Genomic DNA, 42,938 nt, shown 5'->3' on the forward strand with positions numbered 1-42,938 from the left:
GAACAGATGGACCTGGTCAAGACGGTCGCCCGGGGCCTCCCCGAGCACCTGCGCCCGGCCCACGGGGCCGGCCAGACCGCCGACGCCCGCAACTGCGGCCGGGTCGCCGTCCTGCTCGGCCCCGCCCCGGCCACCGCCCTCGGCGACTCCCTCGGCATCCTGCGCTCCCTGCACACCCTCGGGCTGCAGGTCCTCACGCTGACCGGCGTGTCCTGGGCGGGCGAGGCCGGACTGACCCGGTTCGGCGAGGAGACCGTGCGCGAGATGAACCGGCTCGGCGTGCTCGCCGACCTCTCCGGCGCCCGCCCGGAGACGATCCGCCGTACCCTCGCCGTCTCCAGGGCGCCGGTGCTGTGCACCCGCTCCGCCGCCCGCGCCCTGCGCCCCCACCCGGCCAACCTCCCCGACGACCTGCTCGCCGAACTGGGCGCCGCGGGCGGCCTGTGCATGGTGCCGCTGACCACCGAGCAGACCGGGCCGACGGTCCGCGACGTCGCCGACCACCTCGACCACGTGCGCGAGATCGCCGGCCCCGCCTGCGTGGGCCTGTCCGGCACCTACGACGCCCCCGGCGCCCACCCCCGGGAGCTCGGCGACGTCTCCGGCTACCCCCGCCTGATCGCCGAACTGCTCCGCCGCGGCTGGACGGAGACCGACCTGGCCCTGCTCACCTGGGGCAACGTCCAGCGCGTACTGCGCGGCGGCGACTTCACCGCCCGCGCGACACAGCAGCGCCGCCAGCCGTCCACCGCGACGATCACCGCGCTGGACGGCTGACGGCGCCAAGGGCGCGGGCGGTGCCCCTCAGCCGTGCTCGATCCGGCACAGGCAGAACGGGTGCCCGGCCGGATCGGCGTACACCTGGAAGTCCTTCTTCTCCCGGTCCTCCAGGTCCAGCGGACGCGCGCCGAGCGCCAGCACCTTCTCGTGGGCCGCGTCGACCTCCTCCCACGTGGACCCGGCGTCGAAGTCCAGGTGGAACTGCTGGGCGTCGCGGTCGGAGCGCGGCCACTGGGGCGGGGTCAGCCCGGACACCCGCTGGAAGGCCAGCCGCGGCCCGCCGGGGACCTGCAGCACCACCCAGTCGGGGCTCTCCTCCTCGGGCGTGCCGCCCGCGACCTGCGCGTAGAAGCGGGCCAGCTCCGCCGGCTCGGGACAGTCGACGACCACGGAACGCAGACGGGCCACGGATGCCATGGAACCTCCTGATGTCAGCAGGCACAGAGGCAGAACGGGTGCCCGGCCGGATCGGCGTAAACCCGGAAGCTGCGCGAGCGGTCCTCCGCGTCCAGCGGCTTCGCGCCCAGCTCCAGCACGGCCTTCTCCGCCGCGTCCAGGTCCGGCACGTCCAGGTCCAGGTGGAACTGCTGCGAGTGCTCCGGCGAGGGCCACCGCGGCGGTACGTGCCCCGGGGCGGCCTGGAAGGCGAGCGTCCGCCCGCCCGGCAGCTTCAGGTCGACCCAGTCCCCCTCGCCCTCCACGGTCCCGCCCAGCACCCGGGCGTAGAACCCGGCCAGCGCGCGCGGATCGGGGCAGTCCAGGACGACGGCGCCCAGCTCGGCGACAGCCATGACTTCCTCCTCGAAGTCGTCCGCGGGCCCGGAAGGACCCCTGTGGTTACTCATAGAACCGAGCAACCGGTAACGGTTACTGAATGATCCCGTACAAGCGGTAACGTCGCAAGCATGAGTGAGAGAGCGCCCGCGCCCGGGAGCCTGGCCCTGATCCAGTCCCTGGTGAACACGCTGGACGTGAGGACGGGCGCCGACTCGCTCGACACGGCGGAGGGCAGGGCCCGGTTCGGCCTCCCGGAGGACGGCCTGCCCGCCGCCCGCGAACTGCGCGAATCCCTGCGCGCCGCCCTGCTCGCCCACGCCGGCCACCCGCCGCACCGCGCGGTGACCCCGCTGGGCGAACTGCTGGCCGCCGCGCCCCTGGCGGTGACCGTCGACCCGGCCGACGGCTCGGCCGCCCTCGCCCCCGCCGACGCCCGCCCCCTGCTCTCCCGCGTCGCCGCGGCCGTCGCCGAGGCGCTGATCGCGGGCACCTGGACCCGGCTCAAGGCCTGCGAGGCCGCCGACTGCCACTGGGCGTACTACGACCGCAGCCCGGCCGGACGCGGCCGCTGGTGCTCGATGCAGGGGTGCGGGGCCCGCGCGAAGATGCGCCGGTACCGGGCGAACCGGACGGAGGGGACGTGACCCGGACACGGCCGCGCCACGGAGCGGAGGAAGACGGCGAGGCCCCGACCCGGCAGGCGCCGCCCCCGGGACGGAAGACGGCGAGGCCCCGACCCGGCAGGCGCCGCCCCCGGGACGGAAGACGGCGAGGCCCCGACCCGGCGGAATCCCGGCCCGGCCGGTGCCGTCCGCAGGGCGCCCGTCAGGCGTTCGGCCGGCCCATCGCCCGGTACGTCCACCCGGCCCTGCGCCACCGCTCCGGGTCCAGGGCGTTGCGCCCGTCCAGGACCACCCGGGCCGCCACGACCTCGCCGAGCGCCTCCGGGTCCAGCTCGCGGAACTCCCGCCACTCCGTCAGGTGCAGTACGACGTCCGCGCCCCGCACGGCCTCCAGCGCGGAGCCGGCGTAACCGAGGGTGGGGAAGATGCGGCGGGCGTTGTCCATGCCCTTGGGGTCGTACACCGTGACCTGCCCGCCCTGCAGGTGGATCTGTCCGGCCACGTTGAGCGCGGGCGAGTCCCGCACGTCGTCGGAGTCCGGCTTGAAGGTGGCGCCCAGCACGGCGACCCGCTTGCCGAGGAACGGCCCGCCGCCCAGCGCCTGCCGGGCCAGCTCCACCATCTGGCCGCGCTGGCGCATGTTGATGGAGTCGATCTCGCGCAGGAAGGTCAGCGCCTGGTCGGCGCCCAGCTCACCGGCGCGCGCCATGAACGCCCGGATGTCCTTGGGCAGGCACCCGCCGCCGAAGCCGATCCCGGCCCGCAGGAACTTCTTGCCGATCCGGTCGTCGTACCCGATGGCCTCCGCCAGCCTGGCCACGTCGCCGCCCGCCGCCTCGCACACCTCGGCCATCGCGTTGATGAAGGAGATCTTGGTGGCGAGGAAGGAGTTCGCGGCCGTCTTCACCAGCTCCGCGGTCGGGAAGTCCGTGACGACGAACGGGGAACCCTCCGCGACCGGCCCGGCGTACACCTCGCGCAGCAGCTTCTCGGCGCGCTCGCTGCGCACCCCGACCACGATCCGGTCGGGGTGGAGGGTGTCCTCGACGGCGAAGCCCTCGCGCAGGAACTCCGGGTTCCAGGCCAGCTCGGCGTCCCCGCCGGCCGGCGCGTTCGCGGCGAGGTAGGCGGCCAGCCGGTCGGCGGAGCCGACCGGCACGGTCGACTTGCCGACGACCAGGCAGGGACCCTTCAGATGGGGCGCCAGGGACGCGATCGCGGAGTCGACGTAGCTCATGTCGCAGGCGTACTCGCCGTGCCGCTGCGGGGTGTTGACGCAGATGAAGTGGACGTCGCCGAACTCCCCGGCCTCGGCCCAGTCCATGGTGAACCGCAGCCGCCCGCTGGACCCCTCGATCCCGGCGACGTGCCGGCGCAGCAGCTCCTCCAGCCCCGGCTCGTACATCGGGACCTCGCCCCGCCGGAGCTTGTCGATCTTCTCCGGGACGACGTCGAGCCCCAGGACCTCGAACCCGAGCTCGGCCATGGCCGCCGCGTGTGTCGCGCCGAGGTAACCGGTGCCGATCACGGTGATCCTGAGGGCCATGGGTGCTCCAGTGAGGGACGGCGATGCTGCGGTGCCCGAGCATAGCCGGGGCGCGGGAAAGGGCTTCACCGGGCACTTTCGCCGTTGTCGCGAAGCTCACGTATCACTCGGATGGGCGGGCCCCTAAAATTCGGGTTACTTAACGGTAATTAGCCTCAGGCACTGCGTCGTCCTTGGAGCGTGAGAGACCTTGGCCGGATCGGCTGACTTCGACCTGTACCGCCCGTCCGAGGAGCACGACATGCTCCGCGACGCCGTCCGCGCGCTGGCCGAGGCGAAGATCGCGCCGCACGCCGCCGCGGTGGACGAGGAGGCCCGCTTCCCGCAGGAGGCGCTCGACGCCCTCGTCGCGAACGACCTGCACGCCGTGCACGTCCCCGAGGAGTACGGCGGCGCGGGCGCGGACGCGCTGGCCACCGTCATCGTGATCGAGGAGGTCGCCCGGGCGTGCGCCTCCTCCTCCCTGATCCCCGCGGTGAACAAGCTAGGCTCGCTGCCGGTGATCCTCTCCGGCTCCGAGGAACTGAAGAAGAAGTACCTGGGCCCGCTCGCCAAGGGCGACGCGATGTTCTCGTACTGCCTCTCCGAGCCGGAGGCCGGCTCGGACGCGGCCGGCATGCGGACCCGGGCGGTCCGCGACGGCGACCACTGGGTGCTCAACGGCGTCAAGCGCTGGATCACCAACGCCGGCGTCTCCGAGTTCTACACGGTGATGGCGGTCACCGACCCCGACAAGCGCTCCAAGGGCATCTCGGCCTTCGTCGTGGAGAAGTCCGACCCGGGCGTCTCCTTCGGCGCCCCGGAGAAGAAGCTCGGCATCAAGGGCTCCCCGACCCGCGAGGTCTACCTCGACAACGTCCGCATCCCCGCCGACCGCATGATCGGCGCGGAGGGCACCGGATTCGCCACGGCGATGAAGACCCTGGACCACACCCGCATCACCATCGCCGCCCAGGCCCTCGGCATCGCCCAGGGCGCCCTGGACTACGCCAAGGGCTACGTGCGGGAGCGCAAGCAGTTCGGCAAGCCGATCGCCGACTTCCAGGGCGTCCAGTTCATGCTCGCCGACATGGCCATGAAGATCTCGGCCGCCCGCGCCCTGACCTACCAGGCCGCCGCCGCCTCCGAGCGCGGCGACGCCGACCTCACCTACCAGGGCGCCGCCGCCAAGTGCTTCGCCTCCGACGTGGCCATGGAGGTCACCACGGACGCGGTCCAGCTCCTCGGCGGCTACGGCTACACCCGCGACTACCCGGTGGAACGCATGATGCGCGACGCCAAGATCACGCAGATCTACGAGGGCACCAACCAGGTCCAGCGCATCGTGATGGCCCGCAACCTGCCCTGACGGCCGGTCGAGCGGGAAGGGCGGCCGGAGAACTCCGGCCGCCCTTCCCGTGTCCGCGGACTGCCCGCGGACCTCAGTCCTCGAACCCCTCCGCCGCCCGCTTCTCGCGCAGTTCCACGATCGCGCGGCGGCGGGCCAGGCGGTGGGTGCGGCGGATCTGGGCTTCCTGCCAGCGGCGTTCGTCCTGCTCGGTCTCGGGGAGCACCGGCGGCACCCGGCGCGGTCGGCCGTCCGCGTCGACGGCCGTGAAGACGAGGTAGGCCGAGCCGACGTGGGTGGGCGGCGCGGACTCGTTCCAGCGTTCGGCCAGTACCCGCACGCCGACCTCCATGGAGGTCCGGCCGGTCCAGTTGACCTGGGCCTTCACATGGACCAGGTCGCCGACGCGGACCGGTTCGAGGAAGGCCATCTCGTCCATGGACGCGGTGACGGCGGGTCCGCCGGAGTGCCGTCCGGCCACGGCGCCCGCCGCGTCGTCGACCAGCTTCATGATCACCCCGCCGTGCACCGTGCCCAGCAGATTGGTGTCGTTGTGGGTCATGATGTGGCTGAGAGTCGTCCGGGACGCCGAGGTCGGCTTGCCCGGTATGTCCGGAGTCTCCGGGGTTCCGGACTCCGTGGCTGAGGCCTGGTCTGTCATGGCCTCCACCTTATGCCGCGTCGGCATCCGGCCGATTTGTGTCGGCTTCGCAACAGCACGGCCCCTATTTTCCGCCGAAGCTTGTAAGGCGCACAGCGGTGCCCGGCACACTGGGCCCATGAATGATTGGCCCGAGGGATGGTCCGACGACAACCGCGGCGACCGCGGCGACCGGTACGGACGCGGCAGCGCGAGCGCACGGCCCGAGGGCGCGCGCGTGATGCGGCAGGTCCGCCGGGGTCCGGCGGCGCCCCCCGGCGCGGGCCCGCGCGGCGGCGGGGTGCCGCGGCAGCCGTCGTACGTCGACGGCCGCGGCCACGACGGCTACGGCGACCCCGCGCACGGCGGGTACGACAGCGGCTACAACACCGGCCAGGTCTACGGCACGCCCTCGGGCCGCGGCCCCGCGGGTCCGCGGGCGGGGCGTCCCGCCCCGGATTGGCGGCGCCGGATCAAGGTGACGGCGATCACCGCGGCGATCGTGCTGGCCGTCACGACCGTCGGCACCTACTTCTGGGCCGACTCCAAGCTCAACCGCGAGGTCGACCTGTCGAAGGTCATCGACCGGCCGGAGGCGGGCGAGGGCACGAACTACCTGATCGTCGGCTCCGACAGCCGTGAGGGCATGTCCGCCGAGGAGAAGAAGAAGCTGCACACCGGGTCCGCGGAGGGCAAGCGCACGGACTCGATGATGATCCTGCACACCGGCGGCAACGGCTCCACCCTGATCTCGCTGCCGCGCGACTCCAACGTCACGATCCCCTCTTTCCGGGGCTCCGACTCCGGCAAGCTCTACCAGGGCACCGGCCGTCAGGTGAAGCTGAACGCGGCGTACGCCGAGGACGGCCCCGAGCTGCTGGTCCGCACGGTCGAGTACAACACCGGCCTGCACATCGACCACTACGTGGAGATCGGCTTCGCCGGCTTCGCGAACATCGTGGACGCGGTCGGCGGCGTCGAGATGGACATCCCGCAGGACATCAAGGACGCCAAGTCCGGCGCCGACCTGGAGAAGGGCCGGCAGACCCTCGACGGCGAGCAGGCCCTGGCCTTCGTCCGCACCCGATACGCGCTGGCCGGCTCCGACCTGGACCGGACGAAGAACCAGCAGAAGTTCCTCTCGGCCCTCGCCAGCCAGGTGGCGACCCCGTCGACGGTCCTGAACCCGTTCAGGCTGTACCCGACGATGGGCGCCGGCCTGGACTCCCTGATCGTGGACAAGGACATGGGCCTGTTCGACCTGGCCGACATGTTCTGGGCGATGAAGGGCGTCAGCGGCGGCGACGGCACGTCGATGAACATGCCGATCGCGGGCAACGCCGCGAACGGCAACCTCCAGTGGGACACCGCCAAGATGAAGACGCTAGTGGAGCAGCTGAAGAACGACGAGAAGGTCACCGTCTCCGGCGACTGAGGACGTGGTGGGGGCGTCCCTCCGGACGGAGGGACGCCCCCGTCGCGGTCAGGCGGGGGTCACATCCGGGCACCCGCCATCGTGCGGCACAGCTCGGCGCAGCGGCGGCACGCCTCGGCGCAGCGCATCATCTGCGGGTCGTCCGGCAGGGACATACACGCCTCGGCGCACATGTCGCAGGCCTTCGCGCACAGGGCGCACATGTCGGCCGCCAGGGGGGAGCGGCGCATCATCATGTCCGCGCACATCCGGGTGGTCTCGCTGCAGTCCATCAGCGCGCGCATGATCTGCATCTGGGCCTGGCCGCCCATCTGCAGGCAGGAGCTCATGGTCTCCTCGCACATGGTGTGGCAGGCCATGCACGCCTCGACGCAGTCCTGCATCTCCTGGCTCATGGCGGTCATGGGAGCGGGCTGCTGCATGGTGTCCTCCTCGAAGGTGGCGGGGTCGCGGACCGACCCCGTCTCCTTCCGTCGTACGCCCGTCCGGCCGTCCCCGCCACGGGACGGAGGCGGGGAGTCCGCCAAGCGAGGAGCGGCCGGGCGGCGGTGGCTAGCGGCACACCACCTCGTCGCCCCGCACCACCGTGCCCCCGGCCTGGACCGGCTGCTCGGCCCGTACCGCGCGCACCTGCCGGAAGTCCGCGCCCGCGATCACCCGCAGGGTCGGTCCGAGGCCCGTCACCGCACGCAGCTCGCTGCCGGGCAGCGCCGCGGCCAGCGACTTCGCCGAGCGGTCCCAGCGCGGGTCGTACGCCACGACGGTGCGCCGCACATCGCGCTCGGCGGCGTTCACCGGCGTCCGGGTCGTGCGGAATCCGGCCGCGGCCAGCTGGGCGTCCACCCGCCGGCCCAGGCCCGCCGTCGGCGTGCCGTTCTCCACCTGGACGTGGATCCGCTGCGGGGCCACCTCGACGGCCCGCGCCGCGGGGCGGGGCTTGTCGTCGCGCACGGCCAGCGGCCGGTCCTCGCGCAGCGCCCGGAAGAGCCGTCCGGCTTTGGCGGGGTCCCACTTCAGCGTCGAGCCGACGCCCTCGACGACGTGCTCCATCCGCCCGATCGGCACCGTGGTGAACTCGGAGGAGGAGGGGGAGAAGTTCCGCATCGCCCGCCCCAGGGCCAGCAGTTCGTCGGTGCCGAAGTCCTCGTCGGCCCGTACCGAGCCCAGCACCGCCCGGGTCACGTCCCGGAACCTGATCGGGTTCAGCAGGACCCCGGAGGAGGCCGCCCGGTCGACGAGCGCCGCCAGGAACTGCTGCTGGCGCCGCATCCGGCCGAGGTCGGAGGCGGCGTCGAGGTGCCGGGCCCGGACGTACTGCAGGGCCTGCCCGCCCGTCAGCCGGTGTGTGCCGGGCGGCAGGTCGAGGCCGGTGTGGTCGTCCTTCAGGGGCCTGGCGGTGCAGATCCGCACGCCGCCGAGGACGTCCACCGTCTTCATGAAGCTGGCGAAGTCGATCTCCAGGTAGTGGTCGATCTTCACGCGGGTCATGTGCTCGACGGTGCGGATGGTCAGCTGCGGCCCGCCCTCCGCGTACGCCTCGTTCAGCTTGACGGGGTGCCCGCCGTGCCGCTCGCCCGTGGCGGGGTGGGTGTGGGCGGGCGTGACGGCGTAGGAGTCGCGGGGCAGGCTGACCACGCTCGCCCGCTCCCGGTCGGCCGAGATGTGCACGATCATGATCGTGTCGGTGCAGCGGCAGGGGGCGCCGCCGAGCCGGTACCGGCGCCGCTCCCGCTCGCCGATCCGGTCGCGGCCGTCGGTGCCGACCAGCAGGACGTTCATGCCGTGCCCGGCGCGCGGACGGTTCTTCATGTCCTTGAAGGCGTCGACCCGCGTGATGTCCGTGTCCAGGCTGGTGAGCACCGCGTGCCCGATCCCGGCGGAGGCGAGGACGACCACGGACAGCGCGGTCACCGCCCGCACGGCCCACCGCGGCTTCGGCCGTCCCGCGGGCGGCCGCGGCGGGCGGCGCGACGGCCGCGGGCGGCGCCGCGGCGTGGCGTCGGGGCGGGGCGGCGGCATGGGCAAGGCGGGCACCTCCACGAGAGCCGTACGCGGGATCCGGGAGCACCGTAGGCCCGTACGATCTGTGGCCCGGGGCACCGCCCCCGGCGGCGCGCACCGGTGTCCCCCGTTCGCGGTAACGTGAGCACCGATGAACGCCAATTCCGACGTGCGGCTCCCCGCCGTTTCCGTGATCATGCCCGTCCTCAACGAGGAGCGGCATCTGCGCGGGGCCGTCCAAGCGATCCTCGCGCAGGAGTACGCCGGCGAGATGGAGGTCGTGATCGCCCTCGGTCCCTCCACGGACCGCACGGACGAGATCGCCGCCGAGCTCGTACGGGAAGACCCGCGCGTGCGCACCGTGCCCAACCCGTCCGGCCGTACGCCCGCCGCGCTCAACGCCGCGATCAGGGCGTCCCGTCATCCGGTCGTCGTCCGCGTCGACGGCCACGGGATGCTCTCGCCGAACTACATCGCCACGGCGGTGCGGCTGCTGGAGGAGACCGGCGCGCAGAACGTCGGCGGCATCATGCACGCCGAGGGCGAGAACGACTGGGAGCGCGCGGTGGCCGCCGCGATGACGTCGCGGATCGGCGTCGGCAACGCCGCCTTCCACACCGGCGGCGAGGCGGGTCCGGCGGAGACGGTCTACCTCGGCGTCTTCCGGCGCGAGGCGCTGGAGCAGCAGGGCGGCTACAACGAGGAGTTCATCCGCGCCCAGGACTGGGAGCTGAACTTCCGCATCCGTGAGGCGGGCGGGCTGATCTGGTTCTCGCCGGAGCTGAAGGTGTCGTACCGGCCGCGGCCGTCGGTGCGGGCGCTGGCCAAGCAGTACAAGGACTACGGCCGTTGGCGGCACGTGGTGGCCCGCTACCACGCAGGCTCCATCAACCTGCGCTACCTCGCCCCGCCGGCGGCGGTGTGCGCGATCGCGGCCGGGACCGTGATCGGCGCGGTGCTCACCCCGTGGGGCTTCGTCGTCCCCGGCGGCTATCTCGCGGCGATCGTCGCCGGGTCGGTGCCGGCGGGCCGGGGGCTGCCGCTGAAGGCCCGGCTGCGGATCCCGGTGGCCCTCGCCACCATGCACATGTCGTGGGGCTGGGGCTTTCTGACCAGTCCGCGTTCGCTGGCCCGCAAGGTGATCGCGAGCCGGCGCCCCGCGGTCCGCGCGGACGCCGGCGCGCGCTGATCCTCAGGACCAGGTGAACGCCGGGTCCACGCGCATGCAGGCCTCCTCGTCCGCCCCGTTGAGCGCGTCGGCGGACGCGGGGGCCTTGTCGTCCTCGTCGTCCTCGGGGGCCCGGTACGCCGTGCCCTCGCGCCAGTCCGCGCCCACGACGAGGGTGACGCCGGAGACGTTCGTCGTCCGCTCCACCGAACTCGCCGGGATTCCCAGGGCCTTGGCGACCGCCTGCGCGTCGCCCTCCAGTTCGGCGCTCGGGTAGCGCACGACCGTCCGTTCCTCGCTCAGGGACGTGCCGTTGTCGGCGACGGCCCGGGTGAAGCCCTCCTCCACCAGCAGTTCGGCCACGGTGTTCGCGCGCCCGGCGACCGGGGGCCGGGTGCCGGTGCGGGTGCCGTTGCGTACCTGGACCGCGATCTCGTCGTCGGCGGCGGCCGGTTCGGCCGAGGCCGCCGCCGTGGGCCGCTTCCTGCCCTGGGCGTCCTTGCCGTCCAGCGCGATGTCCTCGCGCACCAGCCGGAACAGCTTCTCGGCGTCCTCGGTCGGCTCCACGCGCGCGCCCACGTACCGGTTGGGCATGGTGGTCATGGTGATGCGCTCCGGCTTCACCTTCCGCAGTTCGTTGCTGAGGTCGTAGAGCTTCGTCACGGTGTCGAGCCCCGGGTCGACGGTGAGCGCCTCGGTGGCCTTCTCGGCGAGTTTGCGCAGCTTGTTGGGGTTGCTCAGGGTGGCGTTCTCGCGCAGTTCCCGGACCATCGAGGTCATGTACATGTGCTGTGCCTTGGCGCGGGCGAGGTCGCTGCCGTCCTCGAAGCCGTAGCGGGTGCGCAGCCACTGCAGGGCCTGCTCGCCCTTCACCGCGTGCGTGCCCTTCGTCAGCTTCAGGCCGGAGCCGTGGCCCTGGCTGTCGCGTGAGTGGATGTTGGCGTCCACGCACACCGGGACACCGCCGACGGCGTCCGCCATGGACACCACGCCCGCGAAGTCGACCATCATGAAGTGGTCGATGTGGATGCCGGTGAGCTGCTCCCAGGTGGCCACCGTGCAGCCGGGGCCGCCGTGGCCGAGGCTCTGGTTCACCATCGTCCGCCCGTTGCTCGCCGGGTAGACCTTGCCGTCGTCCGGGTCGGTGCATTTCGGGATCTCGACGAGGGTGTCGCGCGGCATGCTGATGACCGACATGTTGCTGCGGTCGGCGGACAGGTGCACCAGCATCTGGACGTCCGCGAGCGGGGTGGAGCCGAACGTCTCGCGGGCGCCGCCGAGTTCCTGGTTCTCCTTGGTGTCCCGTGCGTCGGAGCCGATGAGCAGGATGTTCAGCGGGGTCTGGCCGGCGGCGTTGGGCGTCGGCTCGGCGACCTTGCTGTCGCCGAGGTTGAGCTCGTCCTTCTCGATGTTGCTGTTGAGGTGGCGGTAGTAGAGGTATCCGGCGCCGGCCGTGCCGAGGATCAGGACGGCCAGGGTCGCCGCCGACCACCGGAGCACCCGGTGTCTGCGCCGGGGCCGGCGTATGGCGGGGCCGGCGTCGGCCTCGTCGTCCCCGGCGGGGCCGTCCGCCGCCGGCGGGCCGTCGTCCCCGCCGGGCTCACGAGGGCGCCGTACGTCCTGCAGCGTCCCGTCCCTCCGCACATCGCTCCGCGTCGTCACTTCCCCATCCTCCCCGCCCTTGCCCATGGAACAGGCCTGCCGCACGCCTTGTTAGACGCACGACAGGCCCGTCAGTTGCCTTGCGGATTTCAACTGGCGCACTGGACCTTGTCGGCCGTGGACCTCTCCACGTCCGGCGCCTTCGTCGCTGTGGTCGGCGAGACGCCGGCGCTCTCGAAGTCCTTGCCCAGGGGCAGCGTCACCGTCGGCAGTCCCTGGGAGCCGGTCATGCTCTCGCCGGGTTTCATCGCCGATCCGGGCAAGCCCATGACGGCGGCGAGGCGGCGTGCCTGATCGGCCTGGTCCGAAGCGTATTCCAGCGAGGTTTCGGCGAGTGGGGCGGGGGCGTTGCCGGCGTTCTCCGACTTGGTCACGCCCCGCTCGTTCTGCAGCCGGTTCAGGGGCTCCTGGGCGCTGCCGGGCTTCGCGCCGCCGTTGAGGATGCGCACCCGCGCTTCGGAGGGGCCGGCCTCGGCGCCCTTGAGCCGGGCGGCGGCTTTCTCCTCCTCGGGCCCGGACGGGCCGCGGCGTGGGGCACTGGAATGCTCACACTATCCGGCCGGTCGCGCGCCGGGCGGTGCCGGTGACGCCTTCGCCCCCGGCAGCCGGCCGGTCCGTCCGGCTCCTCGGACACGTCGGGTCACTTGGCGCACTCGACCTTGTCCGCGGTGGACTTCGGCACCCCCTCCGGCGCCTTCTTCGGCGTGGTCATCGAGACGCCGGCTCCCTTGAAGTCCTTGCCCAGGGTCAGCGTCATCGTCGGCAGGCCCTGGGCGTTGGTCACGCTCTCGCCCGGCTTCATCGCCGATCCGGACAGGCCCATGATGGCGGCGAGGCGGCGTGCCTGGTCGGCCTGGTCGGGGGCGTACTCGAGTGTGGTCCTGGCCAGTTCCTCGGGCGCGTTGCCGCCGTTCTCCGACTTCGTCACGCCTTCCTCGTTCTGCAGCCAGTTCAGCGTCTCCTGCGCGCTGCCGGCCTCGGCGCCGCCGTTGAGGATGCGCACCCGCACCTCCGAGGCGTCGGCCTTCTCGCCCTTGAGGCGGGCGGCCACGGCGGCTTTCTCCTTCTGCTCCTGGGCCTTGACCTCGGTGAAGGAGACATCTTCCTTGATCATCTGGAAGACCTGCGGGGCCTTCGTCTTGTCGACGACGACGGTCGCCTTGACCGTCTCCGCCGGGTTGTCCTGCACCGGCACCGTCAGGAAGGTGATGTTCTTCGTCGGCACCTTCTTCAGCTCCAGGGCGATGTCCTTGAGCGTGCTGACCTGGCCGATGCCGCTGTCCACGGTCAGCGCCTTGGTGGCGGCCTCGGCCAGCTTCATCAGCTTGGTGGGGCTGGTCAGGGTGTCGCTGGAGGACATCTTGCGCATGAGCGAACTCAGGAACTGCTGCTGGACCTTGATGCGGTCGAGGTCGCCCTGATTGCCGAAGCTGTGCCGGGTGCGGACGAACGCCAGCGCCTGCTCGCCCTGGAGGGTGTGGGGGCCGGCGGACAGGTTCAGCTTCGAGTCCTTGTCGTTGACGGCATGGGCGAGACAGACCTCCACGCCGCCCACCGCCGTCGTCAGCGTCTTCACCGCGTTGAAGTCCGCCATCATGAAGTGGTCCACCGGGATGCCCATGGTCTCCTCGACGGTACGCATCGTGCAGCCCGGGTCCCGGCCGCCCTGGCCGAGGCTCGTGTTGAAGCGGACGTTCTCCGTGCCCGGGACGACCTTGGTGGTGCCGTCGGGCTGCTTCGTCGGGCAGTCCGGGACGTTCACGATCAGGTCGCGCGGGATGCTCAGCGCGGTCGCGTTCGTCCGGTCCTTGGAGACGTGCAGCAGGATGGTGGTGTCGGCGTGCCCGACGCTGCCCTTGTCGCCGTAGCCCTCGTTGCCCGCGCCGGTGCGCTTGTCGGTGCCGATGATCAGGATGTTGAAGGCCTCGTCCTTGCTGAAGCCGTTCTTGCCCGCGTTGCCGACGTCCGTCGTGGTGACGTTGCCCTCGAGGTGCCTGAGGTAGAGGTAGCCGGCCGAGCCGATGGCCACCAGGACCAGCGCCATGCCGCCGCCCGTCCACGTCAGGGCCTTCTTCGTCCGGGACTTTTTCGCAGGCCGGCGTCCCCGCCGCCCCGGCTGCGGCTCGGCGGGCGCGGTACGGCGCCTGCGCTGCGCGGGGACCTCGGGGTCCGGCGCGTCCCGCTCGGGAGCCGTCGCGCGCTCGCGCACCGCCGCGGCCGCTTTCGCGGAGCGCCGTCTGCGCGGATCGGGGGCGGCCGACTGCGGAGCGGAAGGAGTCAGTCGCAGTTCGTATTCGCCGGTGTTCGGGTTGAGCACCCACTGGTCTGCGGGGTCGATGTTCTCCGCCCGCCCACGGCTTTGCGCGTCCACGGTTGTCCGAATCCTCCGTCGGGGCCACGCGGCGCCTTCCCCCGCCAAGGCGCTCGGGTCTCGTCAAGCGGTGTGCGACCTCAGGGCGGAGCCGCGTGGTCGGACACACCGGATGGCTCACACTAACGGCCTAGTTCAGTGCCCGGCGACGTCGGTGACAAATTCCACGCCCCTACAACTGGGCAATTCACCCATTTCTCTGGATGAAAGTTCGTTTTCTTGGGGCCGCCTGAGAGTCCGCTTTACCCGCAGGTGTCCTCGGCGGCCGTGTTCCCGCGGAACGTCGGCGCCGGGGAGGCGGCGGCGGGCCCGTCGGGCGGCTCTCCCTCGGGGTTCTTCCCGGGCTCTCCGTCGCCGCGGAGGTACGCGCTGTAGCCGCCGGACTCCTGGCGGGAGGGCCGGTACGGCTCCCCGGGGGCGTTGCCGCGCGGCCCGGCGGCCGGGTCGCCGGCCCCGGCGCGGCTCTTCCCGGCGGAGTCCCTGGGGGGCCGGTGCTCGACCACCACCGGTTCGTCCCGCCGCAGCCGTTCGAACAGTTCTTCCGCCTGGGGCTTCACGAGCTGGTCGCGATGGGAGTCGTGGACGTACGGCTCCCGCGGAACGGTCAGGAATTGCACCCGTTCCGCGGGGATCTCCCGCAGCCCGCGCACGAGTTCGTACAGACCGCGCAGACTCGCCAGATCGGGGTCGGTGGTGAGGGCGGACGTGGCCGCGTCGAGCACGGGGTACAGCTTCACCGGGTTCAGCAGCACGCCGTCGTCGCGCACCTTGTCGACCAGCGCCCCGAGGAACCGCTGCTGCCGTTCCATCCGCGCGGTGTCGCTGCCGTCGCCGAGGGACTTGCGGGCGCGGACGTAGCCGAGGGCCCGTTCGCCGTCGAGCCTCACCCGGCCCGCGGGCAGCCTCAGCCCGGCGGCCTTGTCGTCGATCGGCTCCGTCAGGCACATCTCGACGCCGCCGACCGCGTCGACCAGCTCCTTGAAGCCGTGGAAGTCGACGACGACGTAGTGGTCGACGCGGATGCCCGTGAGCTTCTCGACCGTCCGGACGGTGCAGGCCGAACCGCCCGTGCGGAAGGCGTGGTTGAACATCGTGAACACCGGTTCGGCGCGGGTGCCGTCCCGGCGCCGGCAGCCGGGTACGTCCACCATCAGGTCGCGGGGGACGGAGACGGCGGTGGCGCTGCGCCGGCCCGCGGACAGGTGCAGCAGGACGGTGGCGTCGGAGCGCTCGGCGCCCGAGCCCCGCCCGCGGCGGGCGTTCCCGTCGCCGGAGCGCGCGTCCGAACCGATCAGCAGGATGTTCCGCGCGTCGCGGACCAGGGCGGTGGGGCGTTCCCTCTCGTACCGGGCGAGTTCCGCCGCGGCCGCCTCGTCCGGGGTGATGTTGCCGCTCAGCTTCGCGTACAGCGCCCATCCGGCCCCGGCGGTGCCGGCGACGACGACGGTGACCGCCAGCGCCGAGCCCCGCAGCCGGCGCCGCCGGCGCCGGCGCACCAGCCCGCCCCCGGCCGCGGACGCCCCCGGCCCCGGGGGCCCGGGGACGCCCGGTCCTCCGGAGGGCGCTCCCGCGGTCTCGGTCACCTCTGGGCCCCCTCGTGGTGTACGAGCGTGTCGTCCGTGCCCTTACGACGATGCCGTGGGCGGCGGGCGGGGGGCGGGTGGAGATGGGCCGGACGGGGGACGCGGCCGGGGCGCGGCTACCGTGCCGTCGCCGTGACCCGTTCCGCCTCGATGCGCTTGTCCAGGGCCGCCGCGTCCAGGCGGTCCAGGTTCCGGCACAGCACCACCGAGCCGCCGGTCGCGAGCGGCCCGTACAGCCCGGCGTTCAGCCCTTCCCACGTGTCGTACGGCAGCCCGGACAGGATCCGCGATCCCGGCCCCGTCAGGCCGAGCGCCGACGCCTGCGCGCGCGCCCGCTCGACGACCTCCGCGCCGGTGAACTCCCGCCCCGCCACGATCAGCGCGGGCTCCTCGGGGTCGACCGGCGCGTACGGCGCGAACCGGTCCCCCTGCCCCGGCACCTCCACGGCGTAGTCGGCGAAGCCCTCCGGCGGCTGCGGGAAACGCCCCCCGAGCGGCCGCAGCGCCAGCGCGATCCGCGCCCCGGAGCAGGCCCGCGCCGCGTCCAGCGTGTCCGGCCCGCTCACCACGACGTCGGCCGCCGCCGGATCGCCGGCCATGTCCGCGACCACGCCCACCGACGCGCACGCCAGCAGCCACACCGCCGTCTGCCAGTGCGCGGGCAGCAGCAGCGCGACCCGGTCCCCGGGCTCGGCGGAGAGTTCGTCCTGGAGCAGGTTCGAGGTCTTGGCCACCCAGTTGGCGAAGGTGGCCACGGACAATTCGACCCGTTCGCCCGTGGCGTCGTCGTAGAAGGTCACCAGGGGGCGCCCGGGGTCCGCGGCGAGCGCGGAAGCCAGCAGGTCGGCGGGGGTGCGGTCGGTGGCGTTCACCCGCGCAAGCGTACGCGGGCGCGGGCCCGCCCACCCACTGGCCGGCCCGCGGACCGTCACCGGTTCGCCACGGACCGGCCACCGGTTCGGGGGAATCGGCCCGACGGCTCGTCAATGTCCGGATAGACAGATTTACATGGGTATGTCCATGATCAGGGGCATGCCTGGATTCCTTGCCTCCTCGATCGGCGTCGCCTGTGCGGCCGCCCTGGCCGTCCCCCTCGCCCCGCCCGCGACCGCGGGAGCGGGGCCCGGTACGAAAGCGGCCGCGTCCGCGGGGCGGCCGGCCGCGTCGCGCGTTCCCGGCAGCACCCAGTCGCTGCCCCTGGAACCCCTCGCCCGCGACCGCGCCTCCGGCGCCGTCGTCCAGGGCCTGCCCCGCCGTGCCGTACGGCACTTCTCGCTCGTCGGCGTCGTCTGGAACGACCCCGCCGCCGAACTGCGCGCCCGCGTCCAGGTCCGCACCCGTGCCGCCGGCACCGGCACCTGGTCCGGCTGGCGGGACGTCGAGACGCACAACGCCGAGCACGCGGCCGACCCCGGCACGGCCGAGCACGCGTCGGGCCGGGTGCGCGGCGCCACGGCCCCGCTGTGGGTGGGCGATTCGGACGGCGTGGAGATCCGCGTCCGGCCCGGGAGCGGCCACCGCGCGGGCGGCCGGGACCGGGTCGGTCCGGACCCGGGGACCGCGCCCGCCGCGGACCCGCTCCCCGGCGGGCTGCGCCTCGAACTCGTCGACCCCGGCGACGCCCCGCCCCCGGACAGCACCCCGGCCGGTCCCGGCGCCGACGGCACGCCGGGCACCGGCGCGGCGGCCGGCGGCGACGGCGCATCCGGCACCGGCGGCGTTCCCGGCGCCGGGCAGGCCGCTTCCGGCGCCGGGGAGACCGAGGCCCTCGCCGCCTCCGCCGCCAACGCCGGCCTCGCGTCGCTCGGCACCATCGAGATCCCGGAACTCGGCCGCACCGAGACCGAGGCCGAACTGTTCCGGCTGCGTGCCGGCGAGCTGACGGAGCAGCAGGGGACCAAGCCGTACATCGGCCCGCGCCCGCGCATCGTCACGCGGCACGGCTGGGGCGCGGACGAGACGCTGCGCGAGAAGGGGTTCCTCTACACGAAGAAGGTCGGGGCGGCGTTCGTGCACCACACCGCCTCCGGCAACGACTACCGCTGCGAGCAGGCACCTTCGATCATTCGCAGTATCTACCGCTACCACGTCAGGAGCATGGGCTGGCGGGACATCGGCTACAACTTCCTCGTCGACAAGTGCGGAAAGATCTACGAAGGCCGGGCCGGGGGCGTCGCGAAGCCGGTCATGGGCGCGCACACCCTCGGCTTCAACGGCGACAGCACGGGCATCGCCGTGCTCGGCAGTTTCGGCTCCGCCGAGCCGCCCTCCGCCGCGGTGCAGGGCGTCGCCCGGCTGACCGCCTGGAAGCTCGGGCTCCACGGGATGAATCCGCGAGGCAAGACATACCTGAAGTCCGCCGGTGGCAATCTCTACCGAAAAGGCATGAACGTACGACTGAACGTGATCTCCGGTCATCGGGACGGCTTCGCCACGGAGTGCCCCGGCGCACGGCTCTACCGCGAACTCGGTACGGTCCGCTCCGCGGCGGCCCGCCACCAAGGGCGCTGAGGGCGGCCGGGCCGGCGTCCTCGGGGGAGGGGGCGCCGCACCCGGCAGGGGCGGGCCGGTACCGGCACCGAAGAGCACGTTCACCGCCGTCGGGGGGCAGGGGCGGGACACCGCACGGCCATCGAGGGCGCCACGGAACGGTCTGCATACACTGGCCGGTCGAAAGGCAGTTCGGCCGGTCCCGGCAGGAAGCAGAGACGACAGGTGACAGAAGCGATCCTCCTGGTCGGCGGCAAGGGCACACGGTTGCGTCCGCTCACGGTGCACACGCCCAAGCCCATGGTCAGGGCGGCGGGGGTGCCGTTCCTCACGCACCAGCTGGCGCGGGCGAGAGCGGCGGGCGTGGAGCACATCGTGCTCGCCACGTCCTATCTGGCCGAGGTCTTCGAACCGTACTTCGGCGACGGCTCGTCACTGGGACTCCACCTCGAGTACGTGACGGAGGAGGAGCCGCTGGGGACGGGCGGCGCGATCCGCAACGTGGCGGCGCGCCTGCACTCGGGTCCGGACGATCCGGTGCTGGTCTTCAACGGGGACATCCTGACGGGGCTGGACATCAGGGCCCTGGTGCGGACGCACGAGGAGACGGGCGCGGACGTGTCCCTGCACCTGACGAGGGTGACGGACCCGCGGGCGTACGGACTGGTGCCGACGGACGACACGGGCCGGGTGCTGGCGTTCCTGGAGAAGCCGCAGACACCGGAGGAGATCGTCACCGACCAGATCAACGCGGGGGCGTACGTCTTCCGCCGCTCGGTCATCGACACGATCCCGGCGGGGCGGCCGGTGTCGGTGGAGCGGGAGACGTTCCCCGACCTGCTGGCGGCCGGGGCACACCTGCAGGGCATGGTCGACTCGACGTACTGGCTGGACCTGGGCACGCCGGCGGCGTTCGTCCGGGGCTCGGCGGACCTGGTGCTGGGGCGGGCTCCGTCCCCGGCGGTGCCCGGCCGCTGCGGGGACCGGCTGATCCTGCCGACGGCGACCGTCGCGCCCGACGCCAAGCTGGCGGGCGGGACGGTGGTGGGCGAGGGAGCGTTCGTGGCGGAGGGGGCACGGGTGTTCGGCAGCACGATCCTGCCGGGGGCCGTCATCGAGCCCGGTGCCGTCATCACGGACTCCCTCATCGGCACGCGGGCCCGGGTCGGGGAGCGGGCCGTCCTGACCGGGACGGTGATAGGGGACGGCGCGGTGGTCGGCGCGGACAACGAACTGCGCGAGGGCGCCCGGGTGTGGTGCGACGCGCGGATCCCGGCGGGGGCGGTGCGGTTCTCCTCGGACCAGTAGGCGGGGGGGCGGGCGCGGGCGGACGCCTGCGACGGCCCGTGCGGTGCCGCGGGTGCCTCCGGCGGTTCGGCGGGGGGTGCCTGCGGCGGCCCGCGCGGGTTCGGTGGGGGAGTGCGTCGCGCCTGCGGTCCGTCGGGGCGGGGCCGCGCCGGGGGTGTCCGTCCTCGGTCCGGAGGGCTGTCGGTCCGGTGGTGACCGGTGCGGTGTGCCGGACGCCGCGGGCGGACACCCTCGGCACGTCCCCTTCCCGCCGCGGGCGGCCGCGGGTGCGCGAGGGCGATCCCCGCACCCGCGGTGCGGGCGGCCGCGGGTGCGCGGGGCGCGGTCTTCCGGTGGTGGACCGGGGGTGTGCGGGGAGTGGCTCGCGGCCCTGCGGCCGGTGGCCGCGGGGGCTGTCACAGCCGCCGGATGTCCCCCACCGGCATCCGCGGGGCCCGTCTCGGCGGTGTCCGGCCGCTCAGCAGGATCAGCCGGGCCGCCCGGTGCCGCTGTCCGGCGTACGGCTCCAGCAGTTCCAGCATCAGGGAGTCGTCGGCGTGCCGGTCGCCGGCCAGCGCCCATCCCACGATCCCCGGCAGGTGCAGGTCCCCGACCGTCACCGCGTCCGGTGCGCCGTGGCTGCGCTGGACCGTCTCCGCCGAGGTCCACGGGCCGATCCCCGGCACGGCCTCCAGGCGCGCCTGCGCCGCCGCCGGCTCCATCCGCGCGGTCTGCTCCAGCCGCGCGGCGACCCGTACCGCCCGCAGGATCGTGGACGCCCGCTTGTCGTCGACGCCCGCCCGGTGCCACTCCCAGGAGGGGATCAGCGCCCAGGTGCGCGGCGCCGGCATCACGTACATCCGTCCGGGCGCCGGACCCGGCGCCGGATCGCCGTACCGGCGGACGAGCAGCCGCCACGCCCGGTACGCCTCGGCCGTGGTGACCTTCTGCTCCAGGACCGACGGGATCAGCGACTCCAGCACCAGCCCGGTCCGCGTCAGCCGCAGTCCCGGCCGCCGGTGCCGGGTCAGCGCCAGCAGCCGGTGCCGGGGCGCGAACGCGGACGGGTCGTCGGCGGCGCCGAGCAGTTCGGGCAGGTGGTGCAGGAGCCATTCGGCGCCCGGCCCCCAGGCCTCGCCGCGGACCCCCGCACCGTGTGCGGACACCCGCAGCGTCCCCGGCCCGGCGGGCGTCCGGCTGGCCCGCCACACGGACCCGTCCGGCATCGCCCGGAACGTCGGGTCGGCCGGGCCGCGCCTGAGCGGCCCGAGCACCAGCCCAAGGTCCAGCGGCCCGTCCGGCACCCACGTCCGCGTCTTCGCCGGAGCCCCGGCCGGTACGGCGGCGTGCCCGTCGCGCACGGGCGCGTGCGGGGGGCGGGGGGCGAAACGTCCTGCCACGGTGGAGTCCTCGGGAGCCGGGGTGCCTTGGGGGGGGGTGGGCGCGTCACCGCACCTCGATGAACGCCTCCGCGTTCCGCTCCGGGCGCGGCCGGGGCTCCTCGGCGGGGTGGCCGACCGCGACGGCCCCCATGGGGTCCCAGTCGTCCGGCAGGCCCAGCACCCGCCGGACGACGTCCCGGCAGAACATCGTCGACGACACCCACGCCGATCCGAGCCGCTCGCCGGCCAGCGCCACCAGGAAGTTCTGCACCCCGGCCCCGGCGGCCACCACGAACATCTCCCGCTCCGCGCCGTCGCGCCGCGCGTCGCCGTAGGTGTGGGAGCCGTCCATGACCAGGCAGGGGACCACCAGGTAGGGCGCGTTGCGCAGGACGTCCCCGCGGCGGACGCGCCGGGCGATGGACTCCTCGGTCCGGCCGTCCTGGCGCAGGTCGGCGATCCAGGCGTCCCGCATCGCGTCCAGCAGGCGGGTGCGGGACTCCTCGGACTCCAGCAGGACGAAGCGCCACGGCGTGGTGTGGTGCGGGGCCGGCGCCGTCACGGCGGCGGCGACCGCCCGCCGTACGGCTTCCGGGTCGACGGGTTCGTCCGTGAACGACCGCACGGTGCGGCGCTGGGTCACCGCCTGGCGGATCGCCTCGGAGGTGCCCAGGCGGAACATGTCGTCGCGCGCTCCGCGCACCATGGCCCGTGCCCCCTCCCCGTCCTCCTCGGCCACCACGTGCCCCAGCCCGCGCACGACGGCGACGGGCCGCCCGGCGGCCTTGCCCTTGACCAGGTCGCCGGCGGCGGCGAGTTCGTCGGCCGTGGCGACGACGGTGGCGCTGAGCGGATTGCCGTGCGCGTCCGTGCCCCCGCGCAGGTCGTCGAGGACGCGCACCCCGGCGGCGCCGATCGCGACGTCCGTGAGCCCCGAGCGCCAGGGGCGCCCGAAGGTGTCGGTGACGACGACGCCGACGGTGACGCCGAGGGCGCTCCGCAGCCCCTCCCGGATGGCCCGCGCGGACGCGTCCGGGTCCTCGGGCAGCAACAGCACCGTCCCGGCGGGGGTGTTGGAGGCGTCGACGCCGGCCGCGGCCAGGACGAGGCCCTGGCGGTTCTCGACGATGCGCAGGGGGCCGCGGCGGGCCACGATCCGCACGGTCTCGGCGTCGATCGCGGCCTCCCGGTCGGCGGCCCGGACGATCCGCCCCTCCGCCTTGGAGACGATCTTCGAGGTGACGAGCAGCACGTCGCCGTCGGCCAGGGCGGGCTCGGCCGCCGCGATCAGCTTGGCCAGGTCGTCGCCGGGCCGGATCTCGGGCAGGCCGGGCACGGCCCAGACCCGGTAGCCGGGGGCCTCGTCGCCGCTCAAGACGCCCGCACCTCCTCGGCCAGCGCCAACGCCTCGCGGGCCATCCGCGCGGCCGCGTCGACGTCGGTCATCATCAGCGGCACCGCCTTGCAGCGGATCCCGGCCGCCTCGACCCGCTCCACGGCGGCCGCGTCGACGGTGTCGACGAGCCAGCCGTCCAGCAGGCCCGAGCCGTAGTGCTCGGCGACCGCCGCCGCCGTGGCCTCCACGCCCACCGCCGCGAGCACCTTGTCGGCCATTCCGCGCACGGGCGCGTCCCCGACGATGGGGGAGAGGCCGACGACGGGCACGTCGGCGTCGGCGATCGCCTCGCGGATGCCGGGCACGGCGAGGATCGTGCCGATGGAGACGACCGGGTTGGAGGGCGGGAAGAGGACGACGTCCGCCTCGGCGATCGCCTCCAGGACGCCCGGCGCCGGCTTGGCCTGCTCCGCGCCGACCGGCACGACCGCCTCGGCGGGGACCGAGGCCCGCAGCCGCACCCAGTACTCCTGGAAGTGGATCGCCTTGCGCTCGCCGTCCAGTTCGACGGCGACATGGGTCTCGACGCGGTCGTCGGACATGGGGATGAGGCGGACCCCCGGCTTCCAGCGGTCGCACAGGGCCTCGGTGACGGCGCTCAGCGGATAGCCGGCGCCGATCATCTGCGTGCGGACGATGTGCGTGGCGAAGTCCCGGTCGCCGAGCCCGAACCACTGCGGCCCCACGCCGTACGCCGCGAGCTCCTCCTTGAGGTGGAAGGTCTCGTCGGCCCGGCCCCAGCCCTGCTCCTCGTCGATGCCGCCGCCGAGCGTGTACATCACCGTGTCGAGGTCCGGGCAGACCTTCAGCCCGAAGAGGTGGATGTCGTCCCCGGTGTTGCCGATGACCGTGATGTCCGCGTCCGGCACGGCCCGCTTCAGACCGCGCAGGAACCGGGCACCGCCGATGCCGCCTGCCAGAACCACAATGCGCATTGCACCAGTGTGTCAGCCGTCGGGCCGGCCCGTTGACGGGTGGTGGCCGGCCGCCGGGCGGGGGAGCCCGGCGGCCGGGTGCGGCGCCGCGTCAGGCGGTCACGGCGCCCGGCGCGGTCCGGGCCTCGCAGCGCGGGGAGGCGTGCATCGGCATCCGCGTCAGGCCCGGGTAGTAGATGTGCAGGCTGACGGCCGGCTCCAGCGCGTCGTTCACCACCTCGTGCACGTACCCCGGCGCGAAGACCCGCTGCGCTCCGGGCCCGAGCGTGCGCCTGCCGCGCTCCGTGCGCTCGGTCAGCGTGCCCTCCAGGACCGTCAGGACGCCGGAGGAGGGGCCGTGGTCGTGCAGTCCGCTGCCCTGTCCGGGCACCCAGGACAGCAGCCAGACCTCGTAGCCGGCCGGGGCCTCCCCGGCGCGGGCGGGGCCGGGCGTCCGGGGGACGGCGCGCAGCCGGTGGTACCAGCGCGTCACGGCGTCGTAGCGGACGAGGTGCTCCCACTGGGCGCGGTCGGCGGCGATGGAGCGGGCCAGGCCGGCGAACTCGGCGACGGTGGCCGGGTGCTCGCGCGGTGCCTGGAGGAGGTGCGGGACTTCGAGGATGTCGCCGGCGATCTGCAGGTCGCTGTCGCTGTTCATGGGTGCGGTGGGTTCCTCGGCGGAAGAGTGCGGAAGCGTGTGGGGGCGGCGGGGCCGCGTACCGTCCGCCCGGGTCGCGGGCGACGGGGGAGCCCTGGTGCGGGCGTGGGAGGAGCGGCCGAGTCGGGTGGACTCGGGGACAGCCGGAGCGCTGGGGTGCCGCCCGCTCCAACGGAGTCGGGGGGCGGGCTCAACAGCTGGAACAGCGACAGCTACAGCGAGCGCGGGCAGCACCGTGGGACCCGGCGGAGCGGGTCGGGGTGAGTGCCGAGTTCGCGAGCATGCCCACTAGGACAGCGGCTCACACCTCCACTGTCAACTCGACGCCCGTTATGCGGGATGTGTTTCCCCTCATCCGGTTGGTCTTTTAGGTGAAAGGTTTGCTCAGGCGGTTCTCGGGACACATGGCGTCCATCCGGGCGCGCAAGCTCCGTTGCGATCCCGTGATCCGACTGTGATCCGGTTCGCTTCGGCGCGTGTGTCGGAACGGGATCGAACCGCCGGGCGTCCTTCTCCGTACAGCCTCTGTGCGGAACCGGGGCTCGCGGCGGCCTTGTCTGCGTGTCAAGGTTTATGCCGATTTCAACACTTTCTGCATGGCCTTGGTTCCGCAGAGTGAATAAGGGGCCCAATAGCAGATCCCGGCTTGACTCGCACGGAGCAGCACACTTGTAATTTCACTCGTGTCGTTCAGCCGGGATCGGTAACGGCTACATCACGGGGACGCGAAAGACGGACGAGGGGCGCACATGACCGAGCTGGTGCAGCAACTGCTGGTCGACGACGCGGACGAGGAACTCGGCTGGCAGGAGCGCGCGCTGTGCGCCCAGACCGACCCCGAGTCCTTCTTTCCCGAGAAGGGCGGCTCCACCCGCGAGGCCAAGAAGGTCTGCCTCGCCTGCGAAGTCCGCTCCGAGTGCCTCGAGTACGCCCTCGCCCACGACGAGCGCTTCGGCATCTGGGGCGGCCTGTCCGAGCGGGAACGCCGCCGGCTGAAGAAGGCCGCCGTCTGAGAGGACCGCCGGCCGAGGAAGGCCGCCGTCCGGGTCGCGGCACGGATCCTCCGTGGACGCACCGGACGCGCGGACAGGCCGGACACGTCGCGAACGGCCCGTCGCGGGTGGGGTGTCCACAGGCGGCGGGCCGCGGCGTGCCCGCCCGTTCCCGGCCACCGCCCCCCGCCGAGGCGCTGCGCGCCACCCCGATCGGACTGCCGATAGTGTGGTCGCTCGTCCGAGACGCCCCGCTGCCCCGCAGGGCACAGGCGTCCACCGCAGTCCATCGAACCGGGGCCCGTACCTCGATGTCCGTGCACAGCCACCCGGCAGCCCATCACGACACCGCTGCCGCAGCCGGGTTCGACCCGGCCCGCCCGCCCGAGTTCCCGCGCCATGTGGTGACCGCGGTGCTCGTCTCCCACGACGGCGCCCGCTGGCTGCCCGACGCGCTCGCCGGGCTGCTCGGCCAGGAGCGCCCCGCCCAGTACGTCGTCGCGGCCGACACCGGCAGCGCGGACGACTCCGCCCAGCTGGTCGCCGACGCCCTCGGCGCCGACCGGGTGCTGCACCTGGCCCGGCGCACCGGGTTCGGCCAGGCCGTCGAGGAGTGCAACCGCACGGCGCCCGTCCTCACCCCGGAGGAACTGCCCTACCTGAAGCGGCCGAGCGGCTGGGACCCCGTCACGCGCACCTGGCGCGACGACGCCTACGACCTGCCCGAGCTGCCGTACGGGGAGCCGGTCCAGTGGCTGTGGCTGCTGCACGACGACTGCGCCCCCGAACCCGACGCCCTCGCCCAGCTGCTGAGGGTCGTGGACAACGAGTACGAACTCGGCCGCGACGACGTCGCCGTCGTCGGCCCCAAGCTGCGCGGCTGGTACGACCGCCGGCAACTGCTGGAGGTCGGCGTCTCCATCGCCAACTCCGGCCGCCGCTGGACCGGTCTGGACCGCCGCGAGCAGGACCAGGGCCAGCACGACCACGTCCGGCCCGTACTGGCGGTGTCCACCGCCGGCATGCTGGTCCGCCGCGACGTCTTCGACCGGCTCGGCGGGTTCGACCAGCGGCTGCCCCTGATGCGCGACGACGTCGACCTGTGCTGGCGCGCGCATGCCGCCGGGTACCGCGTCCTGGTCGCCCCCGAGGCGGTCGTACGCCACGCCGAGGCGGCCTCCCGCGAGCGCCGCACCGTCGACTGCGTGGGCCGCACCGCCGCCTCCCCGCACAAGGTCGACAAGGCGGGCGCGGCCTACACCCTGCTCGTCAACGCCCGTACGGCCGCGCTGCCCTGGGTGCTGCTGCGGCTGGTGCTCGGCACGCTGCTGCGCACCGTCGCCTACCTCGTCGGCAAGGTCCCCGGGCAGGCCGTCGACGAGATCCGCGGCCTGATGGGCGTCCTGCTGCGGCCCGAGCGGATCCTGGCCGGGCGACGCAGCCGGGGCCGCCCGCAGATCGACAAGGCCGAGCTGCGGGCGCTGTTCCCGCCGCCCGGCGCCACCGTCCGGGTCACCGTCGAACAGGTCGCCGGCAACCTCGTCGGCCGCTCCGACCCGGAGTCCGCCTCCGGAGCGGGACGGCACGGCGGCGCCGTCGAGTCGGGACCCGGCGGCGACGACGCGGACTTCCTGGAGGTCGAGCAGTTCGCCCGGCTCAAGCGCATCGCCCGCAAGCCCGGCCCGGTGCTCTTCCTGGCGCTGCTGCTCGTCTCCCTCGTCGCCTGCCGCCAACTCCTGGGCGGCGGCGCGCTCGCGGGCGGCGCCCTGCTGCCCGCCCCGGCCGACTCGGGCGAGCTGTGGGCGCGGTACCTGGACTCCTGGCACCCGGTGGGCACCGGCGGCACCTCGTCCGCGCCGCCCTACCTCGCGATCGTGGCCCTGCTGGCCTCCGTGCTGCTCGGCTCCACCGGACTCGCCGTCACCGTCCTGCTGGTCGGCTCGGTGCCGCTGGCCGGCCTCACCGCCTACTTCGCCTCCCGCCCCCTGGTCCCCTCGCGGCTGCTGCGCGCGTGGGCGGCCGTCGGCTACGCCTTCCTGCCCGCCGCCACCGGCGCGCTCGCCGGCGGCCGCATCGGCACCGCCGTGCTGGCCGTGCTGCTGCCGCTCCTGGGACGCGCGGGCGTCGCGGCGAGCGGACTCGCGGGCACCCCGGGCACGCGCGGCAGCTGGCGGGCCACCTGGGCGTACGCGCTGCTGCTGACGATCACCACCGCGTTCACGCCCGTCGTGTGGCCCGTCGCGCTCGTCCTGGGCCTCGGCCTGCTGGCCGTGCGCCGCGGCGACCTCGCCGCCCACGGCCTGCGCTTCCTGGCCCAGCTGGGCACGCCGCTGCTGCTGCTCGCCCCCTGGTCGCTGACGCTGCTGCCGTTCGGCTTCTTCCAGGAGGCCGGCCTGGAGTACGGCGCCTCGGCCGCCTCCGCCCTCGACCTGCTCGGCGCGAGCCCCGGCGGCCCCGGCACGGCCGGCGGGCTGATGCTCATCGGCGTCGTCCTGGCCGCGCTGGCCGCCCTGCTGCGCTCCGAGCGCCAGTCGGGCATCCGGACGGCCTGGGCGGTCGCCCTGGTGGGCCTGGTCTTCGCGGTCCTGTCCAACGGCTCCGCCTGGGCCGGACCCGCGAGCCTCGTCTACGGCATCGCCCTGCTGGCCGCCGCGGCCCTCGGCGCCGACGGGGCCCGCGCGCGGGTCGCCGAGCAGAGCTTCGGCTGGCGGCAGCCGGTGGCCGCGCTGATCGCCTTCGCGTCGGCCGCGGGCCCGCTGCTCATCGCCGCCGGCTGGATGATCCGGGGCGCCGACGGCCCGCTGGAGCGGCGCGACCCCGTACAGGTGCCCGCGTTCGTCGCCGAGGAGAGCGGCACCCGCGACCAGGCCCGCACCCTCGTCCTGCACAGCGACTCCGCCGCCCGCGTCGGCTACGTGCTGGTGCGCGGCTCCGGGGCGCGGATGGGCGACGCCGAACTCGCCGCGGCCGACGGCGGGAACAGCAGGCTGGACAAGGTCGTCGCCAACCTCGTCGCCGGTTCCGGCGCCGACCAGGCCGACCAGCTCGGCGGCTTCGCCGTGCGGTACGTCCTGGTCCACCGGGGCGCGCCGCGCCAGGTCACCCGGGTGCTGGACGCCACGCCCGGCCTGACCCGGCTCAGCCAGCAGGACGGCGGGGCGCTGTGGCGGGTCGACCAGGAGGTGGCGCGGGCGACGATCGTGTCCGGAGCCGGCTCGGGCGAGGCACGGCCCGTCGCCGCCGGGCCCGTCGAGGTCCACACCACCGTCCCGGCCGGTGCCGAGGGGCGCGTGCTGCGCCTCGCCGACGCCGCCGCCGAGGGCTGGACCGCCACCCTGGACGGCAAGCCGCTCACCCCCACCACCGTCGACGGCTGGGCCCAGGGCTTCGAACTCCCCGCCTCGGGCGGACAGCTCGACGTCACCTACGACGACCCGGCCGGCCACACCGCGTGGCTGTGGACGCAGGGCCTGCTCGCCGTCGTCCTCGTCGTGCTCGCCCTGCCCGGCCGCCGCCGCGACGTCGACGACGACCTGCCCGAGGAGCCGGCGGTCCCCGCCCCGGCCGCGGCCGGCGAGGGCCGCCGCGCCCGCCGCCTGCGCGCCCAGGCCGAGGCCGAGGAGGCGGACCGCGCCGAGGAGCCGCCGGCCCCCGGGCAGGCGGAGGCACCCGTGGCGGTCCCGCCGCAACGGGCCCACGACGAGTGGGCCCCGGCGGATCGCACCGGCGCCGAGTACGGCACCTACGGCGGCGAGAGCCACACCGGCGAGACCTACGGCGGCGGGCAGTACCCCGGCGGGCAGTACCCGGCGGACGCGTACGGGCAGCAGTACCAGGGCGACCCGTACCAGGGCGACCCGTACCAGGCGGACCCGTACCAGGGCGCCCCGTACGACCCGTACGCCTACGGCGGCCAGTCCCCGGCGGGCCCGTACGACCAGACCTACGGCCAGCCGTACGACCAGGGCTACCAGGCGCCGGGAGCGCCGCCCTACGACCCGGCGCAGCCGCACCACCCCCACGGCACGGGCAGTGAGCGTCCCGACGGGAGCCAGCAGTGAACCGCACCACCCTGTCCCTGATCGCCGGCGCGACCGCGCTCGCCGCCGTCACCGGATTCGCCGCGGTCTCCCCGCCGGACGCCCCCGGCGGGGACACCGCCCGGCCGGCCGCCCGGCTGCCCGTGGAACGCACCAGCCTGCTGTGCCCCGCGCCCAGCTCCTCCGACCTCGCCGAGACCTCGTACACGTCCTTCACGCCCGTCACGAAGGGCGCGGAGAGCGGGGGCGAGGCCCGGCTGGAGCCGGCGGACGGCGGCGGGGACGGGAAGGCCGGCGACGAGAGGGCCGGCACGCCCGTCCTGACGCCGAGGGAGCCCGGCACGCCCGCCACCGGGGAGACCTCCGGCGCCGACACGCCCGCGCTCATCGGCACCGCGCAGGGGCGGCTCGCCCCCGGCTGGACCGTGCAGCAGACCACCGAGGTCACCGCGGGGACCGGGCGCGGGCTGCAGGGCGTCGGCTGCACCGCGCCCGACACGGAGTTCTGGTTCCCGGGCGCCGCCACGGCGGCCGGCCGCACCGACTACGTGCACCTGACCAACCCCGACGACTCGGCCGCCGTGGTGGACATCGAGCTCTACGGCGAGGACGGCGCCCTGGAGTCGACGGTGGGGGAGGGCATCACGGTCCAGCCGCACGCCGGCGAGGCGATCCTGCTGTCCACCCTCACCGACGAGGAGCGGACCGACCTCACCGTGCACGTCAGCGTCCGCAGCGGGCGGATCGGGGCCGCCGTGCAGGCCCTGGACGACAAGACCGGCGGCGACTGGCTGGCCGCGTCCGCGGACCCGGCCGGCAGCCTCGTGCTGCCGGGCGTCCCCAAGGACGCCGCGGCCGTACGGCTGGTGGTGTTCACGCCCGGCGACGCCGACGCCGACCTGAAGGTGCGGCTCGCCTCGCCGTCCGGGCTGATCACCCCGGTCGGGCACGAGACGGTCCGGGTGAAGGCGGGCATGACGACCGCCGTGGACCTCGGGGACGTCACGCGGGGCGAGGCCGGGTCGCTGGTGCTGACGCCCACGGACCGGAGCGTGCCGGTGGTCGCCGCGGTACGGGTCGTGCGGGGCGAGGGCGCCGAGCAGGAGTCGGCGTTCATCCCGGCGACCGCGCCGGCCGGGACGCGGGCGACGGCGGCGGCCAACAGCGGCAAGGGCTCGACACTGTCCCTGGCGGCGCCCGAGCGCGCCGCGAAGGTCCGGGTCACCGCGTCGGCCGGGAGCGAGGGCGGTACGCCGGTCTCGAAGACGTACACGATCAGGGCCGGCACGACCCAGGACGTCGCGCCGCCGGTGCCGAGCGGCCTGAAGGGCACGTACGCGCTGACGGTCGAGCCCCTGTCGGGCGGCCCGGTGTACGCCTCCCGGACCCTGACGGCGACGTGGGACGGCGTACCGGCGTTCACGGTGCAGACCCTGCCGGACGACCGGGGGACGGTCTCGGTGCCGGTGGCGGACGAGGACCTGTCGGTGCTGCAGGAGTAGGCGCGGGCGCGCACCCCCTCCGGGGACGGCGTCCGCGTCCCCTCCGGGGCGCCCGGCCGCCGGGCGCGGCGGCTCAGTCCTCGTCGTACCGCGGGTCCACCGTCTCCGGCGTCAGGCCCAGGAGCTCGGCGACCTGCTCGACGACGACCTCGTGCACCAGGGCCGCCCGCTCGTCGCGCCCCTTGCTGCGGATCTCGACCGGCCGCCGGTAGACGACCACCCGCGCGGGACGGCCGTCCCGCGCGGGGACCGCGCCGCCCAGCGGGACCGCCTCGTCGTTCCAGGACCGGCCGGGTCCGTCCAGCCGCGGCACCTCCAGGACCAGGAAGTCGATGTCGGCGAGTTGCGGCCACCGCCGCTCCAGGCGTTCCACGGAGTCCTGCACCAGGTCCGCGAACGCCTCGGCGCGGCTCGCGGCGAGGGGTACCTGCGGCGGTGCGATCGGGCCGCGCATGCCCCGGCCGTGGCGGTCACGGCGGCGGGGCCCGGGGCCGGCGGCACGGGGCGTCACGGGGTTGTCCATCACTGTGCAGGGTAGTCCCCGCCGGGGCCGCTCGCCCGGCCGTACACGGCCCCGGCCGACCCGTACCGCGTGTCGCAGGATGACCATTCCAGCCAAGGTTGGGCTCGATTCCATATCTCTCCGAGACCGCGGCCCTCGGGGCAAATGGCGCTGTTTGCGGCGGAATGTGATCGAGTCCGAAGACGGCCGATCGCTCGGAAAGTGTTGTCCGGGCAGGTCAGCGAGGTATGTTCAGAAGGGTGTGTGGGGCTTCTCACAGCACGACACGGTGGAGTGACCTGGTGGAGAGTCGTCGCGGCCCGCTCAAGAGTGCGGTACCGTCCAACATCGTGAGCCCTGTACGTCGCTGTTCGCGCACCGCCTGCGGCCGTCCCGCCGTCGCGACGCTGACGTACGTCTACGCCGACTCGACCGCGGTCCTCGGCCCGCTCGCCACCTACGCCGAACCCCACTGCTACGACCTGTGCGCCGAGCACTCCGAGCGCCTCACCGCCCCGCGCGGCTGGGAGGTCGTCCGGCTGCTCGACGGCTCGGCTCCCGCCCGGCCCAGCGGGGACGACCTGGAAGCACTCGCCAACGCCGTGCGCGAGGCGGCCCGGCCCCAGGAGCGGGCCGCGGGGGCCGGCGGCGGGGCGCGCGGCGCCGATCCGATGGAGGTCGCGCGGCGCGGGCACCTGCGGGTGCTGCGGTCGCCCGACAACTGAGTGCGGCACTCCCCGCCCGGCGCGCCGGGCGGGACGATCCCGCCGCGGAACCCCGCGATCGCCTGCGCGCCCGCCGGCCCGGCGGGCCGCGAGGGGACCTGCCGCGCACGGTGCCGCCCCGGATCCCGGGCCTGCCGCCCGTGATGTGCCCGGCCGTCGTCGGCCGGAACTCGCCGGGGCCGGCCCGGACACCGCCCCGGCCCGGGAGATCCGGGAAGCCGTCCTGACCTCGAGGACCACGGCCGTGCGCCCACTCGGCACGGCCGCGGGTCCGGTCGGTGATCGCCCGGCGGACCGACGGCGCCTGCGGGTAGTTTGTGCTGACCGACAGGAATTCCAGGAGGGGTGGCCGTGGCTGCTGATCTGTCGCAGATCGTGAAGGCGTACGACGTACGCGGAGTGGTCCCGGACCAGTGGGACGAGGCGCTGGCCGAACTCTTCGGGGCGGCGTTCGTCCAGGTGACCGACGCGAGCGCCGTCGTCACCGGACACGACATGCGGCCCTCCTCCCCGGGCCTGTCCCGGGCCTTCGCGCGCGGGGCGGCGGCGCGCGGCGCCGACGTGACCGAGATCGGCCTGTGCTCCACCGACCAGCTCTACTACGCCTCGGGCGCGCTGGACCTGCCGGGCGCGATGTTCACGGCCTCGCACAACCCGGCGCAGTACAACGGCATCAAGATGTGCCGCGCGGGCGCCGCCCCGGTCGGCCAGGACACCGGCCTGTCGGAGATCCGCGACCTGGTCCGCCGGTGGGCGGAGTCGGGCGCCCCGCGGCCGGCGGCCCGGCCGGGGACGGTCACGCGGCGCGACACGCTGGAGGACTACGCGGCGCACCTGCGCTCCCTGGTCGACCTGACCTCCGTCCGCCCCCTGAAGGTCGTCGTCGACGCGGGCAACGGCATGGGCGGCCACACCGTCCCCGCGGTCTTCGCCGGCCTGCCCCTGACCGTCGTACCGATGTACTTCGAACTGGACGGCACCTTCCCCAACCACGAGGCCAACCCCCTCGACCCGGCCAACCTCGTCGACCTCCAGCAGCGGGTCCGGCAGGAGGGCGCCGACCTCGGCCTCGCCTTCGACGGCGACGCCGACCGCTGCTTCGTCGTCGACGAGAACGGCGACCCGGTCCCCCCGTCGGCGATCACGGCCCTGGTGGCCTCGCGCGAACTCGCCCGGCACGGCGGCAGGGGCACGATCATCCACAACCTGATCACCTCCCGGTCGGTGCCGGAGGTGGTGCGGGAGAACGGCGGCACGCCGGTCCGCACGCGCGTGGGCCACTCCTTCATCAAGGCCGAGATGGCGCGCACCGGCGCGATCTTCGGCGGCGAGCACTCCGCGCACTACTACTTCCGCGACTTCTGGAACGCCGACACGGGCATGCTGGCCGCCCTGCACGTCCTCGCGGCCCTCGGCGGACAGGACAAGCCCCTGTCCGCCCTCGTCGACCGGTACGACCGGTACGCCGGCTCGGGCGAGATCAACTCCACGGTCGACGACCAGGCCGCCCGCCTCGCCGCGATCCGCTCCGCGTACGAGGGCCGCGAGGACGTCACCCTGGACGATCTGGACGGCCTGACCGTCTCGTCCGCCGACTGGTGGTTCAACGTCCGCCCGTCCAACACGGAACCCCTCCTGCGCCTGAACGCGGAGGCCCGGGACGAGGCGACGATGACCAAGGTGAGGGACGAGGCACTGGCGATCATCCGGGGGTGAGGGGCCGCCGCCCGGCCGGGGAGCACGGCGGCGGAGGGCTCGGCGGGCCGCGCCGGACGGCGCCCGCCCTCGGCCGCGCACCCGCCCGACCCCGCCGTCCCGCCCCCACCGGCGGTACGCTGACCAGGCGCATCCGCACCAGCCACACACCCCGCCCGAAGGGAACCCCCATGCCGCTCGAAGCCGGCCTCCTGGAGATCCTCGCCTGCCCGGCCTGCCACGCTCCCCTCGAGGAGCGGGACACCGAGCTGATCTGCACCGGCCAGGACTGCGGCCTGGCGTACCCCGTCCGCGACGGCATCCCCGTCCTCCTCGTCGACGAGGCCCGCCGCCCGGCGTGAGCCCCGGGCGCACACCGGCACCCGCACACCGGACACCCGGTGTGAACCCGCCCGGACAGGCACACCCGGGACAGACGGACCCGGTGTGACGGACACGTCGCAGGACACCGCCGTAACGGACCCCGGCGATCGGAGACTGTTGCCCATGCTCGACGAATCGCTGCTCGACTCCCCGGAGGGCCTGGCCGAGGCCGACCACCGCGGCCTGCTCCGCGGCGCCGCCGAGGCCGGCGCCCGCGTCCGCACCGCCGCCCGGCTCTGCGCCGAGGCCGGCGTCAACGACCTCAAGCCCGACGGCCGCCCCCGCGCCGTCCTGATCGCCGGCCCCGGGGCCGCCGCCACCCACACCGCCGACCTGCTCGGCACCCTCGCCGGCGCCGGCAGCCCCGTCATCCGCCTCGCCCCCAGCGGCGTCGCCCCGGCCGCGGGCGCCCTGCGCTGGGAGCTCCCCGGCTGGGCCGGCTCGGTGGACCTGCTGCTGATCGCCACGCCCGACGGCACCGAGCCGGGCCTGTCCCTGCTCGCCGAGCAGGCCTACCGCCGCGGCTGCACCGTCGTCGCCGTCGCCCCCGCACACAGTCCGCTCGCCGAAGCGGTCGGCGGCGCCCACGGCCTGTTCGTCCCGATGGCCACCGCCTCGTACGAGCAGGACGAACAACCCCTCGCCGCGTCCGCCCCCGGCGTCCTGTGGGCCCTGTTCACGCCGTTCCTCGCCCTCCTCGACCGCACCGGCCTGCTCACCGCCCCGCCCGACGCCCTGGAGAAGGTCGCCGACCGTCTCGACCTCGTCGCCGAACGCTGCGGGCCCGCCATCGCGACGTACGGCAACCCGGCCAAGACCCTGGCCGCCGAGCTCGCCGACGCGCTTCCGCTGATCTGGACGGAGGGCACCTCGGCCGGCCCGGCGGGCCGCCGCTTCGCGTCCGCGCTCGCCGAACTGTCCGGCATCCCGGCCGTCGTCGCCGAACTGCCCGAGGCGCTCGCCGCGCACAGCGCCCTGCTCGCCGGCCCGCTCGCCGCCGGCGCCGACCCGGACGACTTCTTCCGGGACCGCGTGGAGGAGCCGCCCGCCCTGCACGCGCGCGTGGTGCTGCTCCGCGACCGCCCGATCGGCAGCCTCACCGCCGCCCCGGCCGCCCGTGACCTGGCCCTCGGCCACGACACGCCGATCAGCGAGCTGGAGCCGGAGGCCGGCGGCGAGGTGGAGAGCCTCGCGGAACTGATCGCCATCACGGATTTCGCCGCCGTTTACCTCGCGGTCGCTTCAAGGGCCTGATCTTGCCCAGGGCGTCCTGATCCCCGTACGCGCGCGAACCCGCGCCGTACGCGGGGAGCCCGGGACGCCACGACCCCGGGACGCCACGACCCCGGGACGGCACGACGCACCCGGCACCCCCGCCCAGCACCGCACGACCGGCAGAGAGAACCCCATGGACCGCCTCGACAACACCATCCGCCCCTACGCCTGGGGTTCCACCACCGCCATCCCCGAGCTGCTCGGCGTCGAACCGACCGGCGAGCCGCAGGCCGAGATGTGGATGGGCGCCCACCCGGGCGCACCCTCGCGCACCGGACGCGGCACGCTGCTGGAGGTCATCGAGGCCGATCCGGAGCGCGAACTGGGACCCGAGGCCGTGGCGAGGTTCGGCCCCCGCCTGCCCTTCCTGCTGAAGATCCTCGCCGCCGGCGCCCCGCTCTCCCTCCAGGTCCACCCCGACCTGGACCAGGCGAGGCAGGGCTACGCGGACGAGGAGCGCCGCGGCGTCCCCGTGGACGCCCCGCACCGCAACTACAAGGACGCCAACCACAAGCCCGAACTGATCTGCGCCCTCACCGAGTTCGACGGCCTGTGCGGCTTCCGCGACCCCCTCCAGGCGGCCGGCCTCCTCGACGGCCTCGGCGTCGACTCCCTCAAGCCGTACGTCGACCTGCTGCACGCCCGCCCCGAGGACGCCGCCCTGCGCGAGGTCCTCACCGCGGTCCTCACCGCCGACCGCGAGGAGATGTCCCGCACGGTCGCCGCCGCCGCGGCCGCCTGCACCCGTCTCGGCGGCGCCTACGCCCCCTACGCCGGCATCGCCCACCACTACCCGGGCGACCCGGGCGTCATCGCCGCGATGCTGCTCAACCACGTCCGGCTGCAGCCCGGCGAGGCGCTGTACCTCGGCGCCGGCGTCCCGCACGCCTACCTCGCCGGCCTCGGCGTCGAGATCATGGCCAACTCCGACAACGTCCTGCGCTGCGGCCTAACCCCCAAGCACGTCGACGTCCCCGAACTCCTGCGCGTCGTCCGCTTCGAGCCGAGCGACCCCGGCGTGCTGCGCCCGGAGGCGTCCCCCGACGGCGAGGAGGTCTACGAGACCCCGACCGACGAGTTCCGGCTGTCCCGGTACGTCCTGCCCGAGGGCGCCCCCGCCCACGACCTCACCCTCGCCACCCCGCAGATCCTGCTCTGCACCGCGGGTGCGGTACGGGCGGGCGACCACGAGCTGACCCCGGGCCGGTCCGTCTTCGTCCCGGCGGGCGAGAAAGTCCGGGCATCCGGGGTAGGTACGGTGTTCCGGGCCACGATCGTCGCCTGACGGCCCGGTGACGGCGATCTGAGGCGCCGTCACCGGTCCGGGCTGCGACAATGGCCCACCGGCATAGGACGGGCAAGAGCCTGGACAGCGTACGTACGAAGGCGAAGGGACAACGCGGACAATGAGCGCGTCAGGCGGTACCAAGGCGATCGTGGCGGCACTGGTCGCCAACCTCGCGATCGCGGCAGCGAAGTTCGTGGCGTTCCTCTTCAGCGGCTCGTCGTCGATGCTCGCCGAGTCCGTGCACTCGGTCGCCGACTCCGGCAACCAGGCCCTGCTGCTGGTCGGCGGCAAGCGCGCCCAGCGCCAGGCCACCCCGCAGCACCCCTTCGGCTACGGCCGCGAACGCTACATCTACGCCTTCCTCGTCTCCATCGTGCTCTTCTCGGTCGGCGGCATGTTCGCCCTCTACGAGGGCTACGAGAAGATCAAGCACCCGCACGAGCTGGAGCACTGGTACTGGCCGGTCGGCGTCCTCGTCTTCGCGATCATCGCCGAGGCGTTCTCCTTCCGCACGGCCATCAAGGAGTCCAACGCCCTGCGCGGCAACCGCTCCTGGAAGGAGTTCGTCCGCCACGCCAAGGCGCCCGAGCTGCCCGTCGTCCTCCTGGAGGACCTCGGCGCGCTCATCGGCCTGATCCTCGCCCTCGGCGGCGTCGGCCTCGCCCTGCTCACCGGCGACAGCGTCTGGGACGGCGTCGGCACCCTCTGCATCGGCGTCCTGCTGATCGTGATCGCGCTGGTCCTGGCGGTGGAGACCAAGTCGCTGCTGCTGGGCGAGGCCGCGGGCGCCGAGGAGGTCCGGAAGATCGAGACCGCCCTCGTCGACGGCGACACGGTCACCCGGATCATCCACATGCGCACGCTCCACCTCGGCCCCGAGGAACTCCTGGTCGCCGCCAAGATCGCCGTCCAGCACGACGACACGGCCACCGAGATCGCCTCCGCCATCGACGCCGCCGAGGCCCGCATCCGCGAGGCCGTCCCGATCGCCCGCGTCATCTACCTGGAGCCGGACATCTACAGCGAGACCGAGGCGTCCAAGGGTCCGGACCCGGAGGCGGCCCCCGGCGGACCGGCCCCGCATCCCGCCGGACACTGACCTCCGCCCGCACGGGGCCCGCCGAGCACTCCCGGCGGGCCCCGTCGGCTTTCCGCCGGCCCCGCACCGCGGAAACCGCACCACGGGAACCACCGCCCGCCGCCGCACGACCAGCACGCCCGCACCGGCACGCCCACGGCGTGCACCCGGCAGCACCGTCCGCGTCCACCCCGCCCCGCACCGGCACCGATGCCGCCGGCACCGGCGGCGATCTGCGATCCCCGCCACACCCACCCGACTCCGGCCCAGGTCACGCCCCGTGACCGGCCTGATGTGCGCGGAGGCGGACTGGGGACGACGGGGGCCGCCGGTGTAGCTTGGGACGGAGCCAGACGTCGCTGCTGATGGCGGTCGGGCGGCCCGGCACGGGCCGGCCGAGGGAGAGAGGGCCTCCGACGGACTGCGCTGCGCGTACGCGGGCATGCCTGTGCCCTCCTCGGGCACCCCTGTGTCCGCCGCCGCGCAGATCAGCCGTACCCACCTCGACCCAATCCGAGGAGCAGCTCGTAATGACGACTGTCGAGAACCGACAGGACTTCAAGGTCGCCGACCTCTCCCTGGCCGAGTTCGGCCGCAAGGAGATCACCCTCGCCGAGCACGAGATGCCGGGCCTGATGGCGATCCGCAAGGAGTACGCCGAGGCGCAGCCCCTCAAGGGCGCCCGCATCACCGGCTCCCTGCACATGACCGTGCAGACCGCCGTGCTCATCGAGACCCTGGTCGCCCTGGGCGCGCAGGTCCGCTGGGCCTCCTGCAACATCTTCTCCACCCAGGACCACGCCGCGGCCGCCATCGCCGTCGGCCCGAACGGCACCCCCGACAACCCGCAGGGCGTCCCGGTCTTCGCCTGGAAGGGCGAGACCCTCCAGGAGTACTGGTGGTGCACCGAGCAGGCTCTGACCTGGCCGGACAGCCCCACCGGCGGCCCGAACATGATCCTGGACGACGGCGGCGACGCCACCCTCCTCGTCCACAAGGGCGTCGAGTACGAGAAGGACGGCAAGGTCCCCTCGCCCGACACCGCCGAGTCCGAGGAGCACCGCGTCATCCTCGAACTGCTGACCCGCACGCTCAGCGAGAACCCGCAGAAGTGGACCCAGCTGGCGTCCGAGATCCGCGGCGTCACCGAGGAGACCACCACCGGCGTCCACCGCCTGTACGAGATGCAGCGCGAGGGCACCCTCCTGTTCCCGGCGATCAACGTCAACGACGCCGTCACCAAGTCGAAGTTCGACAACAAGTACGGCTGCCGCCACTCCCTGATCGACGGCATCAACCGCGCCACCGACACCCTGATCGGCGGCAAGACCGCGGTCGTCTGCGGCTACGGCGACGTCGGCAAGGGCTGCGCGGAGTCCCTGCGCGGACAGGGCGCCCGCGTGATCGTCACCGAGATCGACCCGATCTGCGCCCTGCAGGCCGCGATGGACGGCTACCAGGTCACCACCCTCGACGAGGTCGTCGAGACGGCCGACATCTTCATCACCACGACCGGAAACCGGGACATCATCATGGCCTCGGACATGGCCAAGATGAAGCACCAGGCGATCGTCGGCAACATCGGCCACTTCGACAACGAGATCGACATGGCCGGTCTCGCCAGGATCCCCGGCATCGTCAAGGAAGAGATCAAGCCGCAGGTCCACACCTGGACCTTCCCCGACGGCAAGAAGATCATCGTCCTGTCCGAGGGCCGCCTGCTGAACCTGGGCAACGCCACCGGTCACCCGTCGTTCGTGATGTCCAACTCCTTCGCGGACCAGACCCTGGCCCAGATCGAGCTGTTCACCAAGCCCGACGAGTACCCGACCGGCGTCTACGTGCTGCCCAAGCACCTCGACGAGAAGGTCGCCCGCCTCCACCTGGACGCGCTCGGCGTGAAGCTGACCACGCTCCGCCCCGAGCAGGCCGAGTACATCGGCGTGAAGGTCGAGGGCCCGTACAAGCCGGACCACTACCGCTACTGAGCTCGCCGCCCGACCGCGGCGCGCGCCCGCTGTGAGCGGCGCGCGCCCCGGCCCGCTGTGAGCGTGTCCGTGCACTGACGCGCTCCTCAGCGGCAGCTCCTCCGAGGCAGGCCCCCGCACCCCCGTGCCGGGGGCCTGCCCCGGCGGCCCGACCGGCGGCCGGACCAGCCCGTCACGACCCAGGACCCCCATGCCCCGCGGCCGTTATTCGCTCCACGATCCGCACGATCACACCCCCCTGGCGGACGAGCACTTCCAGTGCGCCGTCGGCCCCTCCGGCTGGCGCTACGTCTCCCGGCTGACCTCGCCCTCGGGCGACCACCGCGGCTCCGTCGACCTCGCTCTGGACGAACTCGGCCGCCCCATCCGCCTCGAACTCCACGCTGCCGACTGGCAGGTGCGCGGCGCCGCACTGGACGGCGTCACCTGGGTCCGCACCGACCCCACCGGGGCCCATGCCACGGAAGGCAATGTGCGCGCCCACGCCTTCACCGGCACCTCCCCGGCCTTTCTCGTCGCCACCACCCGCCTCCTGAACCTCACCCCTTCCGGCCCGGCGACCCGCGTACGCCTCGTGGCCTTCACGGACCCGGTCCTCGCCCCGCGCACCGTGGACCAGTCCTGGGCACTGGTGGGCAGAGAAGCACACGCCACCGACAACGGCCCCCTGACCGTGGACGAATACCAGGTCACGGCTCTGGACACGGGCGAACAGCACACCGTGCACATCGCCGGTGACGTCGTGCTCGCGGCACCCGGCATCGAGCTGGAGGACCTCGAGTCACCGCCGTCCGTGTTCCGCTGAGCGGGGGCGGCGGGAGCCGTCCCCGCCACGCGCTCCGACGGACACCGCCCGTCCTGCGGACCGCGGTGTGCCGCCGTACGGACCGGCGCTCGAACACGGCGCCGCGGTCCGCGGGTCACGCCGGCGGCACGAACCCCGTGGCGGGGCGACCCCCCGCCGACGCCTCCCGCGGCCCAGCGGCCCCGTCCCCGGCCGGGGCGGACGAACCGGCCGGTTCCGCCGGCGTCCCGGGCCCGCCGCCCGGCGCCACTCCCGTGACATGCGCGGCGGCCTGCGCGGACGGCACCGCATGGCGCACCGCGGCCGACCCGGACGCGGCCGCCGCACCGGGGGCCGCCGCGCCGGCATCCGCTACCAGGTCCCCGGCCGTGCCGCTTCCGAAGGCCCGCCGCGCCTCCCGCGCCTGCCGCTCCCGCAGCACCGCCGCCAGATACGCCGCCGGCGGAACGCCCTGCGGCGCCGGGGTCCCCGTACGCGCCGCGAGGTCGCCCGCGAGCCGCTCCGCCATGACCCGGCCCACCTCCGGGTCGAGCTGCTGCATCCGCGTCAGGTACTGGCGGACGGCCAGCCACAGCTCGTCCGGGACCGCCGACAGATCCAGTCCCGAGAACCGCCCGGCCAGCCACGGCGGAGGCGGGGGCACGAAGCCGGCCCGCGCGGCGGGCACCCGCTCCCGGACGACCAGCGTCCCCGCGAACACGTCACCGAGCCGCCGCCCACGCGCCGACACGAGGGAGGCGACGCAGGCCACCACCCCGAAGGTCATCAGGATCTCGATCACGCCGATCCCGCCCCGCACCAGCGCATGCCGGAACCGGATCGGCCCCCCGTCGTCCCGCACCACCCGCAGCCCGCACGCCATCTTCCCGAGCGACCGTCCATGGCTCAGCGTCTCGACCGCGACCGGCACGCCCACCAGCAGCAACACGAACGCGGCGATCGACAGCGCCGTCTGCGCCGCCTCGTCCAAAGAGGCGGTGGACGCGACCAGGACGATGGTCACCGCCACGTAGGCACCGACGGCCACCAGCAGATCGAGCAACACCGCCAGCGCCCTGCTGGGCAGCCTCGCGGGGCGCAGCTCCAGCGCCACCGCCTCGCCCGTCACCAGCTCACTCACGCCCGCCGCCCTTCCCCGACCTGCCCTCGACAACATCAGTCTGCCAAGCTGAGGGCACATCGCGCCGCAGTGCGACGAGCTGATCCGCGACGATCCCGACGAGCAGCCGAGGAGCAGGCACACCGATGGACCTCGACGTCTTCGTCTCCGCCCACCGCGCGGAGTGGGACCGCCTCGACACCCTGCTCCAGCGCCGGCGCCGCCTGACCGGTGCCGAAGCCGACGAACTCGTCGCCCTCTACCAGCGCACCGCCACCCACCTCTCCCTGATCCAGTCCAGTGCCCCGGACCCGCAGCTGACCGGACGGCTCAGTCAACTGGTGGCACGCGCGCGCAGCGCCGTGACAGGAACCCGCCGCGCCTCCTGGCGTGACGTCACGCGTTTCCTCAGCCACGGCTTTCCCGCCGCCGTCTACCGCTCACGCCACTGGTGGGTGCCCACCGCGCTCCTGTCCACGGCTGTCGCAGCCCTTCTGGGCTGGTGGATCGGCACGCACCCCGAGGTGCAGGCCACCATCGCGGCCCCCAGCGAACTGCGCGAGCTCACCCGCCCGGGCGGCCAGTACGAGACGTACTACTCGACCCACCCCGCGGCCTCCTTCGCGGCCCAGGTGTGGACGAACAACGCCTGGGCCGCGGCCCTGTGCCTGATCCTGGGCGTCTTCCTGGGCCTCCCGGTCATCTGGATCCTCTTCCAGAACATGCTCAACCTCGGAGTCGGCTTCGGCCTGATGTCGTCGGCCGGCCGACTCGACACCTTCCTGGGCCTGGTCCTCCCGCACGGCCTGCTCGAACTCACCGCCGTCTTCGTCGCCGCCGGCACCGGCCTGCGTCTCGGCTGGACTCTGATCGACCCGGGGCCGCGCACCCGGCGCTCGGCCCTCGCCGAGGAGGGCCGAGCCGCCGTGGGCATGGCGATCGGCCTCGCCCTGGTCCTCTTCGTCTCCGGCGCCATCGAAGGCTTCGTCACCCCCTCCGGCCTGCCCACCTGGGCCCGCATAACCATCGGAGTCAGCGCCGAGCTGATCTTCCTCGGTTACGTCTACGTCCTCGGCGGCCGTGCCGCGCGCGCCGGGGACACGGGTGACGTCGAGGCGGCCGAACGCAGCGCCACGGTGCCGACGGCCGCCTGATGTGCGAGCACACCCCCAGGACTGCTAGTCTCCTCTTCGCCCCGCAAGAGCAGTTGACACAGCTGGAGCGGGGAGGTAGATTCAAACAGTTGCCTGGAGATGGGTTCCAGCCCAGAAGGTGACAGTGAGCATCTATCCGCTCCTCGGAACGATGATTTCGAGTGAGCCCCGACTATTCGGAAACGAATGACCGATCGGATCGGTTCAGAACTTCTGATAAAGTCGGAACCGCCGGAAAGGGAAACGCGGAAGCGGGAACCGGGAAGGCGCCGAGGAAATCGGATCGGAAAAGGATCTGATAGAGTCGGAGACACCGAAGGGAAGCGCCCGGAGGAAAGCCCGAGAGGGTGAGTACGAAGGAAGCGTCCGTT

At 73.8% G+C, this 42,938-nt stretch carries 35 protein-coding genes and 1 pseudogene (1 of these 36 only partly in view); 19 read left to right on the top strand and 17 right to left on the bottom strand.

The annotated features are described in order from the left end of the window. Positions 1 to 777: the 3' portion of a dipeptidase gene (locus tag ACIBAI_RS12250; protein ID WP_399033388.1), read on the top strand. It extends 363 nt beyond the left edge of the window; only the last 777 of its 1,140 coding nucleotides appear in the window; its start codon lies beyond the left edge, outside the window; it ends in the stop codon at positions 775 to 777. A gap of 27 nt (positions 778 to 804) precedes the next feature. Here the strand turns inward: ACIBAI_RS12250 and ACIBAI_RS12255 are convergent, their stop codons facing one another. After that, positions 805 to 1,197 (bottom strand): VOC family protein, encoded by a 393-nt coding sequence (locus ACIBAI_RS12255; RefSeq protein ID WP_399033390.1) that lies wholly within the window; start codon positions 1,195 to 1,197, stop codon positions 805 to 807. A gap of 14 nt (positions 1,198 to 1,211) precedes the next feature. After that, positions 1,212 to 1,571 (bottom strand): VOC family protein, encoded by a 360-nt coding sequence (locus ACIBAI_RS12260; protein ID WP_399033391.1) that lies wholly within the window; start codon positions 1,569 to 1,571, stop codon positions 1,212 to 1,214. Positions 1,572 to 1,685: 114 nt separating this feature from the next. Between ACIBAI_RS12260 and ACIBAI_RS12265 the strand changes: the two genes are divergently transcribed. After that, a complete protein-coding gene (locus ACIBAI_RS12265) occupies positions 1,686 to 2,201 on the top strand; it encodes a CGNR zinc finger domain-containing protein (protein ID WP_399033393.1) in 516 nt (171 codons plus the stop codon). 181 nt (positions 2,202 to 2,382) lie between these two features. Here the strand turns inward: ACIBAI_RS12265 and ACIBAI_RS12270 are convergent, their stop codons facing one another. Next, positions 2,383 to 3,726: a UDP-glucose dehydrogenase family protein gene (locus tag ACIBAI_RS12270; protein ID WP_399033394.1), complete on the bottom strand. Its 1,344-nt coding sequence runs from the start codon at positions 3,724 to 3,726 to the stop codon at positions 2,383 to 2,385. A gap of 190 nt (positions 3,727 to 3,916) precedes the next feature. Between ACIBAI_RS12270 and ACIBAI_RS12275 the strand changes: the two genes are divergently transcribed. Further along, positions 3,917 to 5,074, top strand: a complete 1,158-nt coding sequence (locus ACIBAI_RS12275) for an acyl-CoA dehydrogenase (protein ID WP_399033395.1) — start codon at positions 3,917 to 3,919, stop codon at positions 5,072 to 5,074. A gap of 73 nt (positions 5,075 to 5,147) precedes the next feature. Here the strand turns inward: ACIBAI_RS12275 and ACIBAI_RS12280 are convergent, their stop codons facing one another. Continuing rightward, positions 5,148 to 5,714 (bottom strand): acyl-CoA thioesterase, encoded by a 567-nt coding sequence (locus tag ACIBAI_RS12280; RefSeq protein ID WP_399033397.1) that lies wholly within the window; start codon positions 5,712 to 5,714, stop codon positions 5,148 to 5,150. Between the two features lie 118 nt (positions 5,715 to 5,832). On the opposite strand from ACIBAI_RS12280, the gene ACIBAI_RS12285 reads away from it, so the two are divergent. Beyond that, complete coding sequence (locus ACIBAI_RS12285; protein ID WP_399033399.1) at positions 5,833 to 7,128, top strand: LCP family protein; 1,296 nt, start codon at positions 5,833 to 5,835, stop codon at positions 7,126 to 7,128. A gap of 59 nt (positions 7,129 to 7,187) precedes the next feature. On the opposite strand, the gene ACIBAI_RS12290 is transcribed toward ACIBAI_RS12285, so the two are convergent. Then, a complete protein-coding gene (locus ACIBAI_RS12290) occupies positions 7,188 to 7,550 on the bottom strand; it encodes a four-helix bundle copper-binding protein (RefSeq protein ID WP_344607352.1) in 363 nt (120 codons plus the stop codon). Positions 7,551 to 7,680: 130 nt separating this feature from the next. Further along, positions 7,681 to 9,147 carry an LCP family protein gene (locus ACIBAI_RS12295; RefSeq protein ID WP_399033401.1) on the bottom strand — a complete coding sequence of 489 codons (1,467 nt, stop codon included), beginning with the start codon at positions 9,145 to 9,147 and terminating at the stop codon, positions 7,681 to 7,683. Between the two features lie 133 nt (positions 9,148 to 9,280). Between ACIBAI_RS12295 and ACIBAI_RS12300 the strand changes: the two genes are divergently transcribed. Further along, positions 9,281 to 10,318, top strand: a complete 1,038-nt coding sequence (locus ACIBAI_RS12300; RefSeq protein WP_344607354.1) for a glycosyltransferase family 2 protein — start codon at positions 9,281 to 9,283, stop codon at positions 10,316 to 10,318. A gap of 3 nt (positions 10,319 to 10,321) precedes the next feature. Here ACIBAI_RS12300 and ACIBAI_RS12305 read toward each other — a convergent pair whose 3' ends face one another. From ACIBAI_RS12305 to ACIBAI_RS12325, 5 genes and pseudogenes are all read right to left on the bottom strand, one after another. Then, positions 10,322 to 11,986 carry an LCP family protein gene (locus ACIBAI_RS12305; protein WP_399033403.1) on the bottom strand — a complete coding sequence of 555 codons (1,665 nt, stop codon included), beginning with the start codon at positions 11,984 to 11,986 and terminating at the stop codon, positions 10,322 to 10,324. A 62-nt stretch (positions 11,987 to 12,048) separates the two neighbouring features. Beyond that, positions 12,049 to 12,468 (bottom strand): annotated as a pseudogene (locus ACIBAI_RS12310) (LytR C-terminal domain-containing protein); the annotation flags it as partial. A 131-nt stretch (positions 12,469 to 12,599) separates the two neighbouring features. Next, on the bottom strand, positions 12,600 to 14,330 hold the full coding sequence (locus ACIBAI_RS12315) for an LCP family protein (RefSeq protein WP_399033405.1): 1,731 nt from the start codon (positions 14,328 to 14,330) through the stop codon (positions 12,600 to 12,602). A gap of 242 nt (positions 14,331 to 14,572) precedes the next feature. Then, positions 14,573 to 15,913 carry an LCP family protein gene (locus ACIBAI_RS12320; protein WP_399033408.1) on the bottom strand — a complete coding sequence of 447 codons (1,341 nt, stop codon included), beginning with the start codon at positions 15,911 to 15,913 and terminating at the stop codon, positions 14,573 to 14,575. 116 nt (positions 15,914 to 16,029) lie between these two features. Continuing rightward, complete coding sequence (locus tag ACIBAI_RS12325) at positions 16,030 to 16,785, bottom strand: TIGR03089 family protein (RefSeq protein WP_399033410.1); 756 nt, start codon at positions 16,783 to 16,785, stop codon at positions 16,030 to 16,032. 160 nt (positions 16,786 to 16,945) lie between these two features. Between ACIBAI_RS12325 and ACIBAI_RS12330 the strand changes: the two genes are divergently transcribed. Further along, positions 16,946 to 18,424, top strand: a complete 1,479-nt coding sequence (locus tag ACIBAI_RS12330; RefSeq protein ID WP_399033412.1) for a peptidoglycan recognition protein — start codon at positions 16,946 to 16,948, stop codon at positions 18,422 to 18,424. Between the two features lie 204 nt (positions 18,425 to 18,628). After that, on the top strand, positions 18,629 to 19,711 hold the full coding sequence (locus ACIBAI_RS12335; protein ID WP_344607366.1) for an NDP-sugar synthase: 1,083 nt from the start codon (positions 18,629 to 18,631) through the stop codon (positions 19,709 to 19,711). 395 nt (positions 19,712 to 20,106) lie between these two features. On the opposite strand, the gene ACIBAI_RS12340 is transcribed toward ACIBAI_RS12335, so the two are convergent. The 4 genes from ACIBAI_RS12340 to ACIBAI_RS12355 form a co-directional block, all read right to left on the bottom strand. Further along, positions 20,107 to 21,090, bottom strand: coding sequence for a DNA-3-methyladenine glycosylase family protein (locus tag ACIBAI_RS12340; RefSeq protein WP_399033414.1), 984 nt, complete (start codon positions 21,088 to 21,090; stop codon positions 20,107 to 20,109). A gap of 46 nt (positions 21,091 to 21,136) precedes the next feature. Beyond that, positions 21,137 to 22,447, bottom strand: coding sequence for a coenzyme F420-0:L-glutamate ligase (locus tag ACIBAI_RS12345; protein ID WP_399033416.1), 1,311 nt, complete (start codon positions 22,445 to 22,447; stop codon positions 21,137 to 21,139). Beyond that, positions 22,444 to 23,403 (bottom strand): 2-phospho-L-lactate transferase, encoded by a 960-nt coding sequence (cofD, locus tag ACIBAI_RS12350; protein ID WP_399033417.1) that lies wholly within the window; start codon positions 23,401 to 23,403, stop codon positions 22,444 to 22,446. Before cofD ends, ACIBAI_RS12345 begins: the two co-directional genes overlap by 4 nt. A gap of 91 nt (positions 23,404 to 23,494) precedes the next feature. Then, the gene (locus tag ACIBAI_RS12355; protein WP_399033419.1) at positions 23,495 to 24,040 is read right to left on the bottom strand and encodes a cysteine dioxygenase; all 546 of its coding nucleotides are present in this window, start codon (positions 24,038 to 24,040) and stop codon (positions 23,495 to 23,497) included. Between the two features lie 749 nt (positions 24,041 to 24,789). Between ACIBAI_RS12355 and ACIBAI_RS12360 the strand changes: the two genes are divergently transcribed. The 3 genes from ACIBAI_RS12360 to ACIBAI_RS12370 all read left to right on the top strand — a co-directional run bounded on the left by ACIBAI_RS12360 (position 24,790) and on the right by ACIBAI_RS12370 (position 30,574). After that, the gene (locus ACIBAI_RS12360; protein WP_006134669.1) at positions 24,790 to 25,053 is read left to right on the top strand and encodes a WhiB family transcriptional regulator; all 264 of its coding nucleotides are present in this window, start codon (positions 24,790 to 24,792) and stop codon (positions 25,051 to 25,053) included. A 290-nt stretch (positions 25,054 to 25,343) separates the two neighbouring features. Further along, a complete protein-coding gene (locus tag ACIBAI_RS12365) occupies positions 25,344 to 29,093 on the top strand; it encodes a glycosyltransferase (protein WP_399033421.1) in 3,750 nt (1,249 codons plus the stop codon). Then, positions 29,090 to 30,574 (top strand): DUF5719 family protein, encoded by a 1,485-nt coding sequence (locus ACIBAI_RS12370; RefSeq protein WP_399033423.1) that lies wholly within the window; start codon positions 29,090 to 29,092, stop codon positions 30,572 to 30,574. Before ACIBAI_RS12365 ends, ACIBAI_RS12370 begins: the two co-directional genes overlap by 4 nt. A 73-nt stretch (positions 30,575 to 30,647) precedes the next feature. Here ACIBAI_RS12370 and ACIBAI_RS12375 read toward each other — a convergent pair whose 3' ends face one another. Further along, positions 30,648 to 31,097 carry a metallopeptidase family protein gene (locus ACIBAI_RS12375; RefSeq protein WP_399033425.1) on the bottom strand — a complete coding sequence of 150 codons (450 nt, stop codon included), beginning with the start codon at positions 31,095 to 31,097 and terminating at the stop codon, positions 30,648 to 30,650. 281 nt (positions 31,098 to 31,378) lie between these two features. On the opposite strand from ACIBAI_RS12375, the gene ACIBAI_RS12380 reads away from it, so the two are divergent. From ACIBAI_RS12380 to ACIBAI_RS12415, 8 genes are all read left to right on the top strand, one after another. Further along, positions 31,379 to 31,801: a DUF3499 domain-containing protein gene (locus ACIBAI_RS12380; protein ID WP_344607383.1), complete on the top strand. Its 423-nt coding sequence runs from the start codon at positions 31,379 to 31,381 to the stop codon at positions 31,799 to 31,801. A gap of 351 nt (positions 31,802 to 32,152) precedes the next feature. Beyond that, positions 32,153 to 33,517, top strand: coding sequence for a phosphomannomutase/phosphoglucomutase (locus tag ACIBAI_RS12385; protein ID WP_399033426.1), 1,365 nt, complete (start codon positions 32,153 to 32,155; stop codon positions 33,515 to 33,517). Positions 33,518 to 33,687: 170 nt separating this feature from the next. Continuing rightward, positions 33,688 to 33,858 carry a Trm112 family protein gene (locus ACIBAI_RS12390; protein WP_145868895.1) on the top strand — a complete coding sequence of 57 codons (171 nt, stop codon included), beginning with the start codon at positions 33,688 to 33,690 and terminating at the stop codon, positions 33,856 to 33,858. 145 nt (positions 33,859 to 34,003) lie between these two features. After that, positions 34,004 to 35,134 carry an SIS domain-containing protein gene (locus tag ACIBAI_RS12395; protein WP_399033428.1) on the top strand — a complete coding sequence of 377 codons (1,131 nt, stop codon included), beginning with the start codon at positions 34,004 to 34,006 and terminating at the stop codon, positions 35,132 to 35,134. 154 nt (positions 35,135 to 35,288) lie between these two features. Beyond that, positions 35,289 to 36,440 (top strand): mannose-6-phosphate isomerase, class I, encoded by a 1,152-nt coding sequence (manA, locus tag ACIBAI_RS12400; RefSeq protein ID WP_399033430.1) that lies wholly within the window; start codon positions 35,289 to 35,291, stop codon positions 36,438 to 36,440. Positions 36,441 to 36,561: 121 nt separating this feature from the next. After that, positions 36,562 to 37,542 (top strand): cation diffusion facilitator family transporter, encoded by a 981-nt coding sequence (locus ACIBAI_RS12405; protein ID WP_399033432.1) that lies wholly within the window; start codon positions 36,562 to 36,564, stop codon positions 37,540 to 37,542. Between the two features lie 509 nt (positions 37,543 to 38,051). Continuing rightward, on the top strand, positions 38,052 to 39,509 hold the full coding sequence (gene ahcY / locus ACIBAI_RS12410) for an adenosylhomocysteinase (protein ID WP_399033433.1): 1,458 nt from the start codon (positions 38,052 to 38,054) through the stop codon (positions 39,507 to 39,509). Between the two features lie 190 nt (positions 39,510 to 39,699). Continuing rightward, entirely contained in the window at positions 39,700 to 40,314 is a 615-nt protein-coding gene (locus tag ACIBAI_RS12415; protein WP_399033435.1) for a hypothetical protein, read from the top strand. 115 nt (positions 40,315 to 40,429) lie between these two features. Here ACIBAI_RS12415 and ACIBAI_RS12420 read toward each other — a convergent pair whose 3' ends face one another. Continuing rightward, positions 40,430 to 41,434, bottom strand: coding sequence for an RDD family protein (locus ACIBAI_RS12420; RefSeq protein WP_399033437.1), 1,005 nt, complete (start codon positions 41,432 to 41,434; stop codon positions 40,430 to 40,432). 125 nt (positions 41,435 to 41,559) lie between these two features. On the opposite strand from ACIBAI_RS12420, the gene ACIBAI_RS12425 reads away from it, so the two are divergent. Then, complete coding sequence (locus ACIBAI_RS12425; protein ID WP_399033439.1) at positions 41,560 to 42,567, top strand: stage II sporulation protein M; 1,008 nt, start codon at positions 41,560 to 41,562, stop codon at positions 42,565 to 42,567. The last annotated feature ends 371 nt before the right edge of the window (positions 42,568 to 42,938 follow it).

Source organism: Streptomyces sp. NPDC051041, assembly GCF_044456065.1.
Classification (GTDB): domain Bacteria; phylum Actinomycetota; class Actinomycetes; order Streptomycetales; family Streptomycetaceae; genus Streptomyces; species Streptomyces glaucus.

Excerpts from the sequence above, each read along its gene's own strand:
- ACIBAI_RS12360 (WP_006134669.1), top strand. The coding sequence starts at position 24,790 with ATGACCGAGCTGGTGCAGCAACTGCTGGTCGACGACGCGGACGAGGAA.
- ACIBAI_RS12355 (WP_399033419.1), bottom strand. The coding sequence starts at position 24,040 with ATGAACAGCGACAGCGACCTGCAGATCGCCGGCGACATCCTCGAAGTC.
- ACIBAI_RS12280 (WP_399033397.1), bottom strand. The coding sequence starts at position 5,714 with ATGACAGACCAGGCCTCAGCCACGGAGTCCGGAACCCCGGAGACTCCG.
- ACIBAI_RS12425 (WP_399033439.1), top strand. The coding sequence starts at position 41,560 with ATGGACCTCGACGTCTTCGTCTCCGCCCACCGCGCGGAGTGGGACCGC.
- ACIBAI_RS12305 (WP_399033403.1), bottom strand. The coding sequence starts at position 11,986 with ATGGGCAAGGGCGGGGAGGATGGGGAAGTGACGACGCGGAGCGATGTG.
- ACIBAI_RS12295 (WP_399033401.1), bottom strand. The coding sequence starts at position 9,147 with ATGCCGCCGCCCCGCCCCGACGCCACGCCGCGGCGCCGCCCGCGGCCG.
- ACIBAI_RS12255 (WP_399033390.1), bottom strand. The coding sequence starts at position 1,197 with ATGGCATCCGTGGCCCGTCTGCGTTCCGTGGTCGTCGACTGTCCCGAG.
- ACIBAI_RS12270 (WP_399033394.1), bottom strand. The coding sequence starts at position 3,726 with ATGGCCCTCAGGATCACCGTGATCGGCACCGGTTACCTCGGCGCGACA.
- ACIBAI_RS12365 (WP_399033421.1), top strand. The coding sequence starts at position 25,344 with ATGTCCGTGCACAGCCACCCGGCAGCCCATCACGACACCGCTGCCGCA.
- ACIBAI_RS12415 (WP_399033435.1), top strand. The coding sequence starts at position 39,700 with ATGCCCCGCGGCCGTTATTCGCTCCACGATCCGCACGATCACACCCCC.
- ACIBAI_RS12390 (WP_145868895.1), top strand. The coding sequence starts at position 33,688 with ATGCCGCTCGAAGCCGGCCTCCTGGAGATCCTCGCCTGCCCGGCCTGC.
- ACIBAI_RS12395 (WP_399033428.1), top strand. The coding sequence starts at position 34,004 with ATGCTCGACGAATCGCTGCTCGACTCCCCGGAGGGCCTGGCCGAGGCC.
- cofD (WP_399033417.1), bottom strand. The coding sequence starts at position 23,403 with ATGCGCATTGTGGTTCTGGCAGGCGGCATCGGCGGTGCCCGGTTCCTG.
- ahcY (WP_399033433.1), top strand. The coding sequence starts at position 38,052 with ATGACGACTGTCGAGAACCGACAGGACTTCAAGGTCGCCGACCTCTCC.
- ACIBAI_RS12375 (WP_399033425.1), bottom strand. The coding sequence starts at position 31,097 with ATGGACAACCCCGTGACGCCCCGTGCCGCCGGCCCCGGGCCCCGCCGC.
- manA (WP_399033430.1), top strand. The coding sequence starts at position 35,289 with ATGGACCGCCTCGACAACACCATCCGCCCCTACGCCTGGGGTTCCACC.
- ACIBAI_RS12330 (WP_399033412.1), top strand. The coding sequence starts at position 16,946 with ATGCCTGGATTCCTTGCCTCCTCGATCGGCGTCGCCTGTGCGGCCGCC.
- ACIBAI_RS12300 (WP_344607354.1), top strand. The coding sequence starts at position 9,281 with ATGAACGCCAATTCCGACGTGCGGCTCCCCGCCGTTTCCGTGATCATG.
- ACIBAI_RS12285 (WP_399033399.1), top strand. The coding sequence starts at position 5,833 with ATGAATGATTGGCCCGAGGGATGGTCCGACGACAACCGCGGCGACCGC.
- ACIBAI_RS12265 (WP_399033393.1), top strand. The coding sequence starts at position 1,686 with ATGAGTGAGAGAGCGCCCGCGCCCGGGAGCCTGGCCCTGATCCAGTCC.
- ACIBAI_RS12290 (WP_344607352.1), bottom strand. The coding sequence starts at position 7,550 with ATGCAGCAGCCCGCTCCCATGACCGCCATGAGCCAGGAGATGCAGGAC.
- ACIBAI_RS12405 (WP_399033432.1), top strand. The coding sequence starts at position 36,562 with ATGAGCGCGTCAGGCGGTACCAAGGCGATCGTGGCGGCACTGGTCGCC.
- ACIBAI_RS12260 (WP_399033391.1), bottom strand. The coding sequence starts at position 1,571 with ATGGCTGTCGCCGAGCTGGGCGCCGTCGTCCTGGACTGCCCCGATCCG.